This window comes from Mycobacterium sp. SMC-13 (assembly GCF_045311035.1).
GTDB lineage: Bacteria > Actinomycetota > Actinomycetes > Mycobacteriales > Mycobacteriaceae > Mycobacterium.
The window spans coordinates 1-54,713 of the sequence record NZ_JBJIAI010000026.1; the positions used below are offsets into that span (position 1 = coordinate 1).

Sequence of the window (54,713 nt, forward strand, 5' to 3'; positions counted from 1 at the left end):
GTTTGCAAGAGCCAAATACCAGGTGAGAAGTAACCCAACCACCGCAACAGCGGCAACTCGAGAATGACACTGAGTGTTTGTACGCAGACACGCCGCATTGCGCGTGCATTTTGCGGCCGCTCGTCGCGCGCGAGTGGCACGCTACTGCCCGGCGTTCACCGCGTGTCGCCGTACAAACACGGCCGCTCGCGGTAAGGGGCTCAACCCTTTTGCGCGGCAACCATTTTCGCGATGGCGGCGTCGCGGGCCGCGGCGATCTGCGCGCTGACCTCGCCGGCTTCGTCGTCGTTCTGGGCCTCACCCAGCATCGTGACGATGCTCGTCATGATCGGCTCACCGGAGTCGTCGGTGACCTCGGCGCGAATCTCGGCGATCACCGTGCCGTGCGACTCGATCACCGAGTCCAGGTACGAGTCGAACCACAGCCGGTCGCCGACCTTGATCGGGCGGTGGAAGATCAGCTTCTGGTCGCGGTGCAGCACGCGCTCCAGGTTGATCGGCACGTCGAACTGGTTGAACAGCTCGAGCTGGACCCGCCGGCCCGCGACGGCGATGAACGTCAGCGACGCGATCAGGGTGTCCGAGCCGCACTCGGCGGCCGCTTCCTCGGAGAAATGGGCCGGGTGATCGTCCTGGACCGCCTGCGCGAATTCCTTGACCTTCTCGCGGCCGACCTCGAAGTAATCCGGGTACCGGAAGTGGGTTCCGATGATGTCGTCCGCAATGCCCATGGCGCGTGAGCCTATCAGCGTTCGAGTGGCTGACCTGCGCGCTGCGCCCGTGGTGCGGCGGCCGCGCGTCCCTAGTTGCCCTTGCGCGACGCCATGGCCGCCAGCGCCCCGCCGACGGCGCCCAGGGCCAGCGCCGAGGGCACGCCGATGCGGGCGGCCTTGCGGGCGGTCCGGAAATCCCGGATTTCCCAGCCCCGTTCGCGCGCGACGTCGCGCAGCGCGGCATCGGGGTTGATCGCGACGGCCGTGCCGACCAGCGAGAGCATCGGCACGTCGTTGAAGCTGTCCGAGTAGGCGGTGCAGCGGCGCAGGTTCAGGCCCTCCCTGATGGCCAGCTGACGGACCGCGTGCGCCTTGCCGACCCCATGCAGGATCTCGCCGACCAGCCGGCCGGTGAAGACGCCGTCGACCGACTCGGCGACGGTGCCCAGCGCCCCGGTCAGCCCCAGCTTGCGGGCGATGGTCTGCGCCAGCTCCATGGGCGTCGCGGTGACCAGCCAGACCTGCTGGCCGGCGTCGAGGTGCATCTGCGCCAGCGCCCGGGTGCCCTGCCAGATCTTGTCGGCGATGATCTCGTCGTAGATCTCGTCGCCGAGCGCTTCCAGTTCCGCCGTCTGCCGGCCCTCGATGAAGGACAGCGCTTTGCGCCGGCCGGCGGCGACGTCGTCGCTGTTCTCCTTGCCGGTGACCTGAAACTTGGCCTGCGCGTAGGCGAAACGGGCCAGGTCCGAGTATTTGAAGTAGTCGCGGGCGGCCAGGCCGCGGGCGAAGTGCACCAGCGACGAGCCGTGCACCAGGGTGTTGTCGACGTCGAAGAACGCCGCCGCGGTGAGATCGGGCGGCGGTGGGAGCACCGGGGCGGCCGGTTCGTCGGCTCCGGAATCACGCTCGGCGGCATCGAGTTCAGCGGCGTCATCAGCTCCGGAGGGCACGGGCGTGCCCGTGGGCTCGTCGGCAGTCACGGGGCTGGATTCGGACACGGTTCAACACTAGGTCACGCCATACTGTTGCGCGTGGATCGATCAGGGAACAGCCACCGCGTGACGTTGCTCACCCGGGCCGGCTGCAGCATGTGCGAGCGCGCGGCGGCTCAGCTAGCAGAGCTGTGCGACGAGCTCGGATTCGTCCTGACGAGCACGGACGTCGATGTCCTGGCGGCGGCGGGCGACACGGCCCTGCGCGCGGAATTCGGCGATCGCCTGCCCGTGGTGCTCCTCGATGGCGTTGAGCACAGCTACTGGGAGGTCGACGAGGAGCAGTTGCGGGCCGACCTGGCAGGTTGACCGGGCGAAGCGGGCCGGTCAGCGCGGGTGCCCCGGGGCCCGGCGTGCGTATAGCAAATTTGGTCGGCGGGCTGGTGAGCGGCTAGCTTTGAAGGCGTTCCTGCGGCCAGAAGAGGCCCGGGCAACCTTCTTGCCCAACGGAGGTGCTACGAGGTGATGAGGCCGTGAGCGTCCTGCTGTTCGGGGTTTCACACCGCAGCGCGCCGGTTTCCGTGATCGAGCAGCTCAGCACCGACGAGGCCGAACAGGCCAAGATCATCGAGCTGCTGCTGCAGTCCTCTCTGGTCACCGAGGCCATGGTGCTCTCCACCTGTAACCGGGTCGAGGTGTACGCGGTGGTCGACGCCTTCCACGGCGGGCTCTCGGTGATCGGCTCGGTGCTCTCCGAGCGGTCCGGCATGTCCCTGCAGGACCTCACCAAATACGCCTACGTGCGGTACGCCGAGGCGGCCGTCGAGCATCTGTTCGCCGTCGCCAGTGGCCTGGACTCGGCCGTCATCGGCGAGGCGCAGGTGCTGGGGCAGGTGCGCCGCGCCTACACCTCGGCCGAGGCCCACCAGACCGTCGGCCGGACCCTGCACGAGCTGTCGCAGCGCGCGCTGTCGGTCGGTAAGCGGGTGCATTCCGAGACCGGGATCGACGCTGCCGGCGCCTCGGTGGTGTCGGTGGCGCTCGACATGGCCAAGGCCAAGCTGACGTCGCTGACCGGGCTGACGGCCGCCGTGATCGGCGCCGGCTCCATGGGTGCCCTGGCCGCCGCGCATCTGACGCGCGCCGGGATCGCCCGCGTCGAGGTGGTGAACCGCTCCCTGCCGCGGGCCGAGCGCATGGTCGAGAACTTGAAGGCCCAGGGCGTCGAGGCGGCCGCGCACACCCTGGACGACATCGCCGTCGCGCTGGGTAATGCCGACGTCGTCGTCGCGTGTACCGGCGCGGTGCGTCCGGTGGTGTCGTTGGCCGACGCGCACCGCGGGCTGATGAACCGGCCGGAGCACCGCCAGCTGGTGATCTGCGACCTGGGCATGCCCCGCGACGTCGACGGCGCGATTGCCGGCCTGCCCGGCGTGCACATGATCGACATGGACCGCATCCAGCGGGAGCCGTCGGCGCGGGCCGCCGCTTCGGACGCCGAGGCGGCCCGCTCGATCGTCGCCGCGGAGGTCGCCAGCTACCTGGCCGGCCAGCGGATGGCCGAGGTCACCCCGACCGTCACCGCCCTGCGCCAGCGGGCCGCGGACGTCGTCGAGGCGGAGTTGTTGCGGCTCGACAACCGCGTTCCTGGCCTCGAGGCCGCGCATCGCGACGAGGTCGCGAAGACCGTTCGCCGGGTGGTGGACAAGTTGCTGCACGCGCCGACGGTGCGGGTCAAGCAGCTGGCCAGCGCACCCGGCGGTGACAGCTACGCCGAGGCGCTGCGGGAGCTGTTCGAGCTCGACCCGCAGGCCATCGACGCGGTGTCCGCCGGCGAACTGCCTTTGGTGGCACCAGATTTGGCGGCCGGCGAGCCGCATCCCCACCACGACAAGGCTGAGTAACCCGGTTGGTATCCACCCTCGAAAACGTTGTCCGGATCGGCACCAGGGGCAGCCTTCTGGCCACCACACAGGCCGGCACCGTCCGTGACGCTCTGGTAGCTCTGGGGCAGCCCGCGGAGCTGGTCATCATCAGCACCGAAGGCGACCGGTCGCAGGCGCCCGTCGCGGACATCGGCATCGGTGTGTTCACCGCCGAGCTGCGGCACGCCATGGCCGACGGCCGCATCGACGTGGCGGTGCACTCGTACAAGGATTTGCCGACGGCGCCCGACGAGCGTTTCGTCATCGCCGCCGTGCCGCCGCGCGAAGACCCGCGGGACGCTCTCGTGGCGCGCGACGGATTGGTCCTCGGCGAGTTGCCGGCCGGCTCCGTGATCGGCACGTCGAGCCCGCGACGGGCGGCACAGCTTAGAGCACTGGGTCTCGGTTTGGAAATCCGCCCCCTACGAGGCAACCTAGATACCAGGTTGAACAGGGTAAGTAGTGGTGATCTCGACGCTGTTGTCGTCGCCCGAGCGGGTCTGGCCCGTATCGGACGGCTCGACGCCGTCACCGAGAGCCTCGAGCCGGTGCAGATGTTGCCAGCGCCGGCGCAGGGCGCCCTCGCGGTCGAGTGCCGAGTGGGTGACACCGAGCTGGCGACGCTGCTGGGAAAGCTGGACGATCCCGACACGCGTGCCGCGATCACTGCCGAACGAGTCCTGTTGGCCGAACTGGAGGCGGGTTGTTCCGCGCCGGTGGGTGCGATCGCGGAAGTGGTCGAGTCCATCGACGAGGACGGCCGAGTCTTCGAAGAGCTGTCGTTGCGCGGTTGCGTGGCGGCTCTGGACGGATCCGACGTGATCCGGGCGTCCGGGATCGGGACCCCCGAACGGGCACGGGAGCTGGGGCTCTCGTTGGCCGCGGAGTTGTTCGACCTGGGTGCGCGCGACGTGTTGGATCAGCGGACTGTAGAGCGGGAGTGAGAGATGACGACCCGAGTGCGTAAGCACAAGCCCGGCCGCATCACCTTTGTCGGTTCCGGCCCCGGTGACCCGGGCCTGTTGACGACGCGTGCGCGGAACGTCTTGGCGCATGCGGCATTGGTCTTCACCGACCCTGATGTGCCCGAGGCGGTGCTGGCGCTGATCGGTACCGATCTGCCGCCGACGTCCGGGCCGCACCCGGCCGACGCCGAGCCGGCCGAGACCAAGACCGATGAGGCGCCGGCGGACAAGCCCGCCGCGCCGGCCATGACGTTCCCGCACGGTGTCGACGTCCGCCCCGCGCTGGGCGACCCCACCGAGGTGGCCAAGCTGCTCATCGCCGAGGCGAAGACCGGCGTCGACGTGGTGCGTCTGGTCGCCGGCGACCCGCTGTCGGTCGACTCGGTGATCACCGAGGTGAACGCCCTGGCCAAGACCGCCGCGCACTTCGAGCTGGTGCCGGGCCTGCCGTCGTCGACGGCGGTGCCGACCTACGCGGGCCTGCCCGTCGGTTCGTCGCACACCGTGGCCGATGTCCGCGGTGACGTCGACTGGGCCGCGCTGGCCGCCGCCCCCGGGCCGCTGATCCTGCACGCGACGGTGTCGCACCTGCCGGACGCCGCCCGCACCCTGATCGAATACGGCCTCACCGACAACACCCCGTGCGTCGTGACGGCCAACGGCACCACCTGCCAGCAGCGGTCCATCGAGACCACGCTGGCCGGGCTGCTGGACAAGGCCGTGCTGGAGAAGCCGGTCGGCCCCGAGCCGGTCGGTCCGCTGGCGGGCCCGCTGGTCGTGACCATCGGCAAGACCGTGGCGCACCGGGCCAAGCTGAACTGGTGGGAGAGCCGCTCGTTGTACGGCTGGACCGTGCTGGTGCCGCGCACCAAGGACCAGGCCGGCGAGATGAGCGATCGGCTCGTGGGCCACGGCGCCCTGCCGATCGAGGTGCCGACCATCGCGGTCGAGCCGCCGCGCAGCCCCGCCCAGATGGAGCGTGCGGTCAAGGGTCTGGTCGACGGCCGCTTCCAGTGGGTGGTGTTCACCTCCACCAACGCGGTGCGTGCGGTGTGGGAGAAGTTCAACGAGTTCGGTCTGGACGCCCGCGCGTTCTCCGGGGTGAAGATCGCCTGTGTCGGTCAGGCCACCGCGGACAAGGTGCGCGCGTTCGGTATCAACCCCGAGCTGGTGCCTGCCGGTGAGCAGTCGTCGCTGGGCCTGCTGGACGAATTCCCGGACTACGACGACATTTTCGACCCGGTGAACCGTGTGCTGCTGCCGCGTGCCGACATCGCCACCGAGACGCTGGCCGAGGGCCTGCGAGAGCGCGGCTGGGAGATCGAGGACGTCACGGCCTACCGCACCGTCCGGGCGGCACCGCCGCCGGCGCACACCCGCGAGATGATCAAGACCGGTGGTTTCGACGCCGTCTGCTTCACCTCGAGCTCCACGGTGCGCAACCTGGTCGGTATCGCCGGCAAGCCGCACGCCCGGACCATCGTCGCCTGCATCGGCCCGAAAACCGCTGAAACCGCAGCCGAATTCGGTCTGCGCGTGGACGTGCAGCCGGAGACCGCCGCTGTCGGCCCGCTGGTCGAGGCGCTGGCCGAGCACGCCGCTCGCCTGCGCGCCGAGGGTGCGCTGCCGCCGCCGCGGAAGAAGAGCCGGCGCCGCTAAACTCGGACACATGGCATTTCCCAGGCATCGGCCGCGGCGACTCCGTACCACCCCGGCGCTCCGGCGGCTGGTGTCCGAAACCTCGCTGGAGCCACGGCATCTGGTGCTGCCGATGTTCGTCGCCGACGGGCTCTCCGAGCCGCGCCCGATCAACTCGATGCCCGGTGTCGTGCAGCACACCCGGGAGTCGCTGCGTCGCGCCGCGGCGGAAGCCGTCGAGGCCGGTGTCGGCGGGCTGATGCTGTTCGGTGTCCCGTGCGACGGTGACAAGGACGCCACCGGCTCCGAGGGCGTCAACCCTGACGGCATCCTGAATGTGGCGCTGCGCGACCTGAATTCGGACCTGGGTGACGCCACCGTGCTGATGGCCGACACCTGTCTGGACGAGTTCACCGACCACGGGCATTGCGGTGTCCTCGACGTGCACGGCCGGGTCGACAACGACGCCACCAACGAGCAGTACATCAAACTTGCTGTGGCGCAAGCGCATTCCGGCGCGCATGTGGTCAGTCCCAGTGGCATGATGGACGGCCAGGTCGCGGCCATCCGCGACGGGCTGGACCACGCCGGGCACAGCGACGTCGCGATCCTGGCCTACGCCGCCAAGTTCGCGTCGGCGTTCTACGGCCCGTTCCGCGAGGCCGTGGGCTCGAGCCTGCAGGGCGATCGCCGTACCTACCAACAGGATCCGGGCAACGCCCGCGAGGCGGTGCGCGAGATCGAGCTGGACCTCGCCGAAGGTGCCGACATGGTGATGGTGAAGCCCGCGATGAGCTACCTGGACGTGGTGCGTGCCGCTGCCGAGATTTCGCCGGTACCCGTTGCGGCATACCAGATTTCGGGTGAGTACGCGATGATCAGTGCGGCGGCGGCCAACGGCTGGATCGACCTGCGGTCCTCGGTTCTGGAGTCGCTGGTCAGCATTCGGCGCGCCGGTGCCGACATCGTCCTCACGTACTGGGCGACGGACGTCGCGGGCTGGCTGCGGTGAACCCACTCAACCCGCACGACCCGCAGAACCCCTACCACCCGCAGTACCCGCCGCATCCGGGTCCGGGGCCGGACGGGCCCGCACCCGAGCCGCAGGAGATGCCGCAGGACGTCGTCACCGGTTTCTGGCTGTGGACGGCCGCGCTGCCGCTGTCGGTGATCGGCTACGTCATCAACCTGCTGACGACGCCCGAGCGGGAAGTGTCGGGCTACGCGTACGCGGTGTCCGGGCTGATGCTGTTCATCATCGTGGTCCTGGTGGCCACGTTCCTGGTGCTGCTGCGGCAGGGCTACCGGTGGGCGCGCAGCATCCTGACCGGCGGGTCTGCGGCCACGATCCTGTACCTGACCACCAATCTGTTCGCCAACTACCACGGCGCGGCCGCGGCGCTGGGTTACGCGGTATGCGGCATCGGCGGCGCCGTCCTGATCGGCGGCGGCGTCTACCTCCTGCACCGCCCCGACTCGAACGCCTTCTTCGTCCGCTGACTTTTCCCGCCCCCAACCTCCGCGAGCGGCCGTGTCTGCACGGCGACACGCCGCGCAATGCGTGCATTTCCGGGCCGCTCGCGGGCGCCCAGGTCGACGTGAACGCACATGTGGCCCGCTAGGCTGGCCCGGATATGACTGAGCCCACGCCCTCTTCGCCGGTCCGACCACAGGCCGTGACCGTCGCTTTCTGGTGCTGGCTGGTGGCCGCCGTGCTCCTGATGGTCGGCGGCATGTTGACCGCCGCCGCGGAGGTGCCCTCCGCATACCGGACTCTGGTGGTGGGCTTCGGCGCCATCACCGCCCTCGCCGGCGCCGCCATGGCCTTTTCCGCCGGCCGTGCCCGCGCGGGGGACAACCGGTTTCGTCGGGCCGCGGTCGCGTTGTCCATGGCGATCGTCATCGTCGTCGGCCTCCTCGCGCTGCTGGGGGTGGCGCAGCTGCTGTCGTTGGTGGCGCTGCTGCCGTTGATCGCCGGGGCGGTCACGATCACCCGGCCGCAGGCGCAGACCTGGTTCGACGGAAAGGCCAACGCATGACGGACGCGCCGACTGACGCCGACGCCGAGCAGGTTCTCTTCCACGAGGTCGGTGCCAGCTGGTGGTGGTTGGCGCTGGGCCCGTTCTCCGGCGCCTCCATCGCGGCGATGCAGTTGTGGTCGGCGCACCGGGTGGATCCGCTCGTGCCGGTGGTGTTCCTCGTCCTCGTCACCGGTTTCCTCGGGTTGCAGGTGAAAGCGGCGCGGCTGCACACGTCGGTGGAGCTGACGCCCGAGTACCTGCGGCAGGGCACCGAGTCCGTCCGCGTCGCGGACATGGTCGGGATGTTCCCGGAGGCGCGAGGTGCCGACGTGCCCCGCTGGCAGTCGTACCGGGCGTTCGGGGAGCTGACGGGCGTTCCGCGCGGCCGCACGGGGATCGGCGTCAAGCTGACCGGTGAGCGCAGCGGGCAGGCGTGGGCACGGCGTCATCGCGGGCTGCGGGCCCAGCTGGAGGCGTTGGGTGTGCGCGAACTCGGTGAGGACGACGACGAATGAGCCGCGACAAGATCGTGGCGGCCGGCGCACTGGTGGCGGCGGTGCTCGCGGCCGTCGGCTCGGTGGTGAGTTGGCTGGCCGCGTCGTCGATCGCCGACGTCGCGCCGGTGATCCCCGGGGAGCCGGTGAAGACATCGGTGCTCTACGACCCGTCGTTCATCTCGTTGTCGTTGTTGCTGGCGACCCTGGCCGGGGTGCTCGCCGTGGTGGGTACGGCGAGGTGGCGGCGCGCCAAGTAGTGTGTCGCGCATGTCTTTTTCGCTAGAACTGTCTGCCGACGTCTGCCAGGTCCGGGACTGGGTTCACGAGTTCGCTGCTGACGTGATCCGTCCGGCCGCACAGGAGTGGGACGAGCGCGAAGAGACGCCGTGGCCGATCCTGCAGGAGGCGGCCAAGGTTGGCCTGTACTCCATGGAGTTCTTTGCTGCCCAGACGGCCGAGGAGACCGGGCTCGGTATGCCCGTCGCGGTCGAAGAATTGTTCTGGGGTGACGCCGGAATTTCGATGTCGATCATGGGAACCGGCCTGGCCGCCGCGTCGCTGGCGGCCAACGGCACCATGGAACAGCTGGGCGAGTGGCTGCCCCAGATGTACGGCGACATCAACGAGCCCAAGCTGGCCGCGTTCTGTTCGTCGGAACCCGGTGCGGGATCGGATGTTTCGTCGATCATCACCCGGGCGCGGTACGACGAGGCGACCGATGAATGGGTGCTCAACGGCACCAAGACGTGGGCCTCCAACGGCGGCATCGCCAACGTGCACATCGTCGTTGCCTCGGTGTACCCGGAATTGGGCTCGCGCGGCCAGGCCAGCTTCATCATCCCGCCGGGCACCAAGGGTTTCAGTCAGGGTCAGAAGTTCAAGAAGCACGGCATCCGGGCGTCGCACACCGCCGAGGTCGTGCTCGACGACGTCCGGCTGCCGGGCCGCCTGATCGTCGGTGGCCGGGAGAAGTTCGAGGAGCGGGTGGCCCGCACTCGCGAGGGCAAGAGCTCGGCCGGTCAGGTGGCGATGAAGACGTTCGAGCGGACCCGGCCGACCGTCGGGGCCATGGCGCTCGGGGTGTCCCGCGCGGCGTACGAGTACGCGCTGGGATACGCGCAGGAGCGCGAGCAGTTCGGCCGCAAGATCGGGGACTTCCAGGCCGTCGCGTTCAAGCTGGCCGACATGAAGTCCCGGATCGACGCGGCGCGGCTGCTGGTGTGGCGCGCCGGCTGGATGGCGCGCAACAACATGCCGTTCGAGAACGCCGAGGGCTCGATGGCCAAGCTCGTCGCCAGCGAGACCGCGGTCTACGTGACCGACGAGGCCATCCAGATTCTGGGCGGCAACGGCTACACGCGCGACTACCCGGTGGAGCGGTGGCACCGCGACGCCAAGATCTTCACGATCTTCGAGGGCACCAGCGAGATTCAGCGGCTCGTGATGTCGCGCGCGATCACGGGGTTGCCGCTCAAATAACGTCCGCGACGGTGCCGGCTGTGGCACGGCGCATCTGATGTACACGAATGTCCCGCTCGGCACGTCTGAGCGGGACGTTTTTGTACGCAGGTGACGGCGTGTCGTCCGCAGACACGGACGCTCGCGGGAAATGGCGGGAGCAGGGGTTGTTACAGAGTGCAAAATTTGTAACACTGTTCCGCATGACCGAACTTGCGGAGCAGTCTGAGCTCGTCGCCGGGGCGAGCGGAGCGACGGGGAAAGTCGACGCCCTGCCCCTGGGGCCGGACTCGCTGGTGTGGAAGTACTTCGGCGACAACCGGATGTACCTGATCGGCCCGCGGCCGGCGGTCCTGCAGAACATGCTCGCCCAGCTGGGCCAGGGCGTGCTGGACCATTCGGTGTTCTTCGCGGACACCTCGGCGCGCATCAAGCGGTCGCTGCCGCCGATCTTCCGCACCGTCTACGGCACCGACGACGACAACACCGGCACGCAGGTCCGCGACTTCCACCGCGAGATCAAGGGCGACATGCCCGACGGCAGCCGCTACCACGCCCTCGACCCGGAGACGTACTACTGGGCGCACGCGACATTCGTCGAGCAGGTGCTGTATTTCGCGGACACCTTCGTCAAGCGGCTGACCGACGCCGAGAAGGAACAGATCTACCTCGAGTCGAAGACCTGGTACCGCCGCTACGGCGTCAGCGACCGGCCCATGCCGGCCACCTACGCCGAGTTCGAGGAGTACTGGGACCGGATGATCAACGAGGTCGCGGTGCCGCACAAGACGGCCCGGTACGGCGTCGGCTATGTGACCAAGGGCTTTCCGGCGCCCAAGGCCGTCAACCCGGCGGTGTGGCGCGTCATCGCGGTGGTGTTCAACCCTGTCGCGGCGTTCCTCACCACCGGCGGCCTCCCCCCGCGGGCGCGGGACCTGCTGGAGCTGCCCTGGTCCGACCGGCAGGAACGCGCCTACCAGTTGTTCGCCGCGGCCTGGCGCAGCAAGCCGGTGAACTGGGTGTGGGACCGGTTGCCGATGTCGGTGCGGTACAACAGCTTTGCGCAGAAGGGCTATGCGCGTGCCCGCTGACGCGACGGCCGCGATCCTCGACGCCGCGCTCGTCGAGTTCGAGCAGCACGGCTTCCGCCGCGTCGCCCTCGATGACGTGGCGCGCCGCGCCGGTGTCAGCCGCACCACCATCTACCGGCGGTTCGCCAACCGTGACGAGCTGGTGGCCGCCGTCGTCGAACGGGAGAACGTCGTGCTGTTCGACGACATCGCCCGCGAGCTGAAAAACGCCGGGCCCCAATCGGATCTGTACGTCGAGGCATTCACGCTGTCGATCCTGCGCTTCCGGCGGCACCGCGTGCTCAACCGGATGATGATCGACGAGCCCGCGCTCGTCATCGAGCTCATGCAGCGGCACTACGGGGCCGCCGTCGGCCGGATGGCGGCGGCGCTGCGCGTCATCTTCCCCGAGGGTTTCGCCGACCGCATCGGCGAACAGGCCGTCAACGACCTCGCCGACACCATCCTGCGCTACGCGGCGATGGTGCTGCTGCTGCCCAGTGTCGAGGCGCTCGACAGTGCCGAGGAGATCCGGGCTTTCGCCGCACGGCATTTCGTGCCGAGCCTGCCCGCGGCGTTGCGGACGAACTCGCCCGTGCGGGGCTAGTGCGCGACGGGCTTCTCGGCGCCCACCCCGGTCAGTGACCGCACCTCCATCTCGGCGGCCAGTTCGGGATCCCCGGTGTCCGACGACGTCAGCGTGCCGATGATGCCGAGCACGAACGCCAGTGGGATGGACACGATGCCCGGGTTGGCCAGCGGGAAGTACGCGAAGTCCGCACCCGGGATCATCGCCGTCTTGCTGCCCGATACCGCGGGGGAGAAGACGATCGGCACGATGGTCGAGATCAGGCCGCCGTACATGCTCCACAGCGCGCCGCGGGTGTTGAACCGCTTCCAGTACAGCGAGTACAGGATCGTCGGCAGGTTGGCCGCGGCCGCCACAGCGAATGCCAGGGCCACCAGGAATGCCACGTTCTGACCGTTGGCGAGGATGCCGAGCCCGATCGCGAACACGCCCAGCACGACCGCCGTGATCCGGGACACCCGCACCTGCTCGTCCTCGGTCACCTTGTGGGACTTGAGAACCGAGGCGTAGATGTCATGTGCGAAGGACGCCGACGCGGTGATGGTCAGGCCTGCCACGACCGCGAGGATCGTCGCGAATGCCACCGCCGAGATGACGCCGAGCAGGATCACGCCGCCGAGTTCGAACGCCAGCAGCGGGGCCGCGGAGTTCACGCCGCCGGCGGCCTTGAGGATGCGGTCCGGTCCCACCAGGGCGGCGGCGCCATAGCCGAGCACCAGCGTGAACAGGTAGAAGGCACCGATCAGCGCGATGGCCCAAACCACCGACCGCCGTGCCTCTTTCGCGGTCGGCACGGTGTAGAAGCGCATCAGCACGTGTGGCAGGCCCGCGGTGCCCAGCACCAGCGCCAGTGCCAGCGAGACGAAGTTGATCTTCGAGGTGAGGGAACCGCCGTACTGCGCGCCGGGCGCCAGGACGTCGCGGCTGGAGACGCCCTTGGTGGTGGCGTGCGAGATGGCCGACTGGGCCGAACCGAGGATGTCGGAGAAGTTGAACCCGAACTTGCCGAGCACCATGACCGTCATCAGGGCGGCACCGGTGATCAGCAGCACGGCCTTGATGATCTGCACCCACGTCGTGCCCTTCATGCCGCCGACCAGCACGTAGACGATCATCAGGACGCCGACGACCGCGATCACGATCGATTGGCCGCCCCGGCTCTTCACGTCGAGCAGCAGCGCGACCAGGCCGCCCGCCCCGGCCATCTGGGCCAGCAGGTAGAACAGCGACACCGTCAGCGTCGACGTGGCCGCGGCCAGCCGGACCGGGCGCTGCCTGAGCCGGAAGCTCAGCACGTCGGCCATGGTGAATCTGCCTGTGTTGCGCAGTAATTCGGCGACGAGCAGTAGCGCCACGAGCCAGGCGACGAGGAAGCCGATGGAGTACAGGAAGCCGTCATAGCCGTAGACGGCGATGGCGCCGGCGATGCCGAGGAAGCTCGCGGCCGACAGGTAGTCGCCCGCGATGGCGATGCCGTTCTGCGGGCCGGAGAAACCGCGGCCGCCGGTGAAGAACTCGTCGGCGGTGGCATTGCGCTTGCTGGCCTTGATGACCACGACCATCGTGACGACGACGAACACGCTGAAGATGCCGATGTTGGCGACGGGGTTGCCGACGGTGGCGGCGGCCAGCACGGTGGTGGTCATCAGGCGCCCTCGAGTTCTTCACGGATGGCGGCAGCCCGCGGGTCGAGCTCGCGGTTGGCGAAGCGCACGTACAGCCCGGTGATCACGAACGTCGTCAGGAACTGACCCAGCCCGATCAGCAGCCCGACATTGATGTTGCCGAACACCCGGATGGCCATGAAGTCATGGGCGAAGGCGCCGAGCGCGACGTAGAGGCCGTACCACAGCAGGAAGAACGCGGTCATCGGAAACACGAAGCGGCGCAGCCTGGTTCGCAACTCCTGGAACTCGGGGCTGGCCTGCATGGCGAGGAACTGCTCCCCGGTGGGGGCAACCCTCTCGGGACGGTCGGTTTCGGGCACCGAGGGCTCCTGACAGTTGGCTGTGAGGGTGGATCGGGCATGAACCTAATTGAGAGCTGGGTCACTCGCGACCGGTATCGCGTTCTGTTCACCGAATTCGGTTCCGGTCGCGCTGCGCTACGGTCTGCCGCAGCCACCCGAGAGAAAGGCCCAGAGATGACCAGCGAGCCAGCTTCGGCGTTCGACGCCGGAATCGCCACCCGCCGTCAGGTGATGGGCGACGAGTTCGTCGACCGCGCACTGGCCCGCACCAGCGGCACCGAATCGGAACCGATCCAGCGCTTCGTCACCGAGCACGTGTGGGACGCGGTGTGGAACCGGCCGGGACTGAGCCGCCGCGACCGCAGCTTGCTCAACCTCGGCATGCTGACGGCGCTGCGGGCCCATGAAGAACTCGCCGGCCACGTCCGGGGCGGGCTCAACAACGGCCTCACCCGTGACGAGATCGTCGAGGCGATCATCCACGCCACCGGCTATTGCGGCGCGCCCGCGGCGCTGAGCGCGATGCGCGTGGTGCAGCAGGTGCTCGACGAGACGCGCGGCGACTAGGCCCGGCGCAACAGCACGGCCTGCTCAAAAGGCAAGCGCGGGAACACCTTACGCAGCGATCCGGTGATGAGCGGGGCGGCGTCCTCCTTGCTCACCACGCGCGGGTCGACGACGTCGTACGTCTGGCCGCGCCGGGTCAGTTTGCCGCCGCCGGCCTTGGTGATGTTCTTGAGCCAGTCACGGTCGGGGCCGTAGGTCAGCAGGATGGCGAAACCGTCGGCGGTGGTGAACACCGTCAGCGGGGTGCGGAACGTCTTGCCGGACTTACGCCCGACGTGCTCGAGGATGCCGAACGTCGGCGCGCGGCCCGCCCACAGCCGCTGGATGGGGTTGGTGACCCGACGGTTGAAGCGTGCGACCGACTGCGGAATCTGCATGTCCCCATCGTGCGCCATCGTGGTTGGGGCGGCCAGGGGAGCGAGTAAAGTTACCGACCGGTAGCGGCGACGACGCGGTGTCGCACACCAGTCCGTAACCCGCTGATTCATCTTCGAGGAGGAATGCATGCCTGCGCCCGCCAACGCTGACGCCCGCCGGATCTATGACCTGGAGCGCAGCCGCGTATTCCACTCGTGGTCGGCCCAGGGGAAGCTCGATCCGATGGTCTTCACCGGCGCCGAGGGCAGCTACCTCATCGACGGTGACGGCAACCGTCTCCTCGATTTCTCGAGCCAGCTCGTCTACACCAACATCGGCCACCAGCACCCCAAGGTCGTCGCCGCCATCGCCGAGCAGGCCGCCAAGCTGTGCACCATCGCGCCGCAGCATGCCAACGAGGCCCGCGCCACGGCCGCCGACCTGATCTGCCAGGTCGCCCCCGAGGGCTTCAACCGGGTGTTCTTCACCAACGGCGGCGCCGACGCCGTCGAGCACGCCATCCGCATGGCGCGCGTGTTCACCGGCCGCTACAAGACGCTGTCGACCTACCGCAGTTACCACGGCGGCACCGCGCTGACGGTCAACCTCACCGGCGACGTCCGCCGCTGGGGCAACGACTACGGCACCGAGGGCACCACGCACTTCTTCGGGCCCTTCCTGTACCGCAGCCAGTTCAATTCGCTGACGCAGGAGGAAGAGTCCGAGCGCGCCCTGGCGCACCTGCGGTCGGTCATCGAGTTCGAGGGCCCGTCCGCGTTCGCCGCGATCATCCTCGAGTCGGTGCCCGGCACCGTCGGCATCATGCCGCCGCCGCCCGGCTACCTGCAGGGCGTGCGCGAGCTGTGCGACCAGTACGGCATCGTGATGATCCTCGACGAGGTCATGGCCGGCTTCGGCCGCACCGGTAAGTGGTTCGCGCTGGACAACTACGGCGTCACCCCCGACCTCATCACCTTCGCCAAGGGCGTCAACTCCGGTTACGTCCCGCTCGGCGGCGTCATCGTGAGCGACAAGATCCTCGAGCGCTTCCTGGACCAGCCGTACGGCGGCGGGCTCACCTACTCGGGCCACCCGCTGGCGTGCGCGGCATCGGTCGCGACCATCACCGCGATGCACGACGAGAAGATCGTCGAGAACGCCGAACTGATCGGCACCGACGTCTTCGGACCGGGCCTGGCGGCGCTCGCCGAGAAGCACGACATCATCGGCGACGTCCGTGGTCTCGGTGTGTTCTGGGCCGTCGAGCTGGTGAAGGACCGCGCCACCAAGGAGCCGCTGGCGCCGTACGGCGGGTCGTCGCCCGAGATGGGCGCCATCAACGCACGGGCCAAGCAGAACGGCCTGCTGCTGTTCATGAACTACAACCGCTTCCACCTGGTGCCGCCGTGCAACATCAGCATCGACGACGCCAAGCGCGGGCTGGACATTCTGGACGATGCGCTGAGCGCGGTGTAGCCATAGGCTCTGGCCATGGCCTACCTCAAGCCGCCGTGGTTCGTCGTCCATGTCTTCAACCCCATCGCGCGGCTGACCGGTATCGGTGGCAGCCAGACCCTGACGGTCACCCGTAGCTCCAATCACGTGCCGCAGCGCATCCCGGTCGTGGTGCCGGAGGTGGACGGGGTGAAGTACCTGGTGTCCACGCGCGGCGAGTCGGCGTGGGTGAAGAACGTCCGGGAGAACCCGGTGGTGGCGCTCGGCAAGGCGAACTACCTGGCCAGCGAGATTCCGGTCGCGGACCGGGCGCCGATCATCGCGGCGTACCGGCCGCTGGCCGGCAAGGTCGTCGACCAGTACTGGCGCGAGCTGCCCGATGACGCCGACCACCCGGTCTTCAAGCTGACGCCGCAGAACTAGGGCAGGGAGGGCCGCACCGGCGTTACGGATGTGGCCCGTGGGGCGGCCCTCGGGATCGCCCCTGTCGAGATTGACCAAATGGCTGCTCGGACGCCCTGTCGCACGACCATTTCGTCCATCTCGGCGGTCACTGGCCGCGGACTCGCACCAACGTGAGCCAGCTCCTACACCCTGTAGTTGGTCCATTCGCGCCGGGCTGGGACACTGGTGGCCATGCGCTCTACCGACGTCTCCGCGAAACTGTTCGCCGACGCGTCGACCGTGATCCCCGGCGGGGTCAACTCGCCAGTGCGTGCCTTCAGCTCGGTCGGCGGTACCCCTCGTTTCATCACCTCGGCCAACGGCTACTGGCTGACCGACGCCGACGGCAACCGCTACGTCGACCTGGTGTGCTCATGGGGCCCGATGATCCTTGGCCACGCCCACCCCGCCGTGGTCGAGGCCGTGCAGACCACCGCCGTCAACGGATTGTCGTTCGGCGCCCCGACGCCCGCCGAGACGGAGCTGGCGCGCGAGATCATCGATCGCGTCGCCCCGGTCGAACGCATCCGCTTCGTCAACTCGGGCACCGAAGCGACCATGAGCGCCATCCGGCTGGCCCGCGGCTTCACCGGCCGGCCCAAGATCATCAAGTTCTCCGGCTGCTACCACGGCCACAGCGACGCGCTGCTGGCCGACGCCGGCTCCGGCGTCGCGACGCTGGGGCTGCCGTCGTCGCCGGGGGTCACCGGGGCGGCCGCCGCCGACACCATCGTGCTGCCGTACAACGACCTCGACGCGGTGCGGGAGGCGTTCGCCGCGGCGGGCGACCAGATCGCCTGCGTCATCACCGAGGCCAGCCCCGGCAACATGGGCACCGTCCCGCCGGCCGCGGGCTACAACGCCGCGCTGCGGCAGATCACCGCCGAGCACGGCGCGCTGCTCATCATCGACGAGGTGATGACGGGCTTCCGCGTCAGCCGTGGCGGCTGGTACGGCCTCGACCCGGTCGCGGCCGACCTGTTCACCTTCGGCAAGGTGATGAGCGGCGGCCTGCCCGCCGCGGCGTTCGGTGGCCGCGCCGAGGTGATGGAACGGCTGGCGCCGCTCGGCCCGGTGTACCAGGCCGGGACGCTGTCCGGGAACCCGGTCGCGATGGCCGCGGGCCTGGCCACGCTGCGCGCCGCCGACGAAGCCGTCTACCGCGCCCTCGACGTCAACGCCGACCGGTTGTCCGGACTGCTGACCGACGCGCTCACCGAAGCCTCTGTCGCGCACCGGATTTCGCGCGCCGGGAACTTCCTGACGGTGTTCTTCGGCGACGGGGACGTCGTCGACTTCAAAACCGCGAAGGCCACCGAGACCTGGCGCTACCCGGCGTTCTTCCACGCCCTGCTGGACGCCGGGGTCTACCCGCCGTGCAGCGCCTTCGAAACCTGGTTCGTCTCGGCCGCGCTCGACGACGCTGCGTTCGACCGGATCGCCGACGCGCTGCCCGCCGCCGCGCAGGCCGCCGCCCAAGCTCAGGAGCCCGCATGACCGACAAGACGATCGTGCACGTGATGCGGCACGGCGAGGTGCACAACCCGGACAAGATCCTGTACGGCCGCAAGCCCAATTTTCATCTCTCCGAGCGTGGGCAGGCGCAGGCCGAGGCGGTCGCCGGGTGGCTGGCCGAGCGCGACATCGTCTACGTCGTGGCCTCGCCGCTGGAGCGCGCGCAGGAGACCGCGACGCCCATCGCCGCCCGGCACGGCCTGCCGATCGACACCGATCCCGAGCTCATCGAGTCGACGAATGTGTTTGAGGGACAGCGCGTCTCGCCGGGTGACGGTGCCCTGCGCGACCCGCGCAACTGGTGGCACCTGCGCGACCCGAAGACCCCGTCATGGGGTGAGCCGTACAAGCACATCGCGGCGCGCATGACGGCCGCCGTGGACCGGGCGCGGGTCAAGGGCATGGGGCACGAGGCGGTGTGCGTCAGCCATCAGCTGCCGGTGGAGACGCTGCGCCGCGCGATGCTCGGCAAGAACCTGCACCACTTCCCGACCAAGCGGATGTGCAATCTGGCGTCGGTGACGTCGTTCTACTTCCACGGCGACCAGATGGTCGGCTGGGGATATGCGGAGCTGGCCGGACAGTGACTTCGCTGGTGGCCCGTGCCGGGGCAGTGATGGCGGCCGTCCTGACGACGGCCGTGTTGCTCGTCGGCTGCTCCACCGGTGACGACGCCGTCGCACAGGGCGGCACCTTCGAGTTCGTGGCGCCGGGCGGCAAGACCGACATCTTCTACGACCCGCCGTCGAGCCGCGGCAAGCCGGGCGCGGTGCGGGGACCGTCGCTCACGGATCCGTCGAAAACCCTGTCCCTGGACGACTTTTCCGACCAGGTCGTGGTGATCAACGTGTGGGGGCAGTGGTGTGGCCCGTGCCGCTCGGAGATCGCCGAGCTGGAGAAGGTGTACGAGCAGACCAAGGCGCAGGGCGTCGCGTTCCTGGGCATCGACGTCCGGGACAACAACCGGCAGGCCGCCGTCGACTTCGTCGTCGACCACAAGGTGACGTTCCCGTCCATCTATGACCCGGCGATGCGCACCATGATCGCGTTCGGCGGCAAGTACCCGACGACGGTCATCCCGTCGACGCTGGTGCTGGACCGTCAGCACCGGGTGGCCGCGGTGTTCCTGCGGGAGCTGCTGGCCGACGACCTCAAGCCCGTCGTCGAGCGGCTCGCCAAAGAGGGCAAGGCATGACCTCCTTCGCCGAAACCGCGGCCGCCGGACCGCTTTTGGTGGCCCTCGGGGTCAGCGTGCTGGCCGGGCTGGTGTCGTTCGCGTCGCCGTGCGTGGTGCCGCTGGTGCCGGGGTACCTGTCGTATCTGGCCGCGGTGGTCGGGGTGGACGACACCGAGGGCACCACGAAAGTGCGTACCGCCCGCTGGCGCGTGGCCGGCGCGGCGGCATTGTTCGTCGCGGGCTTCACCGCGGTGTTCCTCATGGGCGCGGTCGCCGTGCTCGGGCTGACCACGACCCTCATCGCCAATCAGCTTCTGCTGCAACGCATCGGCGGCGTCGTCACGGTGCTGATGGGCCTCGTGTTCATCGGGCTGGTCCCGGCGCTGCAGCGTCAGGTGCGGTTCACGCCGCGCCAGGTGTCGACGGTCGTCGGCGCGCCCTTGCTGGGCGCGGTGTTCGGGTTGGGCTGGACGCCGTGCCTGGGCCCGACGCTCACCGGCGTCATCGCGGTGGCCTCGGCCAGTGACGGCGCCAGCGTCGCCCGCGGCGTCGCGCTGGTGATCGCGTACTGCCTGGGTCTCGGCATTCCGTTCGTGCTCTTGGCCTTCGGATCGGCCCGCGCCGTGCAGGGCCTGGGCTGGCTGCGCCGGCACACCCGCGCCATCCAGATCTTCGGCGGTCTGCTGCTGATCGTCGTCGGCACCGCGCTGGTCACCGGGGTGTGGAACGACTTCACCTCATGGGTGCGCGACGCCTTCGTCAGCAACGCAAGGCTCCCGATATGACCGACGTTTCCGCACCCGACGCCGTGTCGGGCGGCCAGACCCGCCGCTCCGGCCCGATCTCCCGGGTGGTCGCACTGTTCCGCAACACCTGGCGGACGCTGACGTCGATGGGCACCGCCCTGGTGCTGCTGTTCCTGCTGGCGCTCGGCGCCATCCCGGGTGCGCTGCTGCCGCAGCGTTCGCTCAACGCCGGCAAGGTCGACGAATACCTGGCGCAGCATCCGACGATCGGGCCGTGGCTCGACAAGGTGCAGGCCTTCTCGGTGTTCTCGAGCTTCTGGTTCACCTCGATCTACGTGCTGCTGTTCATCTCGCTCGTGGGCTGCCTGACGCCCCGCATGATCGAGCACATCCGCAGCCTGCGCGCCGTCCCGGTGCCGGCGCCGCGGAACCTGGCGCGGCTGCCCAAGCACGCGCAGGCCTCCGTGCCGGGTGAGCCGGACGCCGTCGCCGACCGGATGGCGAAGCGGCTCAAGGGCTGGCGCCAGACCACTCGCACGCTCGACGACGGCACTCGCGAGATTTCGGCCGAGAAGGGCTACCTGCGCGAGTTCGGCAATATCGTCTTCCACTTCTCGCTGCTGGGCCTGCTGGTGGCCATCGCGTTCGGCAAGATGTTCGGCTACGAGGGCAACGTCATCGTCATCGCCGACGGCGGGCCCGGATTCTGCTCGGCCTCCCCGGCCGCGTTCGACTCGTTCCGCGCCGGCAACGTCGTCGACGGCACCTCACTGCACCCCAGCTGCCTGCGGGTCCACGACTTCGACGCCCGGTACCTGCCGAGCGGGCAGGCCACGGCATTCGCGGCGAACATCGACTACCAGGACGGCGCCGACCTGGTCAGCGGCACCTGGCGGCCGTACCGGCTGGAGGTCAACCACCCGCTGCGGATCGGCGGCGAGCGCATCTACCTGCAGGGCCACGGCTACGCGCCGACGTTCACCGTCACGTTCCCGAACGGCCAGACCCGCACGTCGACGGTGCAGTGGAAGCCCGAGAACGCGCTGACGCTGCTGTCCTCGGGTGTCGCGCGCATCGACCCGCCGGGCGGCAGTTATCCCGACGACCGCGAGCGGCGCAAGCACCAGATCGCCATCCAGGGCCTGTTCGCCCCGACCGCCGAACTCGACGGCAAGCTGCTGTCCTCGAGCTTCCCGGCGATGAACGCGCCCGCGGTGGCCATCGACATCTACCGCGGCGACACCGGGCTCGACAGCGGCCGCCCGCAGTCGCTGTTCTCGCTCGACCCCCGGCTGATCGACCAGAAGCGGCTCACCAAGCAGGCGCGCGTCAACCTCAAGGCCGGCGAGCAGACCAAGCTGGACGACGGCACCGTCATCAAGTTCGACGGCGCGGTGCCGTTCATCAACGTGCAGGTGTCGCACGACCCGGCGCAGGTGTGGGTGCTCGTGTTCGCGCTGACCATGATGGCCGGGCTGCTGGTGTCGTTGGTGGTGCGCCGCCGCCGGGTTTGGATTCGGATCGTGTCGGCCGGGCCGGGTACCGTCAACGTCGAGCTCGGCGGCCTGGCCCGCACGGACAACTCGGGGTGGGGCGACGAGTTCGAAAAGCTCACAGAGCGGTTGATTGAGGACAAGCGATGAACACAGAGCACATCGACATCGACCTGGCCCGGTACTCGGACTGGGCATTCTTCAGTTCCTGGACGGTGCTGTGCCTGGCTTTCGTCTTGCTGGCCGTCGAGCTGGCGTCGAGCCGTGGCCGGAAGGTAGAGACCCGAGAGCTGGTCGGTGCGGGCGTAGGCGCGAACAGCACCATCCCAGGCGTCATCGTCGACGCACCCACCCGCTCTGTTGACGAGCGCATCGGCCGTGTCGGGCTCGCGCTGGTGTACGTCGGCATCGCCATGTTGTTCGTCTGCATCGTGTTGCGCGGTCTGGCCACCATGCGCGTGCCGTGGGGCAACATGTACGAGTTCATCAACCTGACCAGCTTCTGTGGGCTGGTCGCAGCGTCGATCGTGATGCGCAAGCCGCAGTACCGGGCGCTGTGGGTCTTCGTCCTGGTGCCCGAGCTGATCCTGCTGGCGGTGTCGGTCAAGTACCTGTACACCAACGCCGCGCCGGTGATGCCCGCGCTGCAGTCGTACTGGTTGCCCATCCACGTCTCGGTCGTCAGCCTCGGCTCCGGCGTCTTCCTGGTCGCCGGCGTCGCCAGCATCCTGTTCCTGCTCAAGATGTCGCCGCTGGCACATCAGGACAACGGGTTCGGCCGGATGATCCAGCGCCTGCCGGATGCCCAGACCCTGGACCGCATCGCCTACCGCACCACCATCTTCGCGTTCCCGATCTTCGGGTTCGGCGTCATCTTCGGGGCCATCTGGGCCGAGGAGGCCTGGGGCCGCTACTGGGGCTGGGACCCCAAGGAGACGGTGTCGTTCGTCGCGTGGGTCGTCTACGCCGCCTACCTGCACGCCCGATCCACCGCGGGCTGGCGCGACAAGAAGGCCGCGTGGATCAACGTCGTCGGCTTCGTCGCGATGGTGTTCAACCTGTTCTTCATCAACCTGGTGACCGTCGGCCTGCATTCGTACGCCGGCGTCGGCTGAGCCATCAGATGTCGGGGCTGATCGTGCCTTCATTCCGCGCCCAGGGCCGGTTCAAGGACCCGGCCGATCCCGTCGCTGCCGCCACGCCCACCGCGGCGCCGGAGGCCCGCATCGTCATCGCACATGCGGTGACACCTGTCCTGGCGCCGACACCCGCGAAGCCGCGGAGCCTGGACCCCGCCACGGTCGCGCTGCTGAGCCGCCCGAGCCGCGCACCGTCGACCGGCTGGCGCAAGGCGCTGTACTACGCGACCGGAACCCTGCTCAATCCCGGCGACAGCCCCAAGACCCTGCACCGCAACCGGTTGACCGCACAGATCAACCGACCGCTGCGGGACTGCTACCGGATCGCGGTGCTGTCCCTCAAGGGCGGCGTCGGGAAGACGACCATCACCGCGACGCTGGGGGCGACGTTCGCGTCGATCCGCGGCGACCGCGTCATCGCGGTGGATGCCAACCCGGACCGCGGCACCCTCAGTCAGAAGGTGCCGCTGGAGACGCCGGCGACGGTCCGTCATCTTCTGCGCGATGCCGAGGGCATCTCCAGCTACAGCGATGTCCGCAACTACACCTCGCGCGGTGAGAGCCAGCTCGAGGTGCTGGCCTCGGAGAGCGACCCGGCGGTGTCGGAGGCGTTCAGCTCCGAGGATTACGCCCGCACGCTGGCGGTACTGGAGCCGTACTACCGGCTGGTGCTGACGGACTGTGGCACCGGCATGCTGCATTCGGCCATGGGTGCGGTGCTCGCGCACGCCGACGTGCTCGTCGTGATCAGCTCAGGCTCGGTCGACGGCGCCCGCAGTGCCGCGGCGACGCTCGACTGGCTCGACGCCCACGGTCATCAGGAACTGGTGCGCAACGCCGTCGCGGTGGTAAACGCCGTGCGTCCGCGGTCCGGCAAGGTCGATCTGCGCAAGGTGGTCGACCACTTCGGCCGCCGGTGCCGGGCGGTGCAGGTGGTGCCGTTCGACCCGCACCTGGAGGAGGGTGCCGAGGTCAGTCTGGACCGGCTTCGGCCGGACACCAGGGATGCGTTGCTGGAATTGGCCGTGGCCGTCGCCGACGGATTTCCGCTGTCGCTGTAGAGAGTCGCTACGAACCGAGCCGGCGCAGGAATTCCGGATCGTCATCCGGGCCGATGACGCGCGTGGTCGGCCGCGCGGCCGTGGCGCGAGTGGCGCGCCAGCCCACGTAGGCCAACAGCGCCAGCAGCGTGATCAGGAGCAGGAACTGCACGTAAAACCTCCTTTATTCGAATATACGCGTCCGTCGGTAAACTCGTGCGGTGTCTGATGCGCCCGCCACCCCGTCCATGCCACGTTTGCTGCTCGACGTTTTTCTCTACGCGCTCGCCCGCCTGCTGCTGGTAGCGGTGATTGCCGGCGCGATCTTCGGTGTCGTCGCGTTGCTGGGTATCCGTGATTTCCCGGCCATGGTGGCGCTGCTGTTCGCGCTGGTTCTCGGCATGCCGCTGGGCATCTGGCTGTTCGCTCCGCTGCGCCGCCGGGCCACCGCCGGGATCGCCGCCGTCGACGAGCGTCGCCGCGCCGAGCGCGAGCAGCTGCAGGCCCGGTTGCACGGCGAGGATTCCGCCGGCGACTGACGCCGCTCGGGCTAGGGCTTGACCGCCACCAGCACCGCGGTGATCAGGGCGGCCCACACCAGCATCGTCAGCCCGGTGTCCTTGAGCACGGGGATCAGCTCGCGACCGCCGAGATCTGAGCGCACGGGCTTGGCCGCGCGGACCGCCAGCGGTGCCGCCGCGAAGCCGACCAGGCACCACGGGGTCGCGAGCGTCAGGACCGCGGTCAGCACGAACGGCAGCAGCGTCAGCACCTGGAACAGCTGGCGGGTGCGGGCGTCGCCGAGCCGCACCGCGAGCGTGATCTTGCCCGAGACCTGATCAGTGGGGATGTCGCGAAGGTTGTTGGCCACCAACACCGCCGACGACAACGACCCGACCGCGATGGCGAGCACGAGTCCCACCCAGTCGACCCGCAGGGCCTGCGTGTACTGCGTGCCGAGCACGGCGACCAGCCCGAAGAACACGAACACCGCGACCTCGCCGAGCCCGCGATAGCCGTACGGGTTGGTGCCGCCGGTGTACAGCCAGGCGCCGGCGATGCACGCCGCGCCGACGGCGATCAGCCACGGCTGACTGACCAGGGCCAGCGCCAGGCCGGCACCGGCGCCGATGGACAGGCTGATCACGGCCGCCGCCAGCACCGCCTGTGGGGAGGCCAACTTGGCGCCGACCAGGCGGACCGGCCCGGACCGGTCGTCATCGGTGCCGCGGATGCCGTCGGAGTAGTCGTTGGCGTAGTTGACCCCGATGATCAGCGATATCGAAACCACAAGGGCCAGAGCCGCTTTCCACCACACCTCACCGCCGACCCAGGCGGCGGCACCGGTACCTGCCAGCACGGGAGCGACTGCATTCGGGAGGGTCCGCGGTCGGGCGCCCTCTATCCACTGCGAAAGACTGGCCACGCGCGCAATCGTCCCACGCCCCTACACTTATCGGCATGAAGGATCGGCTCAGCAAGAACGAGATTCGCAAAGATGTCGTGCAGGAATCCGTCGAAGCCGTCGCAGGCACCGTCGGCGAGGTCATGAACATCGTCGTCACCGCCGTCAAGGACGTGGCGAGCTCCATCGGCGCCCTGGCCACCGACGCATTCGAGATCCGCGACGGCGCCCGGCGGGCCCGCGCGCAGCTGGAACAAGACGAGGCCGAGGAAATCGAGGACGACGACGCGGCGCCCGCGCCGACGCCCGTCACGGCCGTGACGCCGGAGACCGTGGATACCCCCAAGACCGACGCCGAATAACGGATGCTGGGAGTCATCGGCGGTAGCGGTTTCTACACGTTCTTCGGGGACGACGCGCGCACCGTCACCGTCGACACGCCCTACGGCACGCCGAGCGCGCCGGTCACCATCGGGGCCGTCGGCGGGCACGAGGTGGCATTCCTGCCACGGCACGGGCTCAAACATGAGTACTCGCCGCACACGGTGCCGTACCGCGCCAACATGTGGGCGCTGCGCAAGCTCGGGGTGCGGCGGATTTTCGCCCCGTGCGCCGTCGGCAGCCTGACCGCGGACCTCGGCCCCGGCGCCGTGGTCGTGCCCGACCAGCTGGTGGACCGCACCCGCAGCCGCGAGGACACGTACTTCGACGCCGGCGGCATCCACGTCGGCTTCGCCGATCCGTACTGTCCGACGCTGCGCGCCGTCGCGGCCGAGCAGCCGGGCGTCATCGACGGCGGCACCATGGTGGTCATCCAAGGGCCCCGGTTCTCCACCCGCGCCGAGAGTCAGTGGTTCGCGGCCCAGGGGTTCACGTTGGTGAACATGACCGGCTACCCGGAGGCCGTGCTGGCCCGTGAACTCGAGATGTGTTATGCAGCAATCGCTTTGGTGACCGATCTGGACGCGGGCATCGAGGCCGGCGCCGGTGTCACCACCGTCGACGTCTTCGCGGAGTTCGAGCGCAACACCCCGATGTTCAAGGCGCTGGTGCAGCAGGCCCTGGCGACCGTCCCGGCCGAACGAACGTGTACCCACTGCCTGGCCCACACCGGGGTGAAGCTGCCGTTTGAACTGCCCTGACCGGGGCGGCTCTTGACACCCGTCAAGTCGGGGTGGCAAAACTGACGGAGTGACTTCCCGCATCTGCGAACAGCTCGGCATCGACTTCCCGCTCTTCGCCTTCAGCCATTGCCGTGACGTGGTCGCCGCCGTCACCAACGCTGGCGGCTTCGGCGTGCTGGGCGCGACGGCGTACACCCCCGAGCAGCTCGACCGGGAACTCGCCTGGATCGATGATCACGTCGGCGGCCGGCCCTACGGCGCGGACATCATCGTGCCGGCGAAATTCGAGGGCAAGGGCGAGAACCTCTCCGACGGCCAGTTGGCAGACCGAATCCCTTCGGAATACCGGGAATTCGTCAGCCAGCTGCTCATCGACCATGGCATCGAGCCGGAGGAACGAGTCCGTACCGGCGGGTCGGTGTTGTCCGGCAACACCGGGCACGACTTGCTCGACGTGGCGTTGAGCCACCCCATCAAGCTGATCGCCAATGCGCTTGGGGTGCCGCCGGATTACATGATCGAGGCGGGCCGCGAGCGGGGGATTCCGGTGGCCGCGCTGGTCGGCGCCAAGGAGCACGCCGTCAAGCAGGTCGCGGCTGGCGTCGACATCATCGTCGCGCAGGGCACCGAGGCCGGCGGACACTGTGGCGAGGTGTCCACACTCGTCGTGGTGCCGGAAGTGATTGAGGCGATTGATGATTCGGTCCCCGTGCTGGCGGCGGGCGGCATCGTCACCGGCCGGCAGATGGCCGCGGCGGTCGCGCTGGGCGCCGCCGGGGCCTGGACCGGTTCGGTGTGGCTGACCACCGAGGAGGCCGAGACCGCGCCGGCCACCAAGCAGAAGATGCTGGCCGCCACGTCACGCGACACCGTGCGGTCGGCGGGGCGCACCGGAAAGCCCGCACGCCAACTGGTTTCGGACTGGACGGATGCCTGGGCGCCGAACGACGGTGGCCGCAAGCCACTTCCGCTGCCGCTGCAGAACATGCTGAGCGAGCCGGTGATCCGGCGCATCGACCGCCTGGCCGCCCAGGGACATCAGGGCGCCCAGCAGTTGGCGACCTACTTCGTCGGCCAGGGCGTCGGCCTGATGAACAAGGTCAAGCCCGCCCGCGAGGTCGTCCGCGAGTTCATCGAGGACTACCTGGCCGCCACCGAGCGCCTGAACCGCTCGCTGCCCTAGGGATTTGTGCACGATTTTCCGCGCCTCGCGCCGAAAATCGTGCACAAATCCCCGGGTTACGGCTCGATGGCGCGGCGGCCTTCCTTGAGCTGACGGCGCTCGTCGGCGGCGTCGATGATCGTGGTGTCGGTGCCGTCGAGCGCGGTGTACGGGTCGGCGCCCCGCAGCGGCGTCGTCGGCGCGAACGTCGCGTTCATCTGCGGTGCCGCCCACTGGGGTTCGACGCGCGGGTGGACGCCCTGGCCCGCCCCGAGCGCCTGGCCGTGGTCGGCGGCGCGCGGGCCCGACGACTGCTCGTGCTCATTCTCGGTCACCGTCGTCCGCGACGTCCGGCGCAGCGTGAACGTGATCTCCTCGAACTCCTCGATGACCTTCTGCGCCGAGCGCAGCTGCTGCACCGACGTGTCGATGACGCGGTCCACCACGGGCGCGACGGGCGCCACCAGCGGACGCAGCAGGCGAGCCGCGACCTTGGTGAGGTCGGGCAGTTGCGGCAGTGTCAGGCCGCCTGCGGGCTGGCTGGTCGCCTGCACCGGCAGGTTCTCGGCCCGCTCGTCGCCGATCGGGACGAGTTCGGCGGTGGCGGCCGGTTCGGCCGGTGCGTCGGCCGGTTCGGGCTCCGGCGCTGGTGCGGCGTTCAACGAACGCCGCTGCGGGTCCGGGAACGCCATGAGTTCGTCCCAGTCGGAGTACATGGGCTGCGGCGGCGAATCGGGCCGCAGCACCTCGGCGGTGGGGGCCGCGAGCGCGGGCTGCGCCGGCTCACCGGTGAGGGCTTCAGCGACGCGCTGGCGGTGATATTCGCGGTTGATCTCGGCGTCGGTCTCGAGCGCGAGCTTCATGGCGGCCAGCTGGTGTTCGGCCTTCAGAATCTCGGCTTCGGCCCGCACCTCGGCCTGCTTGACCGCGATGGCGGTCTCGGCACGCAGTTCGGCCCGCAGGCGGGACTCGTCGTGGCGCTCGCGCAGGGTGCGGTCCTGCCGGGCGTGCAGCAGCATCGGCAGCAGGTACAGCAGGACGCAGACGCCGACCACGGCGATGCGCGCCACCAGCGCGGCGGGCGTGTCGATGGTGTAGCCGTTCATCGCGACCCAGCGCGCGCCGAAACCGCGGTCCGCGCCGGCGCCGGCCGCGTCGCGCGCGGCCGTGACCGCGTGCTCGGCACCGGCGATCCGCGCGTCGAGGGTCGGGGCCTGCTCGCCCCGGGCCGCCAGTGCGGCATCGAGCTCGCGCTGGTCGTGCTCGAGGATGTCCTGCGTGTTCTGGGTGATCTGGCCGTCACCGGGCACACCGGTGACGGGCTGCTGGGCGCACGACGGCGTCGGGTGGTATTCGCAGCGGGCCACGACCTGAGCGTCGTCACGACGCTGCCGGGCGGAGTCGACGGCGGCGTCGAGCGCACCGCGGCTCGCACGCAGCGCATCCAACTGGCCCTGCGCGGTGGTCACGGCCGGCGTGGTCGCGGCGCGGGCCGCGGCTTCGGTGTCCAGACGCTGGGTGATGGCATTGCTGAACAGCGTCATCGCGGCCAGTTCACCGACCAGCAGGCCGATCGCGACGGCCAGGGCCGCCCGGCCGGCGGTGCCGCGGGCGCTGGCGACGGTGCTGCGGATGGCCACGACGACCAGCGCACCGAAAATCAGGGTCACGGGCAGCACGACGGCCAGTGGCAGACCGGTGGACGGGGTGGCGACGGCGGCGGCCACGGCCCAGGCCAGCACGCCTCCCGACCAGGTCAGGGCGGTCACCGCAGGATGGTTGTCAGGCTGTCTGTGGGCAGGCATGGAAACTCCAACTCTTCCGGTCCGCGTTCCAGGGTCCCAGAGAGCCGGGCCCGTCACCGAATCAAGCGCCGGTGCTGTGACCGGCATCACGGGCCGATCAGGCGTTTTTCTGGTACTGCAGCGTCAGGGCCCGCCGGTCCAGCTTGCCGATCCCGCGGCGGGGGAGTTCGGCGACCACGTGCACCTCACGTGGGGCGGCGGTGGTGGCCAGCGTGGCGCTGACGTATTCCCGCAGGTCAGCCACGGTGGGTGTGGCCGCGCCCGGGTGGAGCACGACGGCCGCGGCCACCCGCTGGCCCAGCCGTTCGTCGGGGACGCCGAACACGGCGCATTCGGCGATGGCCGGATGGCCCGCCAGGGCCGACTCGACGAGCGCGGGTAGCACCTTGAGACCGCCGGTGGCGATGGCGTCGTCGATGCGGCCCAGTACCCGCAGCACGCCCGAATCATCCACGGCGCCAATGTCATCGGTGACGAACCAGCCCGCCACGAACGGCGACGGGTCGACGGGATTCCGGTAACCCGACGCCAGCGTGGGACCGCCCAACGAAATCCGGCCGGTGTCGTCGATGCGCAGCCGGACGCCGTTCAGCGGTCGTCCGTCGTAGACGCAGCCGCCGCAGGTCTCGCTCATCCCGTAGGTGCGGACCACGGAAATGCCTGCGGCCGCGGCCTTTTCGCCGAGTCCCGGCGGCATGGGGCCGCCGCCGATCAGGACGGCGTCCAGTTCGGCGAGCGCCGCGGTCGCGGCGGGATCGGCCAGGATCTTGGCCAGCTGTACCGAGACCAGTGACGTGTAGCGCCGTCCCGAACCCAAAGCCCTTACCGCAGAAGGCAGTTCACTGACGTCGAAACCCGGGTCCAGTGCGACGGGCGTGGTGCCGGCCCGCAGGCTCCGCACCAGAACCTGCACTCCGGCGACGTGGTAGGCGGGCAGTGCCAGCAGCCACCGGCCGGGCCCGCCGAGCCGGTCATGCGTGGCGTCGGCGCTGGCGTGCAACGCCGCGGCGGAAAGCAAGGCGCCCTTGGGGATTCCGGTGGAACCCGACGTCGAGACCACCAGGGCCACGTCGTCGTCGACGGCTTCGCCGGCGCGCAGCGTCTCCGTCAGCAGCACGGCCTGGCGGTCATCGTCGGCCGGCACCGGCAGTAGCGCGCCGCGGCCGTCCAGGGCCTGCGTCAACGTCGGGATCAGGGCGAGGGCCGCGTCGCCGGATCCGACGGCGACCGGATGCAGGACAGCTATGCCACGCCTCCGTCGCCGGGCTCGCCGTCGATCGGGTCGCGGGGATCGTCGAGCGGCCAGCCCTTGGCGGCCAGCCGCGCCCGCACCCGCTCCACATCCTCGGCGCGGGGGAGTTCGTCGGTGATCCGCGTGATCAGTACGCCGATGTCGATGTCATCGAATTCGCCACGATTCATCAGCCCGCGGGCGACGGACTTGACCTCGTCGTTGGTCAGGCGCCGGGACAGCAGCGCCAACAGCGGCACCCGGTCGGTGGCGGGGATGCCGTCGGGATAACCGGCCTGCAGCCACGCCACGATCTTGCTGAGAAAAACATTCATGGCGTCACCTCCAAGGGTCCGGGACGTGCAGTGTCGTCCAGATCGATAGCCGCGATGCTGCGCCCGGAAACCGTAGCTGCGGTCGCGGCGGGCTCACCGACACGGTAGCCCTCAACACCGTGAACAGCGCCTCGGCACCGGAACCGGACCTCACAAGCCGATGAACACTCAGTGAACACATTGAACAGAACTGGAAAGAGCCAGGTCGTGCTCAGATTTCGGGGTAGCTGTAACTCGCAAAAAACGGCGCCGTTACACCAGAATGAGCGCCATGAGCGCAGAGTTGGTCATCCTGGTGCTGTTGATCGCAACAGCACTGGCATTTGACTTCACGAATGGATTTCACGATACCGGTAATGCCATGGCGACCTCGATCGCCACAGGCGCGCTGAAGCCCAAGACCGCCGTGCTGCTGGCCGGCGTCCTGAACTTGGTCGGCGCGTTCCTGTCAGTCGAGGTCGCCGTCACCGTCACCACTTCGGTGCTGAAGATTCAGGACAGTAAGTCCGGGCACCTACTGAAGTCCATCGACGCGTCGACCGGACTCACCATCATCTTCGCCGGCCTCATCGGCGGCATCCTGTGGAACCTCCTCACCTGGCTGTTCGGCATCCCTTCCAGCTCGTCGCACGCGCTCTTCGGCGGACTGATCGGTGCCGGCCTGGCCGCGCTCGGCACCGCGGGCATCAACTGGAGCGGTGTCATCCAGAAGGTGCTGATCCCGGCCGTCGCGGCCCCGTTCATCGCGGGCCTCGTGGCCGCCGTGGGCACCTGGCTGGTGTACCGGATCACGCGCAACGTCATCAAGAAGCGCCGTGAGGAAGGCTTCCGCTGGGGCCAGATCGCCACCGCATCGCTGGTCGCGCTGTCCCACGGCACCAACGACGCGCAGAAGACCATGGGCGTCATCGCCCTGGCCCTCATCACCACCGGCCACCTGACCGGCGACGTGAAGAAGGACGGCCTGCCGTTCTGGATCATCGCCTCGTGCGCCCTGGCCATCGGCCTGGGCACCTACATCGGCGGCTGGCGCGTCATCCGCACCCTGGGCAAGGGCCTCGTCGAGATCGAGTCCCCGCAGGGCCTGGCCGCCGAGGCGTCCTCGGCCGCGATCATCCTGAGCTCCAGCGCCGCCGGCATGGCGCTCTCGACCACTCACGTCGCCACGGGCTCGATCCTGGGCAGTGGCGTCGGCAAGCCCGGCGCTTCGGTCCGCTGGGCCGTCGCCGGACGCATGGCCATGGCCTGGCTGATCACGCTGCCGGCCGCGGCGCTGGTCGGTGCCCTGTCGTACTGGCTGTCCTACGGCCTGAAGTCCGCCACCGGTTCCGCGCTGGTCGGCGACGGCACGATCTTCGTCATCCTGGTCGCGCTGTCGGGCTTCATGTACTGGCGTGCGCAGCAGCAGAAGGTCGACCACAACAACGTCAATGCTGATTGGGACGCGTCGACGAACTCGGTGGTGCCCGCCGATGTCCGTGGGGCTGCCGCCAAGTCGCCCGAATCCGCCGGCGTCTGATTCCCCGAGAACCAAGCAGAAGGAATCACTGATGAATTACGTGGAAGCCATCCTCAAGGTCCTCGTCGTGGGCCTGGTCCTCGGTGCCGGCCTCCCCGCGGTGTTCGCGGGCGGCCTCGTCGCCTACTCGAACGGCGCGGGCGGTGAGCACTCCGATGGGACGGTCTCGGCCCCCAACCCGGTCCTCAAGTACCTGGGTCTGGCGCTGTTCGTGCTGGTCGGAGCAGTGGTCCTGCTCGCGATCCTGTGGATCACCCGGTCCACGATCATCCATCACACCGGCGTCGACCTGTTCCCCTTTCTGAAGAAGTGAGCTGACGGCCATGACTGAATCCAACGGATTGTTCGAGAACGTCCTGAAGTGGCTGCGGGCCGGATACCCCGACGGCGTGCCGCCGAAGGACTACTACCCGGTGCTCGCCCTGCTGAAGCGGTCGCTCACGGAGGACGAGGTCGTCGAGGCGGCGCGGTCCATCCTGCGCACCAACGACGGCGAGAGCCCCGTCACCGAGGCCGAGATTCACGCCGCGATCGCGGCCGTCACCAACCAGGAGCCCAGCCCCGACGACATCCACCAGGTGTCCGCGCGGCTGGCATCGGTCGGCTGGCCGCTGGCGACGCCGGCTCGCTGACGCGCCGCAGCACACCCCACCCGCGACACCCGGAGTGCTAACTCCGGGTGTCGCGTCGTAGTGGGTGGGTGTCGGGCACCTGGACGAAGATCAAGGTGACCTGATCGGGATCGGTGACATGCAGTTCGTGCAGGCCCCACGGCTCCTGTTGTGCCGCACGGGCAATCGGCACCCCACGGGACTCGAGTTCGGCCTGCGTCGCATAGACGTCCCGCACCTGCAGCCACAGCGCGCCCGGGAACGGGACCGTCGGGCCGTCGTCGGCACGGCCGTGCCCGGCGAGTTCGATCAGCGACTGCCCGGCGTAAAACACTGTGCCCGCGCCGTATTCGCGGGCGATGGCCAGGCCGATGGCGTCGCGGTAGAAGGCCACGGACTTCGCATAGTCGACGGGCCGGATCAGGATGCGGCTGGCCAGGATCTCCATCGCGTCACCCGGCCGGTTGTGCGCGTCGACGTTTCATCATCTGGTCGACCAAGCCGGGGACGAAACTGTTGAGCGCGTGCGACGTCACCGCGATCCGGGGCGCGATGCGCACCGGGCGGGTCTTGGCCGCGGTGATCATCCAGTCGGCGGCTTCGTCGGCCGACAGGCCGGGCACCCCGTCGAAGGCGCGGGTCGGCGCGATCATCGGCGTCTTCACCAGCGGGTAGAACAGCGTCGACGAGTGCACTCCGCTTGCGCCCCACTCGGTTTCGATGACCCGGCTCACCGCCGTCAAGGCCGACTTGGAGGCGTTGTACACCGCGAACAGCGGCGACGACTCGTTCATGACACCCCACGTGGACACGTTGATGATGTGCCCGTCGCCGCGCTCGATCATGCCGGGGGCGAAGCCGCGGATGAGGCGCAGCGGCGAGTAGTAGTTGAGCGTCATGGTGCGTTCGACGTCGTGCCAGCGGTCCAGGGACTCGGCGAGCGGGCGGCGGATCGACCGGCCGGCGTTGTTGATCAGGATGTCGACGCCGCCCAGCTCGGCTTCCACGTCGGTGACCAGCTTGTCGATGGCGTCCATGTCGGACAGGTCGCACGGCCGCGCGATGGCGTCGCCGCCGCTGTGGGTGATCCGCGCGGCCACCTTGTCCAGCAGGTCGGCCCGGCGGGCGACGATGACGACCGTCGCTCCCAGGCGCGCGAACTTGGCGGCGGCCGCCTCGCCGATGCCCGACGACGCCCCCGTCAGCACGATGCGTTTCCCGGCCAGGTCGACCTCGCCGTGGCCCGACAGCCGTTCGATCAGGGGCGGCCGCATGCCGGCGAGCAGCAGGCTCTCGCTGACGCGCTGTAGTGGACTCTTGCTCACACCCTGAGCTTAGGGCCGGGGAGTCAGCTCGCTCCGGTGACAGGCCAGACGTTGGTGTACACGAGTTCGTCGAGGGGGCGCGCCGTCGTCCAGCCGACGATCTCGAGTTCGGGGCGGTCCGGGAACTCCGGCACGGGGCCGACGCACAGCACCGCGATCGGATCCGCTCCCTCGGGCATCCCCAGCAGTGCGGCCAGTTCCGTCGGCTCGAACAGCGAAACCCAGCCCAGCCCAAGGCCTTCCGCCCGGGCCGCCAGCCACATGTTCTGGATGGCGCAGGACACCGACGCCAGGTCCATGTGCGGCATGGTGCGCCGGCCGAAGATGTGGCGCTCCCGATCGTCACCGAGCGCCACCACGAACAGCTCCGCGCAGTCACCGATGCCCTCGACCTTGAGTGCCAGGAACTCGGCTTCGCGCGGTCCGAGGGCCTCGCCCGTCTGGATCCGCTCGGCGTCGACGAGCTCCTTGATCGCGGTCCGGATGGCCGGGTCGGTGATGCGCAGGAAGCGCCACGGCTGCATCAGCCCGACGCTGGGCGCCATGTGCGCGGCCTCCAGGATGCGGCGCAGAACATCTTCGGGCACTTGGGAATTCGGTGTGAAGTGCCGCATGTCCCGGCGCTCGGACATGACGCGGTAGACGGCTGCGCGTTCGGCGTCGGAGTAACTCGGCTCGCTCACCCCGGGAGGCTAACAGGGATCAGCGGGATCCGATCGCGTCGGAGTGCCGCCGGTGGAACCGGCGGGACGGGTGCGCTGACGGCGTGGTTCGGTTGGGGAAGGCGAACCACGCCGCCAGGGCCACGTTGTAGCCGGTGAGGATCGCGTAGAGCACGGTGTCGCGCGCGTCGAAGCCCAGCGGCCCCGGGCTGTGGCTCGAGGTGGCCGCGATACACACCACCGTCACGATGAACCAGCCGACGGCCGCGATGCGGTTGACCAGCGCCGCGCTGCGGCCGAACGCGGCGAAGACGGTCAGCACGCCGGCCACGAGCAGCAGCGAGCAGTGCAGCGGAGTCACCCGCAGCCACATGATCGGCGCCCCGGCGGCGCCGAAATGCGGGTTCGCCATGGACCAGGCCAGGCCGGTGCCGCCGAAGACGCCCAGCGCGAAGCCCTCGGCCCCCAGCGCCCAGCGGCCGATCCGCACCCGTGCCCCGACGTTCACGTGCCCAGTGTGCCGCGAGGCGTCCCACATCGACACGCGCCCAAGCGGATACACAGCTCACTCATGAAAAGCGCACAGCGGCCCGTCGTCCGCCTGACCGACAGGACGCCGGCGGAACTCAGAAGTAGCGCGGGAACTCGGTCCAGTCGGGGTCGCGCTTCTGCAGGAAGGCGTCGCGGCCCTCGACGGCTTCGTCGGTCATGTAGGCCAGGCGGGTGGCCTCGCCGGCGAAGATCTGCTGTCCCACCAGACCGTCGTCGATCAGGTTGAACGAGAACTTCAGCATCCGGATGGCCTGCGGCGACTTGCCGTTGATCTCGGCAGCCCATTGCAGCGCAACGGTTTCCAGGTCCTTGTGGTCGACGACCTCGTTGACGGCGCCCATCTTGTGCATGGTCTCGGCGTCGTAGGCGCGGCCCAGGAAGAAGATTTCGCGGGCGAACTTCTGCCCGGCCTGCCGGGCCAGGTACGCCGAGCCGTAGCCGCCGTCGAAGCTGCCGACGTCGGCGTCGGTCTGCTTGAACCGGGCATGTTCGCGGCTCGCAAGGGTCAGGTCGCAGACCACGTGCAGGCTGTGGCCGCCGCCGGCCGCCCAGCCGTTCACCAGGCAGATCACGGGCTTAGGCATGAACCGGATCAGCCGCTGCACCTCGAGGATGTGCAGTCGCCCGGCGCGCGCGGGGTCGACGGTTTCGGCGGTCTCGCCCGACGCGTACTGGTAGCCGCTGCGGCCGCGGATGCGCTGGTCGCCACCGGAGCAGAAGGCCCAGCCGCCGTCCTTGGGCGACGGCCCGTTGCCGGTGAGCAGGATGACGCCGACGTCGGGGCTCATCCGGGCGTGGTGGAGGGCGCGGTACAGCTCGTCGACCGTGTGCGGCCGGAAGGCGTTGCGCACCTCGGGCCGGTCGAAGGCGATCCGGACCGTCGGCTGCGGCTCACCGTCGCGCACGTGACGGTGGTAGGTGATGTCGGTGAGTTCACCGAGTTCGGTCACCGGCTGCCAGAGCTGCGGGTCAAACGGATTGTCTGCGTTCACGCCTCGACCTTAGAGCCGACTGTGTTTGGTCCGCGCCACCGAGGGGTACTGGATCGACACAAACAGCGGCCGTTCGCGGCCCAAATACAGGGAGGTCCTTGATGAAGCGGTCAGCAGGCGTGGTGGTGTCGGGTGTCATTGCCGGACTGATGCTGGTCGGATGCTCGCCGGCCGTGCAGGGCGGCGACACCAAGTGCAAGGACTTCGTCGGTGCCGACGAGAAGACGCAGAACGAGGCGGTCAACAAGATGATCAAGGACCGCAAGGGCGCCGATCCGTCGTCGCTGGAGGTGTCGGGGACGCGCGCGTCGGCGCTGGCGTGGTGTCAGACGGTCGGCCAGCAAGACGCCCCGATCAAGAACGCGCCGCACATCTAGACGGCTACCTAGCGTGGGGGTCGACGAGATTTTCTCGTCGACCCCCACACTCGTCTAGACGGGGTCGAACCGGAACACCGCGCAGCGGCCGGCAAGCGCTTCGAATTCGTCGGGGTTGGGCCCGGTCACCAGGCCGGCGTTCTTCATGAAGCCGACGCCCGTCGGCACCAGGATCGGGAACTGCCGCAACAGCGGCCGGGCCTCTTCGGCGGGTACCTCGAACAGCCGGACCTCTTCGCGGTGCCGGCCCTGCGTGACGGTGGCAGTTGCCGCGGCGCGCGCGTTGCGCACCCAGTCGGCATTCGGGAACCCGCCCACCACGTAGCGCGCGCCGTCGACCTCGAACGGGGTGATGGGCGTCGACCGCGGTTCACCGGACTTGCGGCCGGGCACCGTCAGCACCACGGGACCCTTGATCGGGACCACCCGCATGACCGCCATCATCACCTTGTTCATGGGCTTGAGCCACCACGGTGGCTTGAGATTCGCGTCGCTGTCCCGGGTCATGATTCGAGGCTAGACGAGGCGCCGAAACGGCGTTGGCGTGCTATGTTCGCCCAGCTGAAGGAGGGGTTTCGATGTCCAATCAGTGGCCCCCCGGGCAATTCGGGCCTGGGCCGTTCGGACCCGGTCAACCACCGGGTCAACCGTATGGGCCCAACCCCTACGGCGCTGCCGGCGTGCCACCGAGCGTGCCCTACCCGCAGTATCCCCAGCCGCAGCCGCAGTACCCCCAGCCCATGGGTTACGGCGCGCCCCCGCCCGCCGCGCCGTCGGGACCGTCAGGCGTGACGGCGATCATCGCCGCGGTGCTCAGCATGCTCGGCGCCCTGTCGACGGCGTTCCAGGCGTTCTCCAGCTGGTACGCGGTCGCGACGCTGGGCGCGCTGATCGGCTCCTACGCGAGTGACACCCGGTCCGAGCTGATGGGCCTGACCACCGGCATGGCCATCGTGCAGACGATTGTCGCGATCGTGCTGCTCACCGGTGGCGTGCTGCTGGTCCTGGGTCGTGCGGTCGGTCGCTGGATCGTCATCGGCGGTTGCACGGCCGTGGTGCTCGCGAATGTGGTCGGCCTGTTCGCCTCGCTGACCATCCTCAAGAGCATCGACTCCACGCTGGGCGGCAGCTACGACGGCATGCAGGCGATGGCGGGGCTGTCGGTGATGAGTGCCGCGATACCGATCGTGTTCGCGCTCGCCACCGGCGTGCTGGCCGCCCTGAATTCGACGCAGGCCTGGTGCCGGTGGAAGAGCGGGCAGTCGGCGCCCGTCGGTCCCGTCGGTTACCCGGGCTATCCGCCGCAGTACTAGCTAAACGTAGCGGTTGCGCCCGGCGAACCAGCCTGCCGTCAGCTGCACCGCGTACACACTGAAGAACAACACGAACGGGACGTGCCAGTTGCCGGACACGTCATGCAGCAGCCCGAACAGGAACGGGCCGGTGCTGGCGAACAGGTAGCCGAAGCCCTGCGCCATACCCGAGAGCTGTGCGGTGTCCTCGGCGTTGCGGGCACGCAGCGCGATGATGGTCAGCGCCAGTGAGAACGCGCTCAATCCGATGCCGATCATCGTGCTCCACAGCACCGGCGCCGCCATCGGTGCGATCAGCAGGCCGATGGTGCCGGACACGCCCAGCACGCCGAGGCCGACGTTCCACAGGCTCTGGTGCGTGCTGCGCGCGGCCAGCGGCGACAGCAGGAGCGCGATCGGGACGCCGATGAGGGACATCACCCCGGACATGACGCCGGCACTGGTCTTGTCCATGCCGTTGTCGATGAAAATCTGTGGGAGCCAGCCCATCATGACGTAGGCCAGGAACGACTGGCTGCCCATGTAGACCGTCACGGTCCACGCGAGCGGGTTCCGCAGCAGTGAGCGGCGCTTGGTGGTCTGTGCCGCGGTGGCGGCCCAGTCGGTGCGGTGGCGCCGGGCGGCGGGGACCCACAGGAGCAGGGCCGCCAGCGCGAGGGCCGCCCAGATGGCCAGCGATGGGCGCCAGCCGCCGACGCTGTGTTCGACGGCCGGCGTGACGGCGGCGCCGAAGGCCCCGCCGGCCTGCAAGGCGCTGGTGTAGATGCCGGTCATCAGGCCGACGCGTGCGGGGAACGAACTCTTGATGACCACCGGGATCAGCACGTTCGCGAGCGCGACGCCCGACGAGGCGAGCAGCGTGGCACCGAGCATCAGGCCGCCGTCGCCGAACGGCCGCACCGCCAGCCCCACGGCCAGGGCGAGCAATGCGAGCGTGACGGTCCGGCCCAGGCCGAGTCGTTTGGACAGCAGCGGCGCGGTGGCGCCGGCGGCGGAGAAGCACAGCACGGGCAGGGTGGTCAGGATGCCGGCCCAGACCGACGACACCCCGAGTGCGGCGCGCATCTCGCCGAGCAGGGGAGCGACGCTCGTCACCGACGGCCGCAGGTTCAGCGCGGTGACGACGACGGCGAGCGCCAGCAGGACGCCACTGGCCAGACGGGTGTTCGGGCTCGCCGGGACGTCCGTGATCTCGATGGCGCCGTCGAGCTCGAGTGCCAATTCATCTTCGTAACGGGCGTGTTTGGTTCCGTTCACGGCAGCACTCATCTTGCTATGATGACATACATCCTATGATTGGTTGAAAGGATGATTTGGTGGCGCTGAACACAGCTCGTCGTACCGGCTTGGTCGAGCAGGTCATCGAACAGCTCCGGGGTTCTGTCTCGGACGGGGAATGGCCTGTCGGGCATCGCATCCCCAATGAGACCGATCTCGTCGAGGCACTCGGGGTCGGCCGCAACACCGTGCGCGAGGCCGTGCGGGCACTGGCGCATGCCGGGCTGTTCGAGGTGCGGCAGGGCGACGGCACGTACGTCCGCGCCACCAGTGAGGTGTCAGGCGCGCTGAGCCGGCTCTGCAGCGACGAGCTGCGTGACGTGCTGCAGGTCCGCCGCGGACTGGAAGTGGAAGGCGCCCGGCTGGCCGCCGCCCACCGGACCGACGACGACATCGTCACCCTGCGGCGGCTGCTGGACGGCCGCGACGACGAGCAGCGCGCCGGACATCACGACGAATTCGTCCACGCCGACACCGAATTCCACTGCGCCGTCATGCGCGCATCGGGCAACACCATGCTCATCGACCTGTATCTCGGGCTGATCGAGGTGATCACCGCCAGCGTGTCCGTCATGAACGAGACGCCCGTCGAGACCGAGTTCGAGGACCATCACCGGCTTCTCGACCGCATCGTCGCCGGCGATCCCGATGGCGCCGCCGCCGCGGCAGCCGAGCTCTTCGACCGTCTCCTGGCGGGGTTGCCTGCTTAGCGCGAAAGCGGAAAGCCCCCAATTTCCGTGGAAATCGGGGGCTTTCGCGCTATTCGGCCGGAACTAGCCGACAGAACGCTCCGAGCCGGCCCAGAACTGGGCGCGGACGGCCTTCTTGTCGGGCTTGCCGAGTGCCGTCACCGGCACGGCGTCGGCGATGACGACCTGCTTGGGCGACTGCACCGAGCCCTTGCGTTCCTTGACCGCCGCCTGAATCTCGGCGGTCATCTTCGCGATGGCCTGCTCGGAGCGGTCGGCGTCCGGGCGCAGCACCACGACGGCCGTGACGGCCTCGCCCCACTTCTCGTCGGGGGTGCCGACCACACACACCTGCGCGATCGAAGGATGTTCGGCGACAACGTCTTCCACCTCGCGGGGGAACACGTTGAAGCCGCCGGTGACGATCATGTCCTTGGTGCGGTCGACGATGAACCAGAAGCCGTCCTCGTCCTCGCGGGCCAGGTCGCCGGTGTGCATCCAGCCGTCCTTGAACGTGTCGGCGGTGGCCTCGGGCAGGTTCCAGTAGCCACCCGACAGCAGCGGGCCGGACACGCAGATCTCGCCGACCTCGCCCTGCTTGACGGGCCGGCCGTCGTCGCCGAGCAGCGCGGTGCGCGCGAACAGCGTCGGCCGCCCGCAGGAGGTCAGCCGCTTCTCGTCGTGCTCGCCCTTGGCCAGGTAGGTGATGACCATCGGCGCCTCGGACTGGCCGTAGTACTGCGCGAAGATCGGGCCGAACCGGCGGATCGCCTCGGCGAGGCGCACCGGGTTCATGGCCGAGGCGCCGTAGTAGACGGTCTCGAGCGACGACAGATCGCGCGTGTGCGAGTCGGGGTGGTCCATCAGGGCGTAGATCATCGACGGCACCAGCATGGTCGCGGTGATCTTCTGCTCCTCGATGACCCGCAGCACCTCGGCGGGGTCGAACTTCTTGAGGACGATCAGCTCGCCGCCCTTGACGATCGTCGGCGTGAAGAACGCGGCGCCGGCATGCGACAGCGGCGTGCACATCAGGAACCGCGGGTGCTCGGGCCACTCCCATTCGGCCAGCTGAATGGTCGTCATGGTGCTGATGGACTGCGTCGTGCCGATGACGCCCTTGGGCTTGCCGGTGGTGCCACCGGTGTAGGTGAGGCCGCCGACGTGATCGGGCGCCAGGTCGGCGGCCTGCAGCGGCTGCGGCTCGTATTTCGCGGCTTCGGCGGCCAGGTCGATCGCCGAACCGATCAGCGCGTCCGGCACCGGGCCGATCGTCAGGATCTGCTGGAGCGAGGGCACCTTCTCCAGCAGGCCGATGGCCCGCTCCACGAAAGCCTCGGTGGGGTCGATGATCAGCGTCGTGACGCCCGCGTCGGTCAGGACATACGCGTGGTCGTCCAGCGAACCGAGAGGGTGTAGTGCCGTGCGGCGGTAGCCCTGCGTCTGGCTGGCGCCGATGATCATCAGCACCTCGGGCCGGTTCAGCGACAGCAGGCCGCTGCTGGCGCCGGAGCCGGCACCGAGCGCCTCGAAAGCCTGAATGTACTGGCTGATGCGGTCGGCGAGCTGGCCGCCGGTCAGCGTGGTGTCGCCGAGAAACAGGACCGGCTTGTCCTTGTTGCGCTTGAGGGCGCCAACGGTCAAGTGCCCGGAATGCAGGGGATGGCGCAGCAGCTCGTCACTCATAGCCTAAGACTAGAACGTGTTCTAGTCCGTAGGTCAAGCCCTGCGGTCTAGCATCCACCTCATGGCCAGCGCTGCGGACCTCGTCATCGTCGGAAACATCCTGACCGTCGACCCCGACCGGCCCACCGCCGAGGCGCTCGCCGTAACCGATGGCCGGATCGTCGCCGTCGGGGCGCGTGCCGACGTGCAGGCGTGGATCGGCGCCGACACCGAGGTGCGTGAGGTCGACGGTTGCGTCCTGCCCGGTTTCGTCGAGGCGCACGGCCACCCGCTGATGGAGGCCGTGGTCCTGGGCGGCCGCATGGTCGACATCCGGCCCGTCACGATGCCCGACGCCGCGGACGTCGTGGCCGCGATCCACGCCGAAGTCGCCGCCCGCGGCGCCGACGGCGCCTACCTGAACGGCTGGGACCCGCTGCTGCAGCAGGGCCTGCCGGAGCTGACGCCGGCCTGGCTGGACGAGGCCGCGCCGGATGGTCCGCTGGTGATCGTGCACAACTCGGGGCACAAGGCGTACTTCAACTCGGCCGCAGCGCGGGCCGCCGGCCTGACCCGCGACACGCCGGATCCGCACGGCGCCAAGTACGGCCGGGACGCCGACGGCGAACTCGACGGCACCGCCATCGAAACGGGCGCGGTGTTCCCGCTGGTGACGGGAGTGCTGACGCCCAGCGACTATCCGGCGCTGCTGCTCGCCGAATGTGCGCGGCTGAACCAGGCCGGTTTGACGACGTGTTCGGAGATGGCGTTCGACCCGATGTTCCGGCCGGTCCTGGACCAGATGCGCGACAAGCTCACGGTGCGCCTCCGCACCTACGAGATGTCCACCGCGGCGCTGCACACCGATGCCTCGCCCGACAACGGCGACGACATGGTCCGGCAGGCCGGCATCAAGATCTGGGTCGACGGGTCCCCGTGGGTCGGCAACATCGACCTCACCTTCCCGTACCTGGACACCGAGGCCACACGCACCATCGGTGTGGTGCCCGGGTCGTGCGGCCACGCCAACTACACCCGCGAGCAACTCGCCGAGATCGTCCACACCTTCTTCCCGCAGGGCTGGCAGATGGCCTGTCACGTGCACGGCGACCACGGCGTCGACACCATCCTGGACGTCTATGAGGAAGCGCTGCAGCGCTGGCCGCGCGACGACCACCGCCTGCGGCTCGAGCACGTCGGCGCCATCACGCCGGAGCAGCTGCAGCGGGCGCACGATCTCGGCGTCACGTGCAGCGTGTTCGTCGACCAGATCCATTACTGGGGCGACGTCATCGTCGACGGGCTGTTCGGCCCGGAAAAGGGCGACGTGTGGATGCCGGCCGGGTCGGCGGTCGCGACCGGCATGCGGATCTCGTTGCACAACGACCCGCCCGTGACGCCCGAGGAGCCGCTACGCAACATCAGCGTCGCGGCCACCCGGGTCGCCCCCAGTGGACGCGTGCTGGCGCCGCAGGAACGGCTCACCGTCGACCAGGCGATCCGGGCGCAGACCATCGACGCGGCCTGGCAGCTGTTCTCCGACGACGTCATCGGTTCGCTGGAAGTCGGCAAGTACGCAGATCTGGTGGTGCTGTCCGCCGATCCGCGCACGGTGCCGCCGGACGACGTCGCCGACCTGGAGGTGCTCGCGACTTACCTGGCAGGACAACAGGTTCACGCCAAAGCCGACTGAGCGCGCGGCAGACGTGGCAGGCTCAGGACATGACTGAACTGTCGGCACCCCGATTCCTCGATGAACGTGTTGCCCACTGGGCCGCGACCATGCCAGACGAAGAGGCGATCACCTATCTGGGCCGGACCTGGACGTGGTCGCAGTGGAACGACCGGGTCCGCCGGCTGGCCGGTGCGCTGGCGGCCTGGGGCGTCAAACGCGGGGACGTCGTGGCGTTCCTGGACAAGAACCACCCCGCATGCGTCGAGCTGACGCTGGCCGCGGCGTCGCTGGGGGCCGCCAACGCGATCATCAACTTCCGGCTGGCCGCCGACGAGCTCGACTTCGTGCTGAACGACTGCGGCGCAAAGGTTCTCATCTTCGGCGCCGAACTCCGGCCGGCGGTTGACGCCATCGCCGACAAGCTGACGGCCGTCGAGCACATCGTCAGCGTGACGCCCGAGGGCGGAGACGGCGACGAGTACGAGGCGCTGCTGGCCGGCGCGACGCCGGTGGACCGCGCGCCCGACGTCCAGCCCGATGACGTGGCCATCATCATGTACTCGTCGGGCACGACGGGCCGGCCGAAGGGCGTCGCGCTCACGCAGGCCAACATGATCGCCCACACCATCAACGCCTTCGAGAGCTGGGAGAGCACGCCGGACGACAAGAACCTCGTGGCGATGCCGCTGTTCCACGTCGGCGGTTCGTCGTACATGCAGTACGGGCTGCACAACGGGGTGCCGAGCTACATGACGCGCGACGCCGACGGGGCGTCGCTCGCCGGCGGCATCCTGGCCGGCGCGAACCGTACGTTCCTCGTGCCGGCGGTGCTCGCCAAGGTGCTCGAGTCCGGGCCGGACGCGGTGAAGTTGTTCAGCGCGCTGAAGACCTACGCCTACGGCGCTTCGCCGATGCCGTTGCCGCTGCTGCGCCAGGCCCTGGCGGCGTGGCCCGAGACCGAGTTCATCCAGGTGTACGGCCTGACAGAGGTCTGCGGCGTCGTCAGCCGGCTGATGCCCGAGGACCACCGTGCCGACAACGAGGAGCGACTGGTCAGCGCCGGCGTCCTGATTCCGGAGGCCGAGGTCCGCGTGGTGAACCCGGAGACGCTGGAGGACGCGCCCGCCGGTGAACAGGGCGAATTGTGGTTCCGCACACCGACATTGATGAAGGAATACCTGAACCGGCCGGACGCCACGGCCGAGGCCATCACGGCCGACGGCTGGTTCCGCACCGGCGACATCGGCCGCGTCGACGCTGACGGCTACATCTTTGTCGAGGACCGGCTCAAGGACATGATCATCTCCGGCGGCGAGAACATCTACTCCATCGAGGTGGAGCGGGTGCTCGCCGAACACCCGGCGGTGTCCGAGGTCGCGATCATCGGCGTGCCCGACGAGAAGTGGGGCGAATCGGTGAAAGCCGTTGTGACGCTTGAGGGAGAGGTATCGGACGCCGACCTCATCGCCTTCGCCCGGGAGCGCCTCGCCGCCTACAAGTGCCCGAAGACCGTCGACTTCGTCGACGACATGCCCCGCAACCCCACGGGCAAGATCCTCAAGAAGGAGCTTCGCAAGCCGTACTGGGAGGGTCGGGACCGCGCCACCGTGTGAGGCACCATAGAGGAGTGCCACCCGCTCTGCCTGCGCTCGACGAACTGCTCGAGCGCCTGTACGTCGTCTCGCTGCCGATGCGGGTCCGGTTCCGCGGCATCGACGTTCGTGAAGTCGCACTGATCGAAGGACCTTGCGGCTGGGGTGAATTCGGCGCGTTCGTCGAGTACGGCGCGGCCGAGGCGGCGCACTGGCTGGCGGCCGGCGTCGAGGCGGCATACCGGCCGTCGCCCGCGCCGGTGCGCGACCGCATCCCCATCAACGCCACGGTGCCCGCCGTCGACGCGGCGCGGGTGCCCGAGGTGCTGGCCCGGTTCCCGGGGGCGCGCACCGCCAAGGTCAAGGTGGCCGAGCCGGGCCAGACGCTGGCCGACGACGTGGCCCGCGTCGAGGCCGTCCGGGCTCTGGTGCCGGTGGTGCGGGTGGACGCCAACGGCGGCTGGACCGTCGCGGAAGCGGCGGCCGCGGCCCGGGCCCTGACCGCCTCGGGCCCGCTGGAATACCTGGAGCAGCCGTGTGCGACGGTGCCGGAACTGGCCCAGTTGCGGCGCCTGATCGACGTGCCGGTGGCGGCCGACGAGTCCATCCGCAAGGCGTCCGACCCGCTGCGTGTCGTCCGCGAGCGGGCGGCCGACGTCGCGGTGGTGAAGGTCGCGCCGCTGGGCGGGGTGTCCCGGTTGTTGGACGTGGCCCGTCAGATCGACATCCCGATCGTGGTGTCGAGCGCGCTGGACTCCGCGGTCGGGATGACGCGCGGGCTCCTGGCCGCCGGGTGTCTTCCGACGTTGCAGCACGCCTGTGGGCTGGGCACGGGCGGGTTGTTCGTGGAAGATGTTGCGCACGTGGCCACGTCGGTCGACGGGTTCCTGCCCGTCGGCCCGGTGGCGCCGGACCCGGCGCGGTTGGCCGGCCTGGCGGCCGCGCCCGCGCGTCGGGACTGGTGGATCGAGCGCGTCCGGGAGTGCTATCCGGTCCTGGAAGCCCTGTCCATCAAGTGAATTCGACGAGCGTGACCGGCGCGCGGAAGCGGGCCAACGCGGACAACCGGTAGGACTGCCGGGTGGCCCATGGCACGAGCGTGCCGCGGCCGGCCGGATAGCGCAGTTCGCTCACGTTGCGGACACCGGGGATGGATTGCAGGCGCGGGTATTGATCCGCGGTGAACCAGAACGGCATCGGGGGCACGGTGTAGTGCTCGCTGAGCCGGAAGCCCCGGCGCTGCGAATACGCGCTCAGCAGCCGCGGCACACTGTCAAAGATCAACTGTCCCTGGGGAAATCGCGCGGCGCACGCGGCGATGAGGTCGAACACGACATCCGCCGTCAGGTACTGGAACAGGCCTTCGGCGGTGATCACCACGCCATCGGAGTCATCGACGGCGTCCATCCAGGAGTGGTCCAGCGCGGACTGCGCGCAGTACCCGAGCCGATCATGCCCGGGGAGCAGCTGCTGCCGGAGCTCGATGATCGGCGCCAAATCCACTGACAGCCAAGATATTTCGCCGTTGTCCACGCGCCAGAAGCTGGTCTGCAGTCCCTCCGCCAGCGCTACGACGGTCGCACGCGGGTGGCCGGCCAGGTAGTTGCGGGTGACCGCGTCGAACACCAGGGCCCGCAGGGCGGTGGCCTGATGCGTGCGGCCGAAATCCTGGTAGTCGTAATCGAGGCGGTCCCGCAACGCGATCGCCATCGGGTCGTCGATGATGCCGTCGGGGCGGGCGGCCTCGGTGGCGCGCTGGTGCAACGTGAGGAGCGCGGTTTCGGATACGCCGTCGAGATGGCGGGCGTCGATGACTGGCATGGCGCCACCGTACGTCCACCGATCGGGTGGCTGTCAAAACCGGTCGCGAAAATCACCCGCCGCGCGGTGCCGCGATAACCGGCTGTCGCATAGGCGATTTCGCCCGGGCCACCGGGCCGGGAACTTTCTCGAGGCATCCGCCGACTAGCTAGACGTACGGGTGCCGTGGGGGTATCCAGGGCGGTCGCGCCACCACGGTGCGCGGCCTGCTGTGCCGTGCGAGGAGACCGCGACGTGACTGTGCCGATCTGGATGGCCATGCCACCTGAGGTGCATTCGGCGTTGCTGACGGCCGGCCCGGGGCCGGGTTCACTGCTGGCTGCCGCCGCGCAATGGCAACAGCTGAGCGTGCAGTACGGTCAGGCAGCCGCCGAGTTGTCGACCGTCCTGGCCGACGTGCAGGGGAGCAGTTGGGAGGGGCTCAGCGCGGCCCGGTACGTCGCCGCGCACGTGCCGTACCTGGCCTGGCTGGAGGAGTCCGCGCTGGCGACGGCCGCGACGGCGGCACAGCATGAAACGGTGGCCGCCGCCTACGGCACCGCCGTCGCGACCATGCCGACGCTGGTGGAGCTGGCCGCCAATCATGTGACGAACGCCGCACTGGTGGCGACAAACTTCTTCGGTATCAACACGATTCCCATCGCGGTCAACGAGGCCGACTACGCGCGCATGTGGATACAGGCGGCCGACACCATGATCGTCTACCAAGCGGTCGCCGAGGTGGCCACGGCGGCGGTACCGCCCGCGCAGCCGGCGCCGTCGATCGTCGCGCCCGGTGGGGAAGCCCGGCAACCGCTGTCGAACGCGCCCACCTCGCCGGGCCAACCACTGAGCGACCTCTGGCAGTTCCTCTCGCAACTCGGCACCACCGGCCAGGTCGACCAGATGCTCGAGAACTTCACACGCTTCTTCGAGCAGTTGGGCTTCAATCCCGCCACGTCCGCGGTGCTGGCCCTGGTGGCGTTGACGCTCTACGACATGCTCTGGTACCCCTACTACGCCTCCTACCTACTGCCACTGGCCTCGTTCTTCGCGCCGGCGCTCAGCGCGCTCGCGGCGCTGGCGCTGGTGAAATCGCCAGTGCTGCCTGCCGTGGACGCGGCACCGGTGCCCGCCGAACCTGCCGTCGTTCAGCCCGCGGGGGTCGCGCCGCGCGCCCAGGGTGTGCCTCTCGTCCCCGGTATCCAGGTCGGTATGCCGCAGGCCTCCGGGCCCTCCGCGGCCGCACCGACCAGTCCCGGCGCTGGTGGGCCCGCACCCACCGCCAACCTGGTCTACGCCGTGCCCGGGCTGTCGCGACACGGCGCGGGGCCAGGGCCGGAATCGGGCAGCGAATCGCCCGATATCAGCACCGACAGCATCGATGCCGCAGCCTCCGCTCATGCCGTCGCCGCCGTCCGTAACCGGGCCAAACGCGTGAGTCGAGCCCGGCGCGGAGCCCGGGGTTATCGCGATGAGCTTCCTGAGATGAAGGCCGATCTGACTGGCGCCGGCGACAATTCGCCGAGCGCACCCGTCGTCACGGCCGGCGCGCGCGGCGCGGGACCCGTCGGGTTCACCGGTGCGGTGACCACGGCGAGCACCGTACCGAACGGCATGGTGGAGCGGCTGCCGGCCGGTGCGAGCCCGTCGGCGCCATTGCTTCCTGCCACCTGGCTGTCGGGCGTGGAGCACGGGCACAACCGGTAATAGCACGAATTGTGAAGGGACGCGGAACTTTTCTCGAGGTCCCGACGACTAGATCAATTGAAGACAACCACTGAACGACTTTCTGCGTTGTGGGGCAATGAATTCCGCTGCCACACCGGCGTGGTGCAGCAAACTTGGGGAGGCGCGTCGATGACGCTCAATGTGCAGGGATGAGGGCTCGGAGCGCAGGTCGTCGGAATCGATCCGAACGATCTGGGCAACGTCTCGACCGACGAGCTCCGCGAAATCGTCTACGAGAACAAGCTTGTCGTCCTCAAGGGAGTCAAGCCGTCGCCCGCGCAGTTCATCGAGCTCGGCCGCATCCTCGGTGAGATCGTCACGTACTACGAGCCCGTGTACCACCACAACGAGCACCCGGAGATCTTCGTCTCATCCACTGAGGAAGGGCAGGGCGTGCCGCGCACGGGTGCGTTCTGGCACATCGACTACATGTTCATGTCCGAGCCGTTCGCGTTCTCCATGGTGATGCCGCTGACGGTCCCGGGCGCCGACCGCGGCACGTACTTCATCGACCTCAACAAGGTCTGGGAATCCCTGCCGCCGGCGCAGCAGGAGCCGGTGCGAGGTACCTTCAGCACGCATGATCCGCGGCGCCACATCAAGATCCGGCCTAGCGATGTGTACAAGCCGATCGGCGAGGTGTGGGACGAGATCAACCGTGCCACGCCACCGATCAAGTGGCCCACGGTGATCCGGCACCCACACACCGGCCAGGAGATCCTCTATATCTGCTCCACCGGCACCAGCAAGATCGAAGACGGAGACGGCGAGGTCCTGGACCCCGTGGTCCTGCATGAACTCCTCACTGCCACCGGCCAGCTCGACGCCGATTTCGCATCGCCGTTCATCCATACGCAGCACTACGAGGTCGGCGACATCATCCTGTGGGACAACCGGGCACTGATTCACCGGGCCAAACACGGCACCGCGACGGGCACACTGACGACGTATCGGCTGACGATGCTCGACGGCCTCGCGACGCCGGGGTTCGCGGCATGAGCGCCACCGAACTCACCGCACCCGTCACCGAATGGGTTGACACCGAGCAGATTCCGGAAGAACTCCTGGCCCGCGTGCTGGAACCCTACTCCTACAAAGGCTGCCGCTATCTCACGGACGCGACATATCGGGCCAGCGGTGATTCGATGTTCGCGACGGGAAATTTCAGCATTCCCGAGTCGGTGTACATCCGCAGCACCGGGCATTTCAACGCCGTCGAACTGGTGCTGTGCTTCAACCAGCTCGCCTACTCGGCGTTCGCGCCGGCGGTCCGCCACGGCGAGATCGACGGGTTCCGGGGCTGGACGCTCGATGACTATTTCGAGAACCAGTTGGCCAGCATGCTGATCCGGTCCACCGCGTCGCGCTACAAACGGCAGATCGATGCGCGCAAGTTCTCCGCCCGACTGACATGCGAAGGCATCGAAGTCGTCGAGCGGACCTGGCGGTACCTGAAAGTGCCGTGCGCCATCGAGTTCCACGACGACGACGGCGGATCCGCGTCCGGCGAATTCGAACTCGCGATCCTCAACATCCCGTGAGCACCGTATTGGGGCGGCTGCTCGCGCAGGCGCAGCAGCACCCGCAGGCCATCGCGCTGCGGCGCTGTGACGGAACCAGCGCCGTCACGTACGGCCGGCTCCCCGCGGTGGTGAATCGGCTGGCCGCCGAGTTGCTGGACCACGGCGTTTCTCGCGGTGGCCGGGTATTCGTGATGTCCGACAACGGCCCCGAGACCTACGTCGCGGTGCTGGCGTGCGCACAACTCGGTGCCATCGCGGTGCTGGTGGATCGTGGTGTCCCGACCGCGACCGTCGCGCGCTTCGGCGACATCACCGGCCCCAGTGCGGTTCTCCTGACCCCGGGCGCGGACGCGACGGCACTGCCGAGTGCTCTCGGCGCGATCCCGGTGATCCTCGTCGACGTCGCGGAGCACAGAGACGACGCGCCCGTCGTCGCGCCGGCGGAACTGGGCGCCGACGATCCGCTGGCGATGATCTTCACCAGCGGCACCACCGGTGAGCCGAAAGCCGTACTGCTGGCCAATCGCACGTTCTTCGCCGTGGCCGACATCCTGGCGCGCGAGAACCTCACCTGGATCAGCTGGGTGGTGGGAGAAGCCACGTACTCGCCGCTGCCGGCCAGCCACATCGGCGGCCTGTGGTGGATCCTGAACTGCCTGATGCATGGCAGTGAATGTGTGACCGGCGGTGAGAATTCCACGTCGCTGGCGGAGGTTCTCACCGCGAACCAGATCGCCTCGACCTGTCTGGTGCCCACGCTGCTGACGCGACTGGTGTCGGAGGTCAAGGCGGGTGTCGCGCTGCCGCCGCTGCGGATGATCGGCTACGGAGGCTCGCGTGCCATCGCGGCCGACGTGCACTTCGTCGAAGCGGCCGGCGTTCATGCGGCTCAGGTCTTCGGCCTGAGCGAAACAGGTTGTACCGCATTGTGTCTGCCAACGTCAGACGGATCGATCACCCGGATCGAGGCCGGCGCCGTAGGGCGGCCCTACCCCGGGGTCGAGGTCCGGCTGACCGGTGGAGACAGCGCTGACTCGGGCACGTTGTGGATCAAGTCACCGGCAAACATGTTGGGGTACTGGAACAATCCCGAGCGCACCGCTGAAGTCCTGGTCGACGGCTGGGTGAACACCGGCGACATCTTCGAGCGCGGTGCCGACGGGTACTTCTACATCAAGGGCCGGTCCGCGGAGATGATCATCTCCGGCGGCGTCAATGTCGCACCCGACGAGGTGGACCGCATCGCCGAGAGCGTCCCCGGTGTCGGCGCGGCGGCCTGCTTCGAAATCCCCGATGCCGAGTTCGGCGCGCTGATCGGCCTGGCGGTGATCCCGTCCGGGGAACTCGACGAAGGCCAGGCCCGCAAGCTCAAGCAGGCCATCGCGGCGCGCTATCGGGCGGAATCGGAGTCGATGGCCAGGCCGTCGACCATCACGCTGGTGACCGAGATACCGAGGACGCAGTCCGGCAAGGTCATTCGCACCGCACTGGCAGCGGCGGTCCATGGCTGACGGGCTCCGCGAACGCGTCCTGGCCGCTGTCGGCGACGTGCTCTACATCGACGCATCCGATCTGTTCGACGGCGACGCCACCGATCTGCGCGAGCTCGGGTTGGATTCGGTGCGGTTCGTCCTGCTGATGAAACGCCTTGGGGTGGATCGGGAATCGGAGCTGCTGAAGTGTCTGGCGCGTGAGCTGACGATCGCAGGCTGGGTCCGGGAGCTGGAGGGCATCCGTGGCGGCGTCTGACGACGGCCGGATTCCGCTGAGCATCTCGCAGCAGAACATCTATCACGGGGTGCTGCAGGACCCTGATCCCGCGCTGTATCTGATCGGCAAGAGTTACCGGTTCCGGCCGCTGGCGCCGGCGGCATTCCTGTCGGCGCTGGAAAACATGGTGCTGGACAACCCGATTCAGCTGTGCGTGCTGGAGCCGCCGGCGACCGGCGACGGCTATCCTGAGCTCGTCGCCCGGCTGCGGTTCGAGGACATCGCCCGCGTACAGCCCGGGCCAACTCGAACAGCGCCGGGGGAGCTGTGGGCCGACGGCATACTCGGTACCCCATTGGTGCGCTATGTCGTGCACACCGTCGCCGACGGCCGGGTGGTGGGGATGGACGCACAGAGCCACCACATCCTGCTCGACGGCGCGGCGACCGCGATCATCGAAGCCGACCTGGCCCGGCATCTGGACGGGCCCGAGCAGAAGGCCGGCGCCGCAGCGGGTTTGGGGCTCCTTGCGGCGGCACACCGCAGTGAGCACGGGAAAGTGGCGGAATCCACCGAACGCCACGTCGGCGCGGTGCGTCGCGAACTGACCGACGGAGCCCGGCGCGGCAGTTCCGCGCCGGGCTCGGACGATGCGGCGCTCGGCACCGCCGGCCGCGGCGTGCTGCGGGAATCATGTCGAGTCGCTGACCGTGCCTATGACGAGATCGTCGCGCTCGCGGAGACCCGGCAGGTGCCGCTGAACATCCTTGTCGCGGCCGCCGCGACGGCGGTGCACGCGAGTCTGAGCCAGAGCACCGAGGCTCACCTCGTGCACCCGGTGGACAACCGCTTCGGCGCGCCGGAGTTGAATGTCGCCACCTGTCTGGTGAATTCGGTCGCGCACCCGGTTCGATTCGCGCCGTTCGCCGCGGTCCGGGACGTGGTGACCGCGATCGACCGGGGCTACGTCAAAGCGCTGCGACGCCGGTGGTTCCGTGAAGAGCGTTACCGCCGTATGCATCTGGCGATCACCCGCGGCGCACCCGTCGACGCACTGACGGTCAATTACCTGCGCGGCCGGTCCGCTGCGGAGCTGAGCCCGTACTTGTCCGAAGCCCCGGTGGTCACCGATATCGGTCCGGTGGAAGGGATGACGGTGGCCTGCGTCCACGATGAAGCGCGGCGCACCATCGACTTCGCCATCTGGACCCGGCACGATCAACCCGAAGGTGCGGGCCAAACCGGCGTCGTCGACCGCATCGTCGCGGCCCTGCGAGCGATGGACGCGCACTGGGACCTACCGATCGCGCTGACCGTCGGCGAGTGGTCCGGGCTCGCCGCCGACGGCCGGCTCGAAGCGGGCAGCGGGATACCGGTGCAACGACCAGCCGGTGCGGGCGGATGGTTCCTCGACGTGGATCTCGGCCAGTGCCGCGGACCCGGCGTCGACCAGTGGATCGCCGAGATCGTCGGCCGCGGTGTCGATCCCGGCGACGTACTGGTCTTCGTCGACGACGATTCCCAGCGTGCGGTCGAGCTCCTGATTGCCTGCCACCTGGCAGGCTGCGGCTACAGCGTCTGCGCGACACCCGGCGACGTGGCTGCACGCGTCGAGGCCATCGCCGAGCAGTGCGCCATCGGTGCACACGCGGTCGAGCTCATCGGCCCTCGCGCCGAGTTGGACGGCGCGACAAGACAAGTCGTCGAAGAACGCATCGGCGAGGTTGGCCGCGACCACCTGCTGGGCTCCCGGCTCGCGTACGTGATGCCGACGTCCGGCTCGACGGGGAACCCCAAACTTGTTCCCGTGACGCACGGTTCGCTGGCGATCTTCTGTGCCGCGGCGCGGGACGCCTACGGCTGGGGGCCGGCGGACACCATCCTGCAGTGTGCCCCGCTGACCTCGGACATCAGCGTCGAGGAGATTTTCGGCGCCCTGTCGTGTGGCACGCGCGTGGTGCGGTCCGCCGCGATGCGCGCCGGTGACATGCCCGCGTTGACGCGCGATGTCGCGGCGCACCTCGCCACCGTGCTCGACCTGCCCGCCGCGGTCTGGCACCTGCTGTGCGAGGACGACGCGGCGTTGGCGGCGCTGGGCGGCTCGGCGCTGCGCCAGGTGATCATCGGCGGGGAGGCCGTCCGCCCGGCTGCTGTCGACAAATGGCTGGATTCGGCTGCGGGCCAAGGTATCTCGCTGGTCTCGACGTACGGCCCGACCGAGACGACGGTGGTCGTCACGCACTTGCCGATCGGTGCCGATGAACCCGCGCGTGCCAGGGCGCGGCTAGGGCGCCCGCTGGTACCCGGCTCGGTGTTCGTCGCGTTCGGCGAGGTCGTTGTCGTCGGGGAGCTGGTGTCGGCCGGCTACATCGGGCTGGACAACGCGAGCTTCGGCACCGTGCAGGCGCCGGACGGCTCCCGGCAGCGGGTGTTCGCCACCGGCGACCGCGTGACGCCAGACGGCGGCCATCCCGTGCTGGCCGGGCGCCGTGACGCCGTGGTCAAGATCGCCGGTAGGCGGTTCGACACCGCCGCGCTGCTGCGCAAGTTGGCGGCGGCCCCCGAGATATCCGATGTCGCCGTGGAACCGGCCGGAAACGGCCTGGGTATCTGGTTCCAATCCGCACTGACCCGCACCGGACACGACGATCCGGCTGCACGTGCCCGAGTTCGGAGCCTGGCAAGAGGCCAAGGGACACCGGCGTTCTCCGTCTTCGGCGTCCCGGGCATCCCACGACAGCCCAATGGAAAAGTCGACCGCGCGAAACTCACTGCGAACATTGAGGTTCCGTGCGACGAAGCCGATCAGGATCCGCGGGCCGCCGCGCTTGCCGAGCTGTGGAGCCGGATGCTGGAACGTCCCATCGGGCCCAGCGCATCGCTGTTGGATGAGGGCATCGGGTCACTGGACCTGATCCGGATCCTGC

Annotated in this window: 60 protein-coding genes (1 of these 60 running past the window's edge); 41 read left to right on the forward strand and 19 right to left on the reverse strand. The window is 68.9% G+C overall.

All coding sequences use genetic code 11. From position 1 onward, the window contains the following. Positions 1 to 200: 200 nt before the first annotated feature. On the reverse strand, positions 201 to 731 hold the full coding sequence (locus ACJH6I_RS26555) for a MaoC family dehydratase N-terminal domain-containing protein (protein ID WP_212807058.1): 531 nt from the start codon (positions 729 to 731) through the stop codon (positions 201 to 203). Positions 732 to 802: 71 nt separating this feature from the next. Beyond that, positions 803 to 1,711 (reverse strand): HAD family phosphatase, encoded by a 909-nt coding sequence (locus tag ACJH6I_RS26560; RefSeq protein ID WP_212807057.1) that lies wholly within the window; start codon positions 1,709 to 1,711, stop codon positions 803 to 805. A gap of 33 nt (positions 1,712 to 1,744) precedes the next feature. On the opposite strand from ACJH6I_RS26560, the gene ACJH6I_RS26565 reads away from it, so the two are divergent. From ACJH6I_RS26565 to ACJH6I_RS26620, 12 genes are all read left to right on the forward strand, one after another. After that, the gene (locus tag ACJH6I_RS26565; protein WP_406774325.1) at positions 1,745 to 2,014 is read left to right on the forward strand and encodes a glutaredoxin family protein; all 270 of its coding nucleotides are present in this window, start codon (positions 1,745 to 1,747) and stop codon (positions 2,012 to 2,014) included. A 164-nt stretch (positions 2,015 to 2,178) separates the two neighbouring features. Beyond that, positions 2,179 to 3,549 carry a glutamyl-tRNA reductase gene (locus tag ACJH6I_RS26570; RefSeq protein WP_318985680.1) on the forward strand — a complete coding sequence of 457 codons (1,371 nt, stop codon included), beginning with the start codon at positions 2,179 to 2,181 and terminating at the stop codon, positions 3,547 to 3,549. Positions 3,550 to 3,554: 5 nt separating this feature from the next. Then, positions 3,555 to 4,514, forward strand: coding sequence for a hydroxymethylbilane synthase (gene hemC, locus ACJH6I_RS26575; RefSeq protein WP_212807054.1), 960 nt, complete (start codon positions 3,555 to 3,557; stop codon positions 4,512 to 4,514). A 3-nt stretch (positions 4,515 to 4,517) separates the two neighbouring features. Beyond that, on the forward strand, positions 4,518 to 6,194 hold the full coding sequence (locus ACJH6I_RS26580; protein WP_318985681.1) for a bifunctional uroporphyrinogen-III C-methyltransferase/uroporphyrinogen-III synthase: 1,677 nt from the start codon (positions 4,518 to 4,520) through the stop codon (positions 6,192 to 6,194). A gap of 10 nt (positions 6,195 to 6,204) precedes the next feature. Next, the gene (hemB, locus tag ACJH6I_RS26585) at positions 6,205 to 7,185 is read left to right on the forward strand and encodes a porphobilinogen synthase (protein WP_346417165.1); all 981 of its coding nucleotides are present in this window, start codon (positions 6,205 to 6,207) and stop codon (positions 7,183 to 7,185) included. Then, complete coding sequence (locus ACJH6I_RS26590; protein ID WP_406774326.1) at positions 7,182 to 7,673, forward strand: hypothetical protein; 492 nt, start codon at positions 7,182 to 7,184, stop codon at positions 7,671 to 7,673. The genes hemB and ACJH6I_RS26590 overlap by 4 nt, the downstream gene beginning before the upstream one ends. A 134-nt stretch (positions 7,674 to 7,807) precedes the next feature. Continuing rightward, the gene (locus ACJH6I_RS26595; RefSeq protein ID WP_406774327.1) at positions 7,808 to 8,212 is read left to right on the forward strand and encodes a hypothetical protein; all 405 of its coding nucleotides are present in this window, start codon (positions 7,808 to 7,810) and stop codon (positions 8,210 to 8,212) included. Continuing rightward, a complete protein-coding gene (locus ACJH6I_RS26600) occupies positions 8,209 to 8,709 on the forward strand; it encodes a DUF3093 domain-containing protein (protein WP_406774328.1) in 501 nt (166 codons plus the stop codon). Before ACJH6I_RS26595 ends, ACJH6I_RS26600 begins: the two co-directional genes overlap by 4 nt. Then, positions 8,706 to 8,948, forward strand: a complete 243-nt coding sequence (locus ACJH6I_RS26605) for a hypothetical protein (protein WP_212807051.1) — start codon at positions 8,706 to 8,708, stop codon at positions 8,946 to 8,948. The genes ACJH6I_RS26600 and ACJH6I_RS26605 overlap by 4 nt, the downstream gene beginning before the upstream one ends. Positions 8,949 to 8,958: 10 nt before the next feature. Then, entirely contained in the window at positions 8,959 to 10,170 is a 1,212-nt protein-coding gene (locus ACJH6I_RS26610; RefSeq protein ID WP_406774329.1) for an acyl-CoA dehydrogenase family protein, read from the forward strand. Positions 10,171 to 10,352: 182 nt separating this feature from the next. Next, positions 10,353 to 11,240 carry an oxygenase MpaB family protein gene (locus ACJH6I_RS26615; RefSeq protein WP_346417163.1) on the forward strand — a complete coding sequence of 296 codons (888 nt, stop codon included), beginning with the start codon at positions 10,353 to 10,355 and terminating at the stop codon, positions 11,238 to 11,240. Beyond that, a complete protein-coding gene (locus ACJH6I_RS26620; protein WP_406774330.1) occupies positions 11,224 to 11,826 on the forward strand; it encodes a TetR/AcrR family transcriptional regulator in 603 nt (200 codons plus the stop codon). The genes ACJH6I_RS26615 and ACJH6I_RS26620 overlap by 17 nt, the downstream gene beginning before the upstream one ends. On the opposite strand, the gene ACJH6I_RS26625 is transcribed toward ACJH6I_RS26620, so the two are convergent. Both ACJH6I_RS26625 and ACJH6I_RS26630 read right to left on the reverse strand, forming a co-directional pair. Next, positions 11,823 to 13,454 carry a cation acetate symporter gene (locus ACJH6I_RS26625; RefSeq protein ID WP_406774331.1) on the reverse strand — a complete coding sequence of 544 codons (1,632 nt, stop codon included), beginning with the start codon at positions 13,452 to 13,454 and terminating at the stop codon, positions 11,823 to 11,825. The genes ACJH6I_RS26620 and ACJH6I_RS26625 overlap by 4 nt on opposite strands. Then, positions 13,454 to 13,795, reverse strand: coding sequence for a DUF485 domain-containing protein (locus tag ACJH6I_RS26630; RefSeq protein ID WP_212807046.1), 342 nt, complete (start codon positions 13,793 to 13,795; stop codon positions 13,454 to 13,456). Before ACJH6I_RS26630 ends, ACJH6I_RS26625 begins: the two co-directional genes overlap by 1 nt. A 156-nt stretch (positions 13,796 to 13,951) precedes the next feature. Between ACJH6I_RS26630 and ACJH6I_RS26635 the strand changes: the two genes are divergently transcribed. Then, the gene (locus ACJH6I_RS26635; RefSeq protein WP_212807045.1) at positions 13,952 to 14,344 is read left to right on the forward strand and encodes a carboxymuconolactone decarboxylase family protein; all 393 of its coding nucleotides are present in this window, start codon (positions 13,952 to 13,954) and stop codon (positions 14,342 to 14,344) included. Here the strand turns inward: ACJH6I_RS26635 and ACJH6I_RS26640 are convergent. After that, positions 14,341 to 14,721: a nitroreductase family deazaflavin-dependent oxidoreductase gene (locus ACJH6I_RS26640; RefSeq protein ID WP_064979305.1), complete on the reverse strand. Its 381-nt coding sequence runs from the start codon at positions 14,719 to 14,721 to the stop codon at positions 14,341 to 14,343. The genes ACJH6I_RS26635 and ACJH6I_RS26640 overlap by 4 nt on opposite strands. 127 nt (positions 14,722 to 14,848) lie before the next feature. Between ACJH6I_RS26640 and ACJH6I_RS26645 the strand changes: the two genes are divergently transcribed. The 9 genes from ACJH6I_RS26645 to ACJH6I_RS26685 all read left to right on the forward strand — a co-directional run bounded on the left by ACJH6I_RS26645 (position 14,849) and on the right by ACJH6I_RS26685 (position 23,731). Further along, positions 14,849 to 16,177 (forward strand): aspartate aminotransferase family protein, encoded by a 1,329-nt coding sequence (locus ACJH6I_RS26645; RefSeq protein WP_406774332.1) that lies wholly within the window; start codon positions 14,849 to 14,851, stop codon positions 16,175 to 16,177. Between the two features lie 15 nt (positions 16,178 to 16,192). Continuing rightward, complete coding sequence (locus ACJH6I_RS26650; protein ID WP_212807043.1) at positions 16,193 to 16,579, forward strand: nitroreductase family deazaflavin-dependent oxidoreductase; 387 nt, start codon at positions 16,193 to 16,195, stop codon at positions 16,577 to 16,579. Between the two features lie 213 nt (positions 16,580 to 16,792). Then, complete coding sequence (gene hemL / locus ACJH6I_RS26655; RefSeq protein ID WP_406774333.1) at positions 16,793 to 18,097, forward strand: glutamate-1-semialdehyde 2,1-aminomutase; 1,305 nt, start codon at positions 16,793 to 16,795, stop codon at positions 18,095 to 18,097. Further along, entirely contained in the window at positions 18,094 to 18,702 is a 609-nt protein-coding gene (locus tag ACJH6I_RS26660) for a histidine phosphatase family protein (protein WP_406774334.1), read from the forward strand. The genes hemL and ACJH6I_RS26660 overlap by 4 nt, the downstream gene beginning before the upstream one ends. 29 nt (positions 18,703 to 18,731) lie before the next feature. Next, complete coding sequence (locus ACJH6I_RS26665) at positions 18,732 to 19,310, forward strand: TlpA disulfide reductase family protein (RefSeq protein WP_406784817.1); 579 nt, start codon at positions 18,732 to 18,734, stop codon at positions 19,308 to 19,310. Further along, entirely contained in the window at positions 19,307 to 20,077 is a 771-nt protein-coding gene (locus ACJH6I_RS26670) for a cytochrome c biogenesis CcdA family protein (RefSeq protein WP_406784787.1), read from the forward strand. The genes ACJH6I_RS26665 and ACJH6I_RS26670 overlap by 4 nt, the downstream gene beginning before the upstream one ends. A 107-nt stretch (positions 20,078 to 20,184) precedes the next feature. Continuing rightward, entirely contained in the window at positions 20,185 to 21,681 is a 1,497-nt protein-coding gene (locus ACJH6I_RS26675) for a cytochrome c biogenesis protein ResB (RefSeq protein WP_406784818.1), read from the forward strand. Then, complete coding sequence (gene ccsB, locus ACJH6I_RS26680) at positions 21,678 to 22,646, forward strand: c-type cytochrome biogenesis protein CcsB (protein ID WP_212807038.1); 969 nt, start codon at positions 21,678 to 21,680, stop codon at positions 22,644 to 22,646. The genes ACJH6I_RS26675 and ccsB overlap by 4 nt, the downstream gene beginning before the upstream one ends. An 8-nt stretch (positions 22,647 to 22,654) precedes the next feature. Further along, on the forward strand, positions 22,655 to 23,731 hold the full coding sequence (locus tag ACJH6I_RS26685; RefSeq protein ID WP_406774337.1) for an AAA family ATPase: 1,077 nt from the start codon (positions 22,655 to 22,657) through the stop codon (positions 23,729 to 23,731). Between the two features lie 7 nt (positions 23,732 to 23,738). Here the strand turns inward: ACJH6I_RS26685 and ACJH6I_RS26690 are convergent, their stop codons facing one another. Continuing rightward, complete coding sequence (locus tag ACJH6I_RS26690; RefSeq protein WP_020101230.1) at positions 23,739 to 23,882, reverse strand: hypothetical protein; 144 nt, start codon at positions 23,880 to 23,882, stop codon at positions 23,739 to 23,741. Positions 23,883 to 23,958: 76 nt separating this feature from the next. Between ACJH6I_RS26690 and ACJH6I_RS26695 the strand changes: the two genes are divergently transcribed. Then, entirely contained in the window at positions 23,959 to 24,249 is a 291-nt protein-coding gene (locus ACJH6I_RS26695; protein WP_020101231.1) for a DUF4229 domain-containing protein, read from the forward strand. An 11-nt stretch (positions 24,250 to 24,260) separates the two neighbouring features. Here ACJH6I_RS26695 and ACJH6I_RS26700 read toward each other — a convergent pair whose 3' ends face one another. Next, a complete protein-coding gene (locus ACJH6I_RS26700; RefSeq protein WP_406784788.1) occupies positions 24,261 to 25,136 on the reverse strand; it encodes a 1,4-dihydroxy-2-naphthoate polyprenyltransferase in 876 nt (291 codons plus the stop codon). 35 nt (positions 25,137 to 25,171) lie between these two features. Between ACJH6I_RS26700 and ACJH6I_RS26705 the strand changes: the two genes are divergently transcribed. The 3 genes from ACJH6I_RS26705 to ACJH6I_RS26715 are packed head-to-tail and all read left to right on the forward strand — an operon-like array spanning position 25,172 to position 27,422. After that, positions 25,172 to 25,477, forward strand: coding sequence for a hypothetical protein (locus ACJH6I_RS26705; protein ID WP_406784789.1), 306 nt, complete (start codon positions 25,172 to 25,174; stop codon positions 25,475 to 25,477). Between the two features lie 3 nt (positions 25,478 to 25,480). Beyond that, positions 25,481 to 26,257, forward strand: coding sequence for an S-methyl-5'-thioadenosine phosphorylase (locus ACJH6I_RS26710; RefSeq protein WP_406774338.1), 777 nt, complete (start codon positions 25,481 to 25,483; stop codon positions 26,255 to 26,257). A gap of 49 nt (positions 26,258 to 26,306) precedes the next feature. Continuing rightward, positions 26,307 to 27,422, forward strand: coding sequence for an NAD(P)H-dependent flavin oxidoreductase (locus ACJH6I_RS26715; protein WP_406774339.1), 1,116 nt, complete (start codon positions 26,307 to 26,309; stop codon positions 27,420 to 27,422). A gap of 56 nt (positions 27,423 to 27,478) precedes the next feature. Here the strand turns inward: ACJH6I_RS26715 and ACJH6I_RS26720 are convergent, their stop codons facing one another. From ACJH6I_RS26720 to ACJH6I_RS26730, 3 genes are all read right to left on the reverse strand, one after another. Then, positions 27,479 to 29,170, reverse strand: coding sequence for a DUF4407 domain-containing protein (locus ACJH6I_RS26720; RefSeq protein ID WP_406784790.1), 1,692 nt, complete (start codon positions 29,168 to 29,170; stop codon positions 27,479 to 27,481). 133 nt (positions 29,171 to 29,303) lie between these two features. Further along, on the reverse strand, positions 29,304 to 30,398 hold the full coding sequence (gene menE, locus ACJH6I_RS26725; RefSeq protein WP_406784819.1) for an o-succinylbenzoate--CoA ligase: 1,095 nt from the start codon (positions 30,396 to 30,398) through the stop codon (positions 29,304 to 29,306). 50 nt (positions 30,399 to 30,448) lie between these two features. Further along, entirely contained in the window at positions 30,449 to 30,772 is a 324-nt protein-coding gene (locus ACJH6I_RS26730) for a DUF3349 domain-containing protein (RefSeq protein WP_346417151.1), read from the reverse strand. A 271-nt stretch (positions 30,773 to 31,043) separates the two neighbouring features. Between ACJH6I_RS26730 and ACJH6I_RS26735 the strand changes: the two genes are divergently transcribed. Genes ACJH6I_RS26735 through ACJH6I_RS26745 form a run of 3 tightly spaced genes read left to right on the forward strand, consistent with a single transcriptional unit; the run spans position 31,044 to position 32,923 of the window. After that, positions 31,044 to 32,291 (forward strand): anion permease, encoded by a 1,248-nt coding sequence (locus tag ACJH6I_RS26735; protein ID WP_406784791.1) that lies wholly within the window; start codon positions 31,044 to 31,046, stop codon positions 32,289 to 32,291. A gap of 31 nt (positions 32,292 to 32,322) precedes the next feature. Further along, a complete protein-coding gene (locus ACJH6I_RS26740; RefSeq protein ID WP_406784792.1) occupies positions 32,323 to 32,604 on the forward strand; it encodes a hypothetical protein in 282 nt (93 codons plus the stop codon). A 10-nt stretch (positions 32,605 to 32,614) separates the two neighbouring features. After that, the gene (locus ACJH6I_RS26745) at positions 32,615 to 32,923 is read left to right on the forward strand and encodes a DUF3349 domain-containing protein (protein ID WP_061004071.1); all 309 of its coding nucleotides are present in this window, start codon (positions 32,615 to 32,617) and stop codon (positions 32,921 to 32,923) included. A 37-nt stretch (positions 32,924 to 32,960) separates the two neighbouring features. Here ACJH6I_RS26745 and ACJH6I_RS26750 read toward each other — a convergent pair whose 3' ends face one another. The 5 genes from ACJH6I_RS26750 to ACJH6I_RS26770 all read right to left on the reverse strand — a co-directional run bounded on the left by ACJH6I_RS26750 (position 32,961) and on the right by ACJH6I_RS26770 (position 36,433). Further along, a complete protein-coding gene (locus ACJH6I_RS26750) occupies positions 32,961 to 33,350 on the reverse strand; it encodes a VOC family protein (protein WP_406784793.1) in 390 nt (129 codons plus the stop codon). 4 nt (positions 33,351 to 33,354) lie between these two features. Further along, positions 33,355 to 34,227, reverse strand: coding sequence for an SDR family oxidoreductase (locus ACJH6I_RS26755; RefSeq protein WP_406784794.1), 873 nt, complete (start codon positions 34,225 to 34,227; stop codon positions 33,355 to 33,357). Positions 34,228 to 34,250: 23 nt separating this feature from the next. Beyond that, positions 34,251 to 34,910 carry a 5,6-dimethylbenzimidazole synthase gene (bluB, locus tag ACJH6I_RS26760; protein ID WP_406784795.1) on the reverse strand — a complete coding sequence of 220 codons (660 nt, stop codon included), beginning with the start codon at positions 34,908 to 34,910 and terminating at the stop codon, positions 34,251 to 34,253. 19 nt (positions 34,911 to 34,929) lie between these two features. Then, on the reverse strand, positions 34,930 to 35,397 hold the full coding sequence (locus ACJH6I_RS26765; RefSeq protein WP_061004020.1) for a hypothetical protein: 468 nt from the start codon (positions 35,395 to 35,397) through the stop codon (positions 34,930 to 34,932). 118 nt (positions 35,398 to 35,515) lie between these two features. Then, positions 35,516 to 36,433 carry a 1,4-dihydroxy-2-naphthoyl-CoA synthase gene (locus ACJH6I_RS26770; protein ID WP_406784796.1) on the reverse strand — a complete coding sequence of 306 codons (918 nt, stop codon included), beginning with the start codon at positions 36,431 to 36,433 and terminating at the stop codon, positions 35,516 to 35,518. A 101-nt stretch (positions 36,434 to 36,534) separates the two neighbouring features. On the opposite strand from ACJH6I_RS26770, the gene ACJH6I_RS26775 reads away from it, so the two are divergent. Continuing rightward, a complete protein-coding gene (locus tag ACJH6I_RS26775; RefSeq protein ID WP_061004016.1) occupies positions 36,535 to 36,810 on the forward strand; it encodes a hypothetical protein in 276 nt (91 codons plus the stop codon). A 54-nt stretch (positions 36,811 to 36,864) separates the two neighbouring features. Here ACJH6I_RS26775 and ACJH6I_RS26780 read toward each other — a convergent pair whose 3' ends face one another. Further along, on the reverse strand, positions 36,865 to 37,317 hold the full coding sequence (locus ACJH6I_RS26780; protein WP_064858449.1) for a nitroreductase family deazaflavin-dependent oxidoreductase: 453 nt from the start codon (positions 37,315 to 37,317) through the stop codon (positions 36,865 to 36,867). 71 nt (positions 37,318 to 37,388) lie between these two features. On the opposite strand from ACJH6I_RS26780, the gene ACJH6I_RS26785 reads away from it, so the two are divergent. Further along, on the forward strand, positions 37,389 to 38,123 hold the full coding sequence (locus tag ACJH6I_RS26785) for a hypothetical protein (protein WP_166427939.1): 735 nt from the start codon (positions 37,389 to 37,391) through the stop codon (positions 38,121 to 38,123). Here the strand turns inward: ACJH6I_RS26785 and ACJH6I_RS26790 are convergent, their stop codons facing one another. Then, the gene (locus tag ACJH6I_RS26790; protein ID WP_133425400.1) at positions 38,124 to 39,392 is read right to left on the reverse strand and encodes an MFS transporter; all 1,269 of its coding nucleotides are present in this window, start codon (positions 39,390 to 39,392) and stop codon (positions 38,124 to 38,126) included. Positions 39,393 to 39,439: 47 nt separating this feature from the next. On the opposite strand from ACJH6I_RS26790, the gene ACJH6I_RS26795 reads away from it, so the two are divergent. Beyond that, positions 39,440 to 40,111, forward strand: a complete 672-nt coding sequence (locus ACJH6I_RS26795; protein ID WP_406784797.1) for a FadR/GntR family transcriptional regulator — start codon at positions 39,440 to 39,442, stop codon at positions 40,109 to 40,111. Between the two features lie 63 nt (positions 40,112 to 40,174). Here the strand turns inward: ACJH6I_RS26795 and fadD8 are convergent, their stop codons facing one another. Continuing rightward, on the reverse strand, positions 40,175 to 41,776 hold the full coding sequence (gene fadD8, locus ACJH6I_RS26800; RefSeq protein ID WP_406784798.1) for a fatty-acid--CoA ligase FadD8: 1,602 nt from the start codon (positions 41,774 to 41,776) through the stop codon (positions 40,175 to 40,177). Positions 41,777 to 41,837: 61 nt separating this feature from the next. Here fadD8 and ACJH6I_RS26805 point away from each other — a divergent pair, with 61 nt between their 5' ends. From ACJH6I_RS26805 to ACJH6I_RS26815, 3 genes are read left to right on the forward strand one after another with little or no spacing between them, the layout of a single operon-like run. Next, positions 41,838 to 43,448, forward strand: a complete 1,611-nt coding sequence (locus ACJH6I_RS26805) for an amidohydrolase (RefSeq protein ID WP_406784799.1) — start codon at positions 41,838 to 41,840, stop codon at positions 43,446 to 43,448. Between the two features lie 29 nt (positions 43,449 to 43,477). After that, positions 43,478 to 45,043: a long-chain-fatty-acid--CoA ligase gene (locus tag ACJH6I_RS26810; protein ID WP_406784800.1), complete on the forward strand. Its 1,566-nt coding sequence runs from the start codon at positions 43,478 to 43,480 to the stop codon at positions 45,041 to 45,043. A 14-nt stretch (positions 45,044 to 45,057) separates the two neighbouring features. After that, complete coding sequence (locus ACJH6I_RS26815) at positions 45,058 to 46,041, forward strand: o-succinylbenzoate synthase (protein WP_406784801.1); 984 nt, start codon at positions 45,058 to 45,060, stop codon at positions 46,039 to 46,041. Here ACJH6I_RS26815 and ACJH6I_RS26820 read toward each other — a convergent pair. Then, positions 46,034 to 46,843 (reverse strand): class I SAM-dependent methyltransferase, encoded by an 810-nt coding sequence (locus tag ACJH6I_RS26820; protein WP_406784802.1) that lies wholly within the window; start codon positions 46,841 to 46,843, stop codon positions 46,034 to 46,036. The genes ACJH6I_RS26815 and ACJH6I_RS26820 overlap by 8 nt on opposite strands. Positions 46,844 to 47,095: 252 nt before the next feature. Between ACJH6I_RS26820 and ACJH6I_RS26825 the strand changes: the two genes are divergently transcribed. From ACJH6I_RS26825 to ACJH6I_RS26850, 6 genes are all read left to right on the forward strand, one after another. After that, on the forward strand, positions 47,096 to 48,532 hold the full coding sequence (locus ACJH6I_RS26825) for a PPE domain-containing protein (RefSeq protein ID WP_406784820.1): 1,437 nt from the start codon (positions 47,096 to 47,098) through the stop codon (positions 48,530 to 48,532). Between the two features lie 198 nt (positions 48,533 to 48,730). After that, the gene (locus tag ACJH6I_RS26830; protein ID WP_406784821.1) at positions 48,731 to 49,552 is read left to right on the forward strand and encodes a TauD/TfdA dioxygenase family protein; all 822 of its coding nucleotides are present in this window, start codon (positions 48,731 to 48,733) and stop codon (positions 49,550 to 49,552) included. After that, a complete protein-coding gene (locus tag ACJH6I_RS26835; protein WP_061006204.1) occupies positions 49,549 to 50,094 on the forward strand; it encodes an FcoT family thioesterase in 546 nt (181 codons plus the stop codon). The genes ACJH6I_RS26830 and ACJH6I_RS26835 overlap by 4 nt, the downstream gene beginning before the upstream one ends. Then, a complete protein-coding gene (gene fadD10, locus ACJH6I_RS26840) occupies positions 50,091 to 51,587 on the forward strand; it encodes a fatty acid--CoA ligase FadD10 (RefSeq protein ID WP_406784803.1) in 1,497 nt (498 codons plus the stop codon). Before ACJH6I_RS26835 ends, fadD10 begins: the two co-directional genes overlap by 4 nt. After that, positions 51,580 to 51,825 (forward strand): acyl carrier protein, encoded by a 246-nt coding sequence (locus ACJH6I_RS26845; RefSeq protein WP_406784804.1) that lies wholly within the window; start codon positions 51,580 to 51,582, stop codon positions 51,823 to 51,825. Before fadD10 ends, ACJH6I_RS26845 begins: the two co-directional genes overlap by 8 nt. Then, positions 51,812 to 54,713 carry the 5' portion of an AMP-binding protein gene (locus tag ACJH6I_RS26850; protein WP_406784805.1) on the forward strand. It continues 1,223 nt past the right edge of the window, so only the first 2,902 of its 4,125 coding nucleotides appear in the window; its start codon is at positions 51,812 to 51,814; the stop codon falls past the right edge of the window. Before ACJH6I_RS26845 ends, ACJH6I_RS26850 begins: the two co-directional genes overlap by 14 nt.

Bases quoted from the DNA above. Each gene is read 5' to 3' on its own strand.
- ACJH6I_RS26555 (WP_212807058.1), bottom strand. From the start codon at position 731: ATGGGCATTGCGGACGACATCATCGGAACCCACTTCCGGTACCCGGAT.
- ACJH6I_RS26580 (WP_318985681.1), top strand. From the start codon at position 4,518: ATGACGACCCGAGTGCGTAAGCACAAGCCCGGCCGCATCACCTTTGTC.
- hemB (WP_346417165.1), top strand. From the start codon at position 6,205: ATGGCATTTCCCAGGCATCGGCCGCGGCGACTCCGTACCACCCCGGCG.
- ACJH6I_RS26595 (WP_406774327.1), top strand. From the start codon at position 7,808: ATGACTGAGCCCACGCCCTCTTCGCCGGTCCGACCACAGGCCGTGACC.
- ACJH6I_RS26600 (WP_406774328.1), top strand. From the start codon at position 8,209: ATGACGGACGCGCCGACTGACGCCGACGCCGAGCAGGTTCTCTTCCAC.
- ACJH6I_RS26605 (WP_212807051.1), top strand. From the start codon at position 8,706: ATGAGCCGCGACAAGATCGTGGCGGCCGGCGCACTGGTGGCGGCGGTG.
- ACJH6I_RS26610 (WP_406774329.1), top strand. From the start codon at position 8,959: ATGTCTTTTTCGCTAGAACTGTCTGCCGACGTCTGCCAGGTCCGGGAC.
- ACJH6I_RS26615 (WP_346417163.1), top strand. From the start codon at position 10,353: ATGACCGAACTTGCGGAGCAGTCTGAGCTCGTCGCCGGGGCGAGCGGA.
- ACJH6I_RS26620 (WP_406774330.1), top strand. From the start codon at position 11,224: ATGCGCGTGCCCGCTGACGCGACGGCCGCGATCCTCGACGCCGCGCTC.
- ACJH6I_RS26625 (WP_406774331.1), bottom strand. From the start codon at position 13,454: ATGACCACCACCGTGCTGGCCGCCGCCACCGTCGGCAACCCCGTCGCC.
- ACJH6I_RS26635 (WP_212807045.1), top strand. From the start codon at position 13,952: ATGACCAGCGAGCCAGCTTCGGCGTTCGACGCCGGAATCGCCACCCGC.
- ACJH6I_RS26640 (WP_064979305.1), bottom strand. From the start codon at position 14,721: ATGCAGATTCCGCAGTCGGTCGCACGCTTCAACCGTCGGGTCACCAAC.
- ACJH6I_RS26645 (WP_406774332.1), top strand. From the start codon at position 14,849: ATGCCTGCGCCCGCCAACGCTGACGCCCGCCGGATCTATGACCTGGAG.
- ACJH6I_RS26650 (WP_212807043.1), top strand. From the start codon at position 16,193: ATGGCCTACCTCAAGCCGCCGTGGTTCGTCGTCCATGTCTTCAACCCC.
- hemL (WP_406774333.1), top strand. From the start codon at position 16,793: ATGCGCTCTACCGACGTCTCCGCGAAACTGTTCGCCGACGCGTCGACC.
- ACJH6I_RS26660 (WP_406774334.1), top strand. From the start codon at position 18,094: ATGACCGACAAGACGATCGTGCACGTGATGCGGCACGGCGAGGTGCAC.
- ACJH6I_RS26665 (WP_406784817.1), top strand. From the start codon at position 18,732: ATGGCGGCCGTCCTGACGACGGCCGTGTTGCTCGTCGGCTGCTCCACC.
- ACJH6I_RS26670 (WP_406784787.1), top strand. From the start codon at position 19,307: ATGACCTCCTTCGCCGAAACCGCGGCCGCCGGACCGCTTTTGGTGGCC.
- ACJH6I_RS26675 (WP_406784818.1), top strand. From the start codon at position 20,185: ATGGGCACCGCCCTGGTGCTGCTGTTCCTGCTGGCGCTCGGCGCCATC.
- ccsB (WP_212807038.1), top strand. From the start codon at position 21,678: ATGAACACAGAGCACATCGACATCGACCTGGCCCGGTACTCGGACTGG.
- ACJH6I_RS26685 (WP_406774337.1), top strand. From the start codon at position 22,655: ATGTCGGGGCTGATCGTGCCTTCATTCCGCGCCCAGGGCCGGTTCAAG.
- ACJH6I_RS26695 (WP_020101231.1), top strand. From the start codon at position 23,959: ATGCCACGTTTGCTGCTCGACGTTTTTCTCTACGCGCTCGCCCGCCTG.
- ACJH6I_RS26705 (WP_406784789.1), top strand. From the start codon at position 25,172: ATGAAGGATCGGCTCAGCAAGAACGAGATTCGCAAAGATGTCGTGCAG.
- ACJH6I_RS26710 (WP_406774338.1), top strand. From the start codon at position 25,481: ATGCTGGGAGTCATCGGCGGTAGCGGTTTCTACACGTTCTTCGGGGAC.
- ACJH6I_RS26730 (WP_346417151.1), bottom strand. From the start codon at position 30,772: ATGAATGTTTTTCTCAGCAAGATCGTGGCGTGGCTGCAGGCCGGTTAT.
- ACJH6I_RS26735 (WP_406784791.1), top strand. From the start codon at position 31,044: ATGAGCGCAGAGTTGGTCATCCTGGTGCTGTTGATCGCAACAGCACTG.
- ACJH6I_RS26740 (WP_406784792.1), top strand. From the start codon at position 32,323: ATGAATTACGTGGAAGCCATCCTCAAGGTCCTCGTCGTGGGCCTGGTC.
- ACJH6I_RS26745 (WP_061004071.1), top strand. From the start codon at position 32,615: ATGACTGAATCCAACGGATTGTTCGAGAACGTCCTGAAGTGGCTGCGG.
- ACJH6I_RS26750 (WP_406784793.1), bottom strand. From the start codon at position 33,350: ATGGAGATCCTGGCCAGCCGCATCCTGATCCGGCCCGTCGACTATGCG.
- ACJH6I_RS26775 (WP_061004016.1), top strand. From the start codon at position 36,535: ATGAAGCGGTCAGCAGGCGTGGTGGTGTCGGGTGTCATTGCCGGACTG.
- ACJH6I_RS26780 (WP_064858449.1), bottom strand. From the start codon at position 37,317: ATGACCCGGGACAGCGACGCGAATCTCAAGCCACCGTGGTGGCTCAAG.
- ACJH6I_RS26785 (WP_166427939.1), top strand. From the start codon at position 37,389: ATGTCCAATCAGTGGCCCCCCGGGCAATTCGGGCCTGGGCCGTTCGGA.
- ACJH6I_RS26790 (WP_133425400.1), bottom strand. From the start codon at position 39,392: ATGAGTGCTGCCGTGAACGGAACCAAACACGCCCGTTACGAAGATGAA.
- fadD8 (WP_406784798.1), bottom strand. From the start codon at position 41,776: ATGAGTGACGAGCTGCTGCGCCATCCCCTGCATTCCGGGCACTTGACC.
- ACJH6I_RS26805 (WP_406784799.1), top strand. From the start codon at position 41,838: ATGGCCAGCGCTGCGGACCTCGTCATCGTCGGAAACATCCTGACCGTC.
- ACJH6I_RS26810 (WP_406784800.1), top strand. From the start codon at position 43,478: ATGACTGAACTGTCGGCACCCCGATTCCTCGATGAACGTGTTGCCCAC.
- ACJH6I_RS26820 (WP_406784802.1), bottom strand. From the start codon at position 46,843: ATGCCAGTCATCGACGCCCGCCATCTCGACGGCGTATCCGAAACCGCG.
- ACJH6I_RS26825 (WP_406784820.1), top strand. From the start codon at position 47,096: ATGGCCATGCCACCTGAGGTGCATTCGGCGTTGCTGACGGCCGGCCCG.
- ACJH6I_RS26835 (WP_061006204.1), top strand. From the start codon at position 49,549: ATGAGCGCCACCGAACTCACCGCACCCGTCACCGAATGGGTTGACACC.
- ACJH6I_RS26845 (WP_406784804.1), top strand. From the start codon at position 51,580: ATGGCTGACGGGCTCCGCGAACGCGTCCTGGCCGCTGTCGGCGACGTG.